Origin of the sequence: Sporomusa sp. GT1 (assembly GCF_014634905.1) — a bacterium.
Taxonomy (GTDB): Bacteria; Bacillota; Negativicutes; order Sporomusales; family Sporomusaceae; genus Sporomusa; species Sporomusa sphaeroides.
The window spans coordinates 1-57,671 of record NZ_BMBX01000002.1; the positions used below are offsets into that span (position 1 = coordinate 1).

Consider the following 57,671-nt stretch of genomic DNA (forward strand, 5'->3'; position numbering starts at 1 on the left):
AGGTAGATAGGCCAGATGTGGAAGTGGAGCAATCCATGCAGCTGACTGGTACTAATAGGCCGAGGACTTGACTTAAACACCTCGTTTGCACAAGTGCAAACATTGAATAGAACTAATTGCGAACTGCTTTTCTTCTGTGAAGTTTTCAGGGAATGTGAAAAAGCCTGTACCTGTATAAGGTATGGGCTTTTTTTGTTGTATAAGGAAGTTCCGCGCTCCGCTTGGAACTAAGCGATTCACACAAGTTCTAGCGTTGCTCTGCCCCTAATAACTTGGTTCACTGCTTATGTAACACAACACTGGTTAACAGAATAGAATAAAGCAGGAGGTGGGCAGGTGGACGAAAAAGTGTTAGACGAATTAAAGGAGAGCATCAAGAAGGAAATTAAAGAAGAGCTTAAAGCAGAGATCAAAGAAGAGGTTTCCAGGATAAAAAAAGAACTCAAGGATGAAATCACAAATGTCGGATCAAAAATTGATGATAAAGTTGAGGAGGCGGCTGCTAAATATCAGGTTCCCAAATGGGTGGTCTGGCTATCAGGGGCTGTGGCCATAGGATTGGTGATCAAGCTCATAGTATAGGCGACTTTCTGTCGCCTACATAATAACGCTTGTTATATGGCGTACTATTAGACTAAGGCAAGGAGTGATGGGAGTGAGTGTGGAATTGAACGAGGGTAAAACAGCAGCGGCAAGGCTTACCGATACTTGGAAGCAAAAGTATTTACCGTTACTAATTATTTTCTTGCTAGGTGCCGGCCTTGGTGCCTGGGCTATGCACTCCTGGTATGTCTCCGGGCTGCGGGAGGCTCTGGCCAGCACCAAAGAACGCCTGAATTATACCGAACAACTTCTATATACCGAAAAACAAAAACCACCGGTAGTAAAAACTGAGACCAAAACAGTAACAGAATTGGCTTATGTACCAAAAGAAACTATTATATATAAGGACGCCGGAACAGGTCAGGAAATTACCTCACTGGAAAAGACTGATATTGATATGCAGGTACAAGCCCCCATCGTTTATATGAAATATAATGGACAAAACGTTGAACTGCAGGGAATTTCCGGTGAAACGAGCAAGTTTGAGAAGGGCAAGCTAATTGGTGAAATCAGTACGGCGGCTACCGTTGATGTAACAGACCTGGTTAATAAAGAGGTTGCGCTGCAGCGGGAAAGTGATAAACAAATTGTAGCAGCCAAGTTAAACGAAATTGCCGCAAGAAAATACCGTCCGCAGGTTGATTTGATTGGCGGTGCAGGTACGTTTGGGGCTGGGGTGCGTGTTAACCGGGTTGGTGCTGATTATTTAAAAATGTCTGACGACGAAAAGATTTTGTTGCGATATACAATCTGGAAATAGTTTTTAGCCACTGTCACCTGTTAAGGACCTAAGCAGGAAAATGTTTTTGTCAAGAGAATAAAGATATAGATTTTGAAGAAACAGGGGGGACAGTGATGGCATTGGACATTGGTAAAGAGTTTATGGAGAAAACTAAATACAAACATTTATCACCATCCGACCAGGAGCAAGGGCTGCCGCATCCGCCGGTAGAACTGGAGTTGGAGACTGCTGTTAGTATTATTGATTTGCCTGATCCCAGAAAGTATAAGGCCGATATAGCGCTTACTCAGGCCATTGTTCAGCGCGTTAGTGTGCGCAGATATGCTGCTACACCTGTCTCCTTATCCGAGCTTTCGTATTTGCTTTGGTGCACTCAGGGGGTAAAGTCGGTTGAACCGCATTTAGTCACCCTGCGGACAGTGCCGTCTGCAGGTGCCAGGCATGCCTTTGAAACCTATCTATTGGTAAATAACGTGGCAGGACTGGCACCTGGCTTGTACAAGTTTTTGGCAGTCGATCATCAGTTGGCCAAGCTTGCGTTTCCGGAGAATATTAGTACTGTCATTACCGATGCCTGCCTTAGGCAGCGGTTTGTTAAGACTAGCGCAGTCACTTTTATTTGGACGGCGGCTGCCTACCGGATGACTTACCGCTATGGGCAACGGGGATATCGCTATTTGCATCTTGATGCCGGACATGTCTGCCAAAACCTGTATTTGGCGGCAGAAACAACCGACTGCGGCGTGTGCGCGATTGCCGCTTTTGATGATGATCAGTTAAATCAGGCCCTCGGTCTTGACGGTGAAGCACAATTTGCCGTGTATGTGGCTGCTCTTGGCAAAAAGCCGTAATCATGCCGCTTAATGTCCCAAGAACTGCCGATAAGTATGTGGCAAAGCAAGCGGGAAAGAGGGGGACAGTGTGAAAGCATATCAAAATAAAGACACTAATCATTGTCAACTGGGCAAAGAAACTTTGTTAAAGATTTTAGATCATTCGCATGATGCGATTTTTGCTACAGACGGTAACGGGGTAACCATTTATGCCAATAGAGCCTGTGAGAAATATTACGGAATCAAACCAAGTGATGTAATTGGCAAAGATTCATGGCAATTTATGGAGAATGTTGGCTGCTATCCGCCTACTGCCCCGATTACCCTGCGTAGTACCAGGCAGAATACTTTGGAACAAACAACCCGGACCGGAGCAAAAATGCTGGTAACCAATACTCCTATCTATGATGCAGGCGGGAACATTGAGTTATTGGTGCAAAATTGCCGGGATGTGCGGGAGCTGGAAGATACTAAACGGGATTTAGAGCAAACCAAGGAATTACTGGCGCGCATGCAAGATGAGGTTGTAGTATTAAGAAAGAAAGAACTGCAAAATGTTAAGCTTGTAGCTAACAGCAGCCAGATGAAAGATTTGATGCAATTGGTGGAAAGAGTGGCACCTGTGGATATTAATATCTTAATTCTGGGAGAGACAGGGACAGGCAAGAGTGCGCTGGCCAAGAATATCCACAGAATTAGTTCGCGGAAAGACGGGCCGTTTATCAGTATTAATTGTGCCGCCATTCCCGAAGAACTGATTGAGTCAGAACTGTTTGGCTATATGGGAGGGGCTTTTACCGGTGCTTTGCAAAAAGGCAAGAAGGGGCTCCTGGAGCTGGCCGACGGGGGGACCTTGTTTTTAGATGAAATAGCGGAATTGCCGCTGCGCCTGCAGGGAAAGATTTTAGAGTTTATTCAGGAACGGCGTTTTATCCCTGTCGGCGGCCATCAGGTGAGAACGGCCGATTGCCGGATTATTTCGGCCACCAACAGAAACATCACAGAGATGATAGAAAACGGCACTTTTCGTGAAGATTTATATTACCGCCTTAATGTTATTGAAATGGAATTAAGACCGCTGCGAGAGCGTCGTGAGGATACTTTGGCGCTGATTTATTATTTTTTAAATCAGTTTAATAAAAAGTACAAAAAGGAACACCGTATATCGCCTGAGTGCCGGGATATATTGCTGGATTATGCGTGGCCGGGCAATATCCGGGAGCTTGAGAACATGATGGAACGGCTGGTCGTGGTTGTGGAGGATTCGGTCATTCATGTTGGACATTTGCCCAAGGTTTTCTCGGAGGCATTTTCCAAAAAGATAAAGCTTATTGAAGAAAATGAGGTGCGGCTAAGCCAGTTGGATAGGGCGGTGGCCCAACTGGAACGTAATATGGTTGTGGAGGCATTTCGAAAATACGGCAGCTCCCGTAAGGTTGCGCACGCATTGAAGATAAGTCAGAGCAGGGCCCACCGGCTGATTGAAAAATATTGCAATAACGGTGATGCGATTGCGGACAGCCAGGAGCGCAGCGACTAAAAGTGAAGCGCAATTGAATCAGTATTGTTTCGAATATGAATCACAATAACCGCTCAAAACCTTAATATGGAAATAATTTACTGTGATTTATCTAAAATTTCCAAAAAGTAAAACAAATAAAATGCCAGAGAGGCTCTGCCTTTCTGGCATTTTATTTGTTTTATGAAAGCAATATTTCAAACATGCATTAAATGTGGCATGAGAAATGCATTATCTTGTTGGCAGGGAGAAGTTTTTAAATATTATCTAATAGGATGGAGGCAAGTACAATGAGTGATTTCAAAAAAGTAGCAGCAGCAGTATTTGAGGGTGATCCTGAAAGTGTGCAAAGTCTTACCCAGCAATTAATTGACAGTGGTGCAGCTCCTCTGGATATTGTCAATAACGGCCTGTTGGCAGGCATGGATATTGTGGCGCCCAAGTTTAAAGCCGGTGAAATGTTTATTCCTGAGGTTATGATGTCAGCTAAAGCGTTGGCAGAGGGCATGAAATTAGTAAAACCCCTGCTTTCGACAGATGATTCAGCAGGGGTGGCTACTTTTTTGATGGGTACGGTAAAAGGCGATTTACATGATATTGGCAAGAACCTGGTTGTCATGATTTTGGAAAGCGGCGGCTTTAATGTCGTCGATCTGGGGATTGATGTGTCGCCGGAGAAGTTCGTGGATGCCATCAAAGAGCATAGGCCTAAGATTGTGGGGATGTGCGCCTTGTTAACCACAACTATGATGGCGATGAAAGAAACCATTGAGCTAATTACAGAAGCCGGATTGCGTGATAATGTCAAGATTCTGGTTGGCGGTGCTCCTCTATATCCTGAGTTCGCTGAAAAGATTGGAGCTGACGGCTATTGCGTGGATGCCGTGGCTTGTAAGGAAATGGCGGCTGCCATGGTGGCAAATTAGCAGACTGGAGGAATGGCGTTGGTAATTGTAGGCGAATTAATTAATACCAGCCGCAAGGCTATTAGTGAAGCGGTAGATAACAAAAATGCTCAGGTTATCCAGCAGGTGGCGCTGGAACAGGTCGAAGCCGGCGCAACTTATATTGATGTTAACTGCGGCAACAAGGTTTTTGATGAGGTTGAGAATATGCGGTGGCTGGTAAATACCGTTCAGGAAGCCGTCAAAGTTCCTTTATGCATTGACAGCCCCAATCCGCTGGCGTTAGCAGCCGGTCTGGAGCTGGTAAAGTACGGAACACCGATGATCAACTCAATAACTGATGAAAGCTCCCGGTTTGAAGCCATAATACCGCTGGTACAAAAATACAAGGCAAAAATTGTGGCATTATGCATGGATGACACAGGCATGCCTGATACAGCAGCCGACCGTATACGGGTAGTAAAAAGCCTGCATGCAAAACTGACCGCCGCCGGGGTCAAGGATGATGACATCTACTTTGACCCCTTGGTTAAGCCGGTTAGCAGTGTGGGGACAGCCGGCGTGGAAGTGCTGGAAACCATAAAGCTGATCAAGGAGCAATATCCGCAAGTTCATTTTATGTGTGGCTTAAGCAATGTATCCTATGGGCTGCCAAACCGGAAATATTTAAACAGCTTGTTTGTAGCGCTAACCATGGCTGTGGGTATGGACGGCTATATTTTGAATCCGACAGATAAAAGCATGATGGGACTCATTTATGCCGCCAAAACCCTGTTAGGGCAGGATGAATACTGCATGGGCTACATTAAAGCCCATCGCAAGGGATTTTATTAAAGGCTGAGCTATTAAAGACTGAGGAGGAAATAACAATGCAAACCATGGAGTATTTAAAAACTAAACCGATTGCGGTACTCGGTGCCGGGGCGGTAGGCAAGGCGATTGCCGGTGATTGTGCTTTGGGGGGAGCTAAGGTCCGGCTATGCGATCTGCCGCCATTTGCCGAAAAAACATTATTCGGCGTCGAAAAAACAGGAATTAAATTTTTTGGTGATCAGTTGAATCTGTACGGTTTTGAACGGCACGGCCAGGCCCGGATGGACAAGGTTACCACCGATGTGGCCGAAGCGGTAAAAGGGGCAGGCTTAGTGGTTGTGGCAACACCTTGCGCCGGTCATAAGCCGTTTTTTGAGAAACTGATTCCGGCGTTGGAAGACGGCATGGTCATTCATATCTTTCCCGATAACTATGGCTCCCTGATTTTAAGAAAGATGATGCGGGAAGCCGGCTGCACGAAACAAGTGATCATCGGCGGCTGGTCCAGTTCAACCTATGGCAGCCGGGTGGAAATAAAGGGCGGCGTAATTTTACCGCAGATTCGTGTATATTACCGGGCTATCACCTTGCGCGGGGCTGCCATGCCGGCTTGTGACACCGACGCTTTCCTCGAAAGCGCAAAATATCTGCCGTCAATGGATGCGGTGACCCATGGACAAGGCGCTGTTGCCGGCGATACGGTCATGGATACCGGCTTTAGCAATGTTAATCCGGTGCTGCATTGTCCTGGCGCTATTTTAGGTGTGGGCGTTATGGAAAACTTTGGAGTAATTTTCGGTGAAGATAAATACAAATTCAGCATTTACTCCCATGCCTACTGCCCGTCCATTTCCGAAGTGCAATATGCCTTCTACAAAGAAGAATGCGACTTGGCCGAAGCTATGGGGGTTGGTATTCAACCCTATCGCAAAGAACAGTTCTTTTCCCGGGAAAATGTGCTGGGAGCCGAATATATGGGAGAAGATTATGTGATTCCGTTTGACCGGCAGGACCCGATTCAATTTGGCACCGGCCCGTTCACCATGGAAAATCGATATATTACCGAAGATATTCCGGTAGGCTGCCATGTGTATCATGAGCTGGGTAAAAAATTCGGCGTAAAGACACCGGTTATTGATTCCATGATTAATCTGGCTTCGGCAATTCTGCAAAGAGATTTCTATCAACTGGGTTATACCCTGGATTATCTGGGTATCGGCCATATGAACAAAGAAGAAATGAACGCTTACCTGCGTGAGGGTGTGTACCACGCAAAATAGCAGGCCATGCTTTGTTAGCAGGAAGAAAGGGGATGTGAGCAACCAGATGGCTGCACCAATTAGACGGAATATTGAATTTTCTGTGCTGAATCAGGAGAAGATTGATAAGATTCATGAAAAAAGCATCTACTTAATGGAAAAAGTGGGGATGAAAATAACCGGGGAACGCGCCATAACGCTGTTGTTGGACAATGGCGCGCATTTAGGAGCGGACGGCCGTATCCGTATCCCGCAGGACATGGTTGCCCGGGCAATTAAGAGCGCTCCCAAAGAAATAACCTTATATACGCGTGATGGGGCGCCGGCTATGGTGATCAACAGTGAAAACCAGGTATATTTCGGCACCCATTCCGATCAGCTGGAGCTTGTGGACCCTGTTACCAATACCGTACGTCAATTTCTCAAACAAGACATTAAAACCATGTGTAAGGTTGCCGACTATCTGCCCAATATCTTTTTTGTCCTCTCGGTGGGCATGACAGCAGATGTTGACCCGAAGGTTCAGAGTCAAAGCACCTTTATTGAAACCGTGAAAAACTTCAGTAAAACCATTAACTTTTCCACAAATGATATCCAGGCCTTGCAGGAGATTATTGATATTGCCGCCGATGTTGCCGGCGGCCTGGACAAATTGCAGGAAAAACCGTTTATCTTCAATTACTGCGAACCCATACCGCCATTGACCCATCCGCTGGAAAGCACTGAAAAAATATACATCAGCGCAAAAAACCGCATACCCTTTGTGTATATGCCTTATTGCATGATGGGAGGGACATCCCCGATGAGCAAGGCGGCGACTTTGGCACAATGCAATGCCGAAGCCCTGACCGGATTAGTCATCTCGCAACTGGTTAGTGAAGGCGCTCCCTTTATTTATGGTGCCATGCCGTCTGTTTTTGATATGCGAACAAGTATCGGCAGTTATGCGGCGCCGGAGTTCCATCTGAATATTGCCGCCATGGCCGATTTGGTAGCCTATTACGGCTTGCCTTTCTACGGCACGGCAGGCTGCTCTGATGCCAAAGTCATTGATGAGCAGGCAGTAGCGGAAGCCACTTTTGAAATCTTTTCCACCATGTTAAGCAAGGCCAATATCATTCATGATGTGGGGGTAATGGATCATTGCAAGAGTGTTTCCCCGGAATTAGTGGTTTTGGCCAATGAAATCATCGAAGGCTTAAAGCATTATACCGCCGGTATCGATGTGGCGGAAGAAGAGTTCGCCCTTGACGTTATTGAAAAGGTAGGCCCGGGCGGGCATTATCTGACAGAAGTGCATACCAATAAAAATTTCCGCAAAATATGGTATCCCAGCCTGTTCAGCCGGAAGATGAATAATGAAGACTTCTCGGAAGTAAGCGGCAAGATTAAGGCTAAAATTGCAGACATTCTGGAAAATCACCAGGTTCCCCAGCTCGATGCCGCTGTATTGGCAAAACTGGAAAAATGGGAACAAAAGCTCGGTTTGTAAGTTTTTACTCCATGATTGTCCTGTGCTAAAACTCCCATCTGCTACAGGTGGGAGTTACACAGGCACAGGCAAGTTCCTAAGTCCCCGGGTTAGGGTGGCTAACCTGCGGCAGGGGTACAAACACCTGCCGTTAGGGGAGGCTTACCTTTGCAGGATAATGGACAATTGTTAAGAAGTTAAGTAAAGGAGGTAGTCGGTAATGATCTTCTGGCAAAATCGTGATAGTAGGATTAATTATATTAAAGTCCGCAAAAACCATGTTTGCTATGGCATGGGTTTGGGGATTATCGTGCTCAATGACGCATATCCCGGTTTTCCCGGCGATGTGCGCAATGCCAGCGCTTTTCCGTATCCGATACAGTATGAGATTGCCGAAGGGGTAACCAATAAGACCCTAGTGTATGATAAGAATCCGAATCAATGCCGGGATGCGGTAATTGCTGCCGCCAGCAAACTGGAACAGATGGGCTGCAGGGCCATCGCCGCAGAGTGTGGTTATTTTGCCTTTTTCCAAAAAGCTGTGGCTGCCGTTGTGGATGTACCGGTATTTATGTCAAGTTTATTACAAGTGCCTTTTATTCAGCAGGTTATCGGCCCCCAGAAATTTGTCGGCATAATCTGCGCCCAAAAACAGTTTTTAAGTGAAGAGCATCTGAAAAATGTCGGCATTACGCCGGGAAGCAACTATATAATAGCCGGAGCTCAGGATGAATATGGCTGCACAGAGTTTGATAACCTGTGGAATCCGCTCAAACGGCCTGAATATCCGGAAGCCTATTATGATAAAACCGAACAGCAGATGGTTAACGCAGCCAGAGCCTTTGTTGCGGCAAATCCCCGGATTGGTGCAATTATGCTGGAATGCACAGGTATGCAGCCTTTTGCCCGGGCGATTCAAGGTGCAGTCGATTTGCCGGTATTTAGCTGGGGAACACTTTTGGATTATGCGTTTTCGGTAGTGGCCCACCGCGATTATTATGGACATGTCTGATATGTTCGTATGAATTGTTGAAACATGTGGGTCGACACAGTCAGAGGCAGTGGCTCTAAACTGAAAAATAGTCAGAATATAACAACAATAACTTATGGTCGCTGCTATTGCCTTCAAGAAAAGTAAGTGTATTATGCGAGGAGGTTATGTAATGGATACAAGTAAGGTGATAAAGTTTGATGATGTTCCCTTAAGTAAATTCCATGTAAAAATGACAGGCATTACCTTTGCAGCCCATTTTACCGATGGTTTCTCTCTCGGGGTTATTGGTATCGCGCTTACGGTTATTACGCCTCAAATGGGACTGTCCCCATTTTGGCAGGGACTTATTGGCAGTTCGGCTTTGCTTGGCTTGTTTTTAGGAAGCCTGATTCTGGGATGGGTTTCGGATTATTACGGACGCAAGAAAATCTTTATGTTCAATTTTGTGCTGATTGCTATTGCCACCGCGCTGCAGTTTTTTGTGCAAACCCCGGAGCAGTTGTTTATTTTGAGGATTATCATTGGCATTGGGCTTGGCGGAGACTATAGTGTCGGCCATACGATGTTAGCCGAATTTTTACCGCGTAAGCATCGCGGCGCGATATTGGGTTCGTTTAGTGTTATTTGGACCTTTGGCTATGTACTGGCAAGCTTTGTCGGGATGTTCCTGCATAGTACGCTGGGAGACTCGTGGCGCTGGCTGTTGGTATCGGCATTTCCGCTGGCGCTGTTTGTCCTCATTTACCGGATGGGAAGCCCTGAATCACCCCGGTGGTTATTACGGCAGGGACGTACCGAAGAAGCCATGGCAGTCGTTAAGAAATATCTGGGAGATAATGTTGTCCTTGATGACGAAAAGACAGAACAACAAATGGGTACATTCAGTGACTTGTTCAGCAAAAAACTAATTACCCGCACACTATTTAATTGTATCTTTTTCATGTGCCTGGTTATTCCTTACTTCGCTATTTACACCTTTCTGCCTGATATTCTAAAAATAATGGGCTTAGCTGAAAATTTCACCACCAACATGCTGCTAAACGCTTTGCTGATCCTTGGTGCGCTGTTGGGGATCTGGTGGACAATAAAATTCACACGCCGTGGCTTTCTCATCAATTCCTTCATCTTTTTATCCATTGCCCTGTTTACGTTAGGCATGCTGCCAGATAGCTCCAAAATGCTGATGGTCATTACCTTTGCCGCCTTTACGCTGGTTATGTCGGCGGTATCCAATTTAGTCGGGGTTTTCCCGGCAGAGAGCTTTCCCACAGATGTCCGTTCTTCCGGCGTGGGGCTGGCTACTGCCGCCAGCCGGCTGGGAGCAGCGGTGGGAACCTTTTTACTGCCGATGAGTATTGCGAATCTGGGGATGACCTATACCCTTCTCTGGCTTACCGGTACGCTGGTGGTTGGCACACTTGTCTCGATTGCCTGGGCACCGGAAACCAAATCCCTGACACTGAGTGAGGCCAGCAGCATAAATAAAGCAGGCTAATCATGGTAGCTATATCCGAATAACAGCAGGAAAAGACCGGCGGGGGATGTTTATTCCCCCGAGGGTCTTGGCCTAAAAATATGTAAAAAATAAAAACTGGAGGATGACAAATGTCTAGAACAAAAGTAACCATTCCCTACCTTATGGAGAAAAAGGCCAAAAAGGAACAAATAACCATGATTACCGGTTATGATTATCCGATGGCTTTACTGGAGGAAAAGGCAGGTATTGATATTATTTTGTGCGGGGATTCCCTGGGCATGACGGTATATGGTTTTGACGGAACCCTGCCTGTTACTATGGATATGATGATTGTTCACTCCGCCGCTGTCAAACGGGGAGCCCCCAATGCCTTTGTTATCGGCGACATGCCGTTTTTATCCTATCAGGTATCCCCGCAGGAAGCTGTTCGCAATGCCGGCCGCTTTATGAAGGAAGCCAATGTGGATTGTATAAAACTTGAAGGCGGCGCCGTTATGGCGGAAACCGTAAGAGCCATTGTCAATGCCGGGATTCCGGTTATGGGCCATTTGGGGTTGACGCCGCAGTCTACCTCTGCTCTGGGCGGGTTCAAAGCACAGGGGCGCTCGGCTGAAGCCGCCTGCCGTATTATTGAAGATGCAGCGGCTTTGGAAGCTGCCGGCGTGTGCTCCATTCTGCTGGAAGCTATTCCGCCTGAAGTTGCGAGGATTATCACCGAAAGCAGCAAGGTGCCGATTATTAGCATCGGTGCCGGCATTCACTGCGACGGGCAGCTGTTGATTGTACACGACATGCTGGGCTTCTTTGACCGGTTTGTGCCTAAGTTTGTCAAGAAATATGCGAATATGAATGGCGTTATTTTAGAAGCGCTGCTGCAGTATAAAGCAGAAGTGGAACAAGGTGTGTTCCCCGGGAAAGAACATTGCTATGGTATGCCGGCAGAAGAACTTGGCAAGCTGAACAACATGCTGAAAGGGTAATTTTTACCCAGCCGGATAAGGAGCGGATAGGAACATGCTTACATTGACCCAGTACGAGCAGGAAATGCTTGTCGGAAAGTATGGGAGATTGAAGCAGCAGGCGCTGCAAAAGGTGGTAGAATATGCCCGGATTTTGGGCGCTCAGGAATTGTGTGAAGTGACCATGGCACATGTTTTTTGCGGAGCGCATGGGTATCTTAGCGCCGCCGGTGAAGGCAGCGTTGAAAAAATTGTTTCCCAAATGCAGTATTGCACCGAAGAGATCCTGCCTCTTACCGAAATGGCGTGCTATTGCCAGTCCGACTGCGGGCCGATGGACCCTAAAGCCTATGCGCGCATGGGGGTTAGCGAGACCGAGGCCCGGCGCAACCGGGAATTTCTGGACTATTACTGCCAAAGCGGTATCAACATGGTTGGCACCTGTGTTCCTTATCTGTGCGGGTTTATCCCCATGCCTGGCGAGCATTATGTTTCCAGTGAGTCGCATGCCGTAACCCTGATGAATTCTCTGTGGGGGGCCTGCGGCAATGCCGACGGCCTGGAGGCCGGTTTCTGGGCGGCTGCCTGCGGGCGTATGCCGAAATGGGGCAATCATCTAAGGGACAACCGCCAGGGAACCCATGTATTTGATGTTGAGTGTGCTGTAAACAGCAGCAGGGACTGGGATTTGCTCGGCTATACAATCGGCCGGAAACTCCCGCCGCACGCCGTCCCGGTCATTAATGGCATCACCAATCGCCTGAGCATTATTTCCATTAAATACTTCTTTGCCGCCATGGCCACCACTGCCGGTCCGGAAATGTGCCATATCGTAGGAGTTACGCCGGAAGCGCCGACCTTGAGGGCGGCGCTTGGCGGCAGAGAGCCGGTGCGGCGAATGACGGTTACGGTGCAGGATTTGGAGGAATCCTACCGGATTCTCGGTGGCGGGCAGGCCCTGGGTCCAATTGATTATATCAGCCTGGGCTGCCCCCATTATAGTATTGAAGAACTGCGGTGGATCGCCAATATGCTTGACGGGAAAAAGGTGGTACAGGGTACGACGGTGCATGTCTGGACGGCTTCGCCCATCAAGGAGGTTGCCGACCGCAGCGGTTATACGGGCACTATCGAGGCGGCGGGCGCTGTTGTATTGACCAGCAGTTGTCCGCTGACCAGCGAAAGGATGCCGACAGGCACGAAAACGGTGGGGTTTGATTCTGCCAAACAGGCGCACTATATTGCGGCAAGCCGGCAGGTTAACGTCGGTTACGGTTCGCTGGAGCAGTGTATTGCTGCGGCAGTAACAGGAAGGTGGGACACATAATATGGGCAGGGTCATTAAGGGCAGAGGTGCAGTCAAGGGAGTGGCCAGGGGGCGGGCTATGGTAAGCCGCGAAACCATTCAGGGCTGGGCAGGCATTGATGAGAAGACCGGCCTGATCATAGAAACCGGGCATCCGTTCGCCGGTATGTCAATCAAAGGCTCGGTGCTGGTCATCTCAGGCGGCAAAGGCTCGAACGGATGGTCCTGCCACTTTCATGCCGCAAAGCTGATGGGCGTGGCGCCTGCGGCCATGGTATTTCCGCAGATGGATTCCCGCACCGGCGTTGCCGCTGTTGTAACCGGTGTTCCTGTTGTGACAGATTTGGCGGAAGACCCCTTTGCCATCATTAAAACAGGTGATATTGTCATTGTTAACGGCGATGAGGGCTATATTGAAATTTGCCGGGAGGAAACCCTATGACTAAAATTATCCGCAACTACGGTTATCTTGGCACCCAGGCCGATGGCGATAAACGTTTTGAGATTACACTCAACCAGTGGGTCGCAGGCTATACGGTCGGCATTTTACTGCTTGACGTTCATTACCCGTTGTTGCCCGGCAATGTCGTCAATGCCAGCACCTATACCTTTCCCGTACGGCATATGTGGGTTCCGGGGGCTAACCAGGCCCGTATGCATGCCGGTGACAATACCCTGCTGCCGGCGCTCATTGCGTCGGCCAGGCAGCTGGAAACTGAGGGCTGCCGGGTAATTTGCGGCGCTTGCGGCTATTTCGGGCATTTCCAGCGCGCCGTTGCCGATGTCATGGATGTTCCTGTGTATCTTTCCAGTGTTGTGCAAGTGCCCTGGATTAGTGTGGGACTGCGTCAAGGACAGAAAATCGGTGTTTTATGTGCAGACGGCCATAATTTGACGCGCGATTTGTTTACCGCCTGTGGCGTAAACCAAGCCGATTATGAACGGTGTGTCATTGCTTCAGCAGGGCAGCTGCCTGAGTTTTCCGCCTTTATGGAGCGGCGGGGCAGCTTTGATAATGCCAAAGTCCGCGCCGAACTGATTGCCCTGGCAAGCGGGCTTGTACAGGAAAATCCGGATATTGGAGCAATTTTGCTGGAATGCAGTGACATGCCGCCATATGCGGCAGCCATTCAGGCCGCAGTCAATCTTCCGGTGTTCGATTTTATTACACTCATTAATTTTGTCCACCAGGCCGTAGCCCAAAAGCCGTATTATGGGTTTATGTAAATAGTTTATTGCAGTGAGGTGTGCATGAAAAAGGGGAGTATTAATTTCGCAAGTATGCAAAGCAAACTGATAGCAGTTTTTTTGGTGTTATTCATTACACCTGTCATCATCATCAGTATTATTTTCCTGAATTTCGAAAAAACAAAAACAAAACAAGATTTTGTTACATCGACAACAAAAGAAATGATCCAGGTTAATAATACGATTAATACATTTTTTGAGGCGGTAAATGAGAATTGCGATTATTTGGCCACCCATCCTGCCGTAACCAAGGCGGATACATCCATCCGCTCTTATTTGCACACAGCAAAGCCTATTGTGAATACGCCCTTGCAAACCCCGGGCATTGAATCAGATATTTATAACCTTTACGAACATTTTGCCAAGACTCACCCGAAATTTGCCTATGTCTACATGGCAACCGCCGTTAAGGGATATATTCAATGGCCTGTGGCCGAGATTCCCGCTGCTTATGATCCGGCAAGCCGGCCTTATTATACAAGTGCCATGGAGCATGCCGGCAGAGTAGGCAGAAGTAATCCCTACAGCTTTAACCAAACGTATTACATAAGCACAACCAAAACCATTGTCAATGCCACAGGTGAGGTGATTGGTGTCCAGGGGCTTGATGTAAGCCTGGATGGTCTGACAAAAGAAATAGAAAATATCAGAATTGGCGAGCAGGGTTATGTAATATTGGCAGATAATGCAGGAACGGTTATCGCCGATCCGAAAAAGCCGGAAAACAACTCAAAAAAGCTGGCAGATATTACGGCATTTCAGCAAGTCGCGGGAATGAATTCCGGTACTTTGGATATTAGCATTGACGGCACAGAGTACTTTGCCAATATCTTTACCTCGCCGGAGACAAACTGGCGATTAATTTCTGTTATACCTGCCACGGAAATAGCGGCCAGTTCCAAGGCTATTAGCAATACGCTGATGGTCGTAGGCATAATCTGTCTTATTGTGGGGCTTATGGCAGCTCTGGTCATGGGCCGTTCCATTGCCCGGCCGCTGGCAGCACTGGCAGCGGTGGCGCAACGGGTGGCAGGCGGGGATTTGTGTGCCGAGGTTCCACGGCGGGGGACAAAAGACGAAGTTGGCATTCTGGCGGACAGCATTGCCCGGATGGTGCAAAATCTGCGGGCGATGATTGGCAAAACAGCAAGTACGGCAGAACAACTGGCAGCCTCTTCCCAGCAGCTTACAGCCAGCGCCGACCAGTCGGCTCAGTCTGTGAACCAGGTTGCAAGCTCGGTTAACGATGTGGCCAGGGGAATGGAGGCACAACTGACAGCCATTGATGACACTTTTAAAATAGTGGAGCAGATATCAGGCAATATCCGGCAAGTGGCCGGCAATGCCAGCGAAGTGGCCGGCAGCTCCGTCCATGCTGTTGACAAGGCGGCTGACGGCGGCAGAACGGTGGAAACGGCAATTAATCAGATGACTATTATCGCCCAATCCACTCAGACGGCTGCGGCAGCGGTCACTAAGCTTAGCAACCAGTCCGGCGAGATCGGACAAATTATTGATGCTATTTCCGGTATCGCGGGACAGACCAACTTGCTTGCCCTGAATGCGGCCATTGAAGCCGCCCGTGCCGGCGAACAGGGGCGGGGCTTTGCCGTTGTTGCCGAAGAAGTCCGCAAGCTGGCAGAACAGTCGCAGGAGGCTGCCAGGAAAATTGGCGCAATGATTGGCCAGGTTCAAGGGGATACTGTGCAGGTTGTGGAAGTAATGGATGATAATGCCCGGGAGGTTCGGCGGGGAATTGAGGTCATTAATACCGCCGGTCAGGCTTTTGAAGAAATTACGGCATTAGTTGGTCAGGTATCTGACGAAGTCAATCATATATCGGCAGCTATCAAGGAAATAACCCAGGGCAGCCAGCAAATTGCCGGAGCGGTAAAACAAATTGAAGCTTTCAGCAAGCAAGCGACAGGCCAGGCCCAGACGGTATCGGTGTCAACAGAAGAACAGTCGGCGTCAGTCCAGGAAATTGCCTCCTCCAGTCAGGCGCTTTCCCGGCTGGCGCAAGAACTGCAGGAAAATGTCGCTAAGTTTCAAATATAGTAAGTGAACGGACGCCATGGTACCAGCGGCAGAAATCTTGCTTTGCTGAATAAAAATAGGGGGAGAAAAAATGCAATTTGACAATATGGAAGAGGATCTAAGACAAATCCATGAAGCCTCCATGCAAATTCTGGAGAAAACCGGCATGAAGTTCCATCACCCGGAGGTTACTCTGCTCTTAGAGCAGAAGGGAATAACGGTGTCCGGGCAAACGGCATTTTTCAAAAGGGAGCAAATAGCTGAATGGGTGGGCAAAGCGCCGTCCTGCTTTACGCTGTATGCCCGCAATCCCCGCTATGATATGGTTGTCGGCGGCGAGCATGTAGAATGTTGTCCGGGCAGCGGGTCGCCTGCCATTGCCGGCAGTGACGGTTCCAAACGTCCGGCAACAATGAACGATTACATTAATTTTCTTAAACTGTATCATCAAAGCGACCTCTATAAATGTAACGGCGGCTTTGTTGTTCAGCCTGCAGAACTAAGCGGCAAATATTCTATTGCCATGATGCTGTATGCCACCCTTTGCTTTTCCGATAAGGGAATTGTAACAGGCACCGGTTCCGGCGAGGAAGTGCAGGCCTTGATGGATATGCTGGCGACGGTTTTCAGCAGGGAAGACTTAAGCAGGCATGCCAGAGCCATTACCATTGTTAACACCAATACGCCGCTGCAATTTGACAAAAATATGCTGGAAACCATGCTAGTATTTGTTAAGCACTCGCAGCCGGTCATTATTGCGGCCGCCTCCATGGCCGGGACTACGGCACCGGTTACACTGGCAGGTACGATTGCGCTGACCAATGCGGAAGTGTTGGCAGGGATTGCGGTGGCTCAGATGCTGAAAGCGGGAACACCGGTTGTTTATGGCTCGCAGTCTACTACTGCCGATATGAGAACAGGCAGTATCGCCATCGGTTCGCCGGAGGGGGCGTTATGCTACGAGTATGCGGCACGCCTGGCAAAAGCCTATGGACTGCCCTGCCGTGGCGGCGGCTCGCTGACAGATGCCAAGTCGTTGTCGGTCCAAGCCGGTTACGAAACCATGCTAACCCAGTTGACTACCCAGCGGGCGGGGATGAATCTAATGTTTCAGAGTTCCGGCATTATGGACGGTTATGCGTCTATGTCGTATGAGAAGTTTATTGTGGACCTGGAAATAATCAAAATGGCCAGGCGTTATCTTGCCGGTGTTGCGGTTAATCGCGATACACTGGCAGTGGATGTTATCCATGAGGCTGGTATTGCCGGACAATTCCTTACAGCCGAGCATACGATGAAGCATTGCCGGAAGGAACCGTTTATACCTGAAATCAGTCTCAGAGGAACGGTGACAGGTGATCCGACAGCTAAGCTTCTTGAAACAATACACAGTAAAAAGGATAAAATGCTGAACACTTATCAACAGCCGGAGCTTCCCCAGGAAATACAGCAGCAGCTGGTCCAATATCTGGCAGGCAAAGGTTTTGATAAAACATATATTGAAGCTTTACAACACATGTAAGCCAAAGCCTTGTTCGATATACGCGCTTCCTCTGCTTTGCCGGATGAAATCAGTTGCACGGGAAAGGAGCAAATTTATGCGGATGGTGCTGGGCATTGATACCGGAGGAACCTATACAGACGGCGTTATCATTGAATCAGGTTCTGAAAAAATTTTGCGTAAAGCCAAAGCGCGCACAACCCGGGACGATTTAACTATTGGGATTAAAGAATGCATTGATAACCTACAGTTCGAACAGTTTGACCAGATCAGTCTGGTGGCACTGTCAACGACCTTAGCCACCAACGCCATTGTCGAAGGCCAAGGCTGTGAAGTCGGGGTAATCATGATCGGGGGAGAGCCGTTGGATAAACTGCCGGTTGCGCATTATGCCGTTATCGGCGGGGGGCACGATCCCGGCGGCTTGCCATATGAGCCGCTTGATGAAGAATGGTTGCTGCAAGCGTTGGCCGGGTTTGCGGGCAAAGTCGCGGCCATCGCCATTTCCGGCTTTTGCAGCGTAAGGAATCCCGAGCATGAGCTGAGAGCCAAAGAGATTGTAAAAATGCAGCTGAAGGTGCCGGTAGTCTGCGCTCATGAACTGACAACCACACTCGGGTTTTATCAGCGAACAGTGACTGCCGCATTAAATGCCAGGTTATTGCCGGTTATTACCGAATGGCTTGATGTAATTGAGCAGGCTCTGACCGGCCGGGGCATTAAGGCGCCGCTGATGATTGTCAGAAGTGACGGCAGTCTCATGACGGCAGCCGCCGCCCGGGAAAAACCGGTTGAAACGATATTGACCGGCCCGGCGGCCAGTACTGTCGGGGCCTGCACCTTATCAGGCCAAAATGATGCCGTTATTTTGGACATGGGCGGCACGACGACCGATATTGCGCTGATTACAAACGGCAGTCCCAAACTCAATCCGGAAGGTGCGGTTGTCGGTGGCTGGCACACCCGGGTCAAGGCTGCGGAAATATATACGTACGGGTTAGGCGGCGACAGTTATATTCAGGTAAAGTCGAAAAAACTGGCCATCGGCCCGGAACGAGTGTTGCCCCTGTGTTATGCCGCCTGCCGGTATCCTCATCTGATAGAGGAATTAAGTTCGGCTAAGCTGACAGCCGAAATGTTTGCCCCTTATCAAAAAACCGACTGTCTTATGCTGGTCAAAAACAGTAATGATCAGGCGGGCTGGCCGCTGTCGCCTGAGGAGCAGGAGTTAATAAGCGTCATCCAGGACCAGCCGCACAGTATCTATTATATAGCCCGAAGGCTGGAGAGTGCTCCTTCTTATGTGAATCGCACGGCAACCAGCCTGATCAAACGCAGTTTGGTCACACGCATTGCACTTACCCCGACTGACATTCTGCATGTTCTGCAAGCATATACCTTGTGGTCGTGCACAGCGGCTGAGCTGGGAGTCTCCCTGCTGGCCGACCAACTGTCGGTACACCCGGAAGAATTCATTGCCAGGGCAGTAGACCAGATCACCGGTGACCTGGCTGTCGCTATTCTGCAATCATTAATTAAGATGCAGGGACATTCATTTAATATCAAAGAAAACAGGCATAATATTTTTGTCCAACGAGCCCTTGACACCCGGGCTAATGATTACTTTACCTGCAATATCCGGATTTCAGCGCCGGTGGTGGCCATCGGCGCCCCGGTGCAGGCGTGGCTGCCCCAGGTAGGAGCACGGCTGAATATGGAGCTTCATATACCGGAGCATGCCGAGGTAGCCAATGCTTTTGGCGCCGCTGCAGCAAAGCTTCTTGAACGCGTTGAAGTGGTCATCAAACCCGTTCCGTACGGAAACGGGTTTAGCGTTCATTTACCCTGGGAATATAAAACGTTTGCCACATTAGAAACTGCTGTGGCTTATGCCACCCATTCGGCCCGGGAGAGGGTATGCAGTCATTTACTCGCAGCCGGGTCAGACAATCCTGAAATCAGAATTGAGCGCAAGGATATCGTTGCCGCCTGCAACCAGGGGGATGAATTTTTTGTGGAAACAATCCTGAGAGTTATTGGTGCCGGTGAGCCTAAATTAGCCTAAACGGCAGCTTTTCTTTGTCAGAGCAATTGTGTGGGCATGAGGAGGCGAGAATATGGATACTGTGTTAATCAGTTGCGGCACCCTGGAAGACGAAGTGCGCAAAGTGCTGGCAGCAACACCAAAGCCGCCCCGGCTTATTTTTACCGCCGCTGCCTTGCATGATAAACCAACAAACCAGATGCGGGAGGTGCTGCAGCAAGAGCTTAATGCTCTCGGCCCGGAGGTCTGCCGGGTACTCTTTGGCTATGGTTTGTGTGGTACCGCGGTGCAAGGTCTGGTCACCGGCAATTTTACGCTCATTATTCCCCGGGTGGACGACTGTATCCCGCTCTTGCTGGGTTCGCGGGAAAAGGTGGCTGAAGTCTCGCAAGTTCCTTCTTTTTTTCTGACAGCCGGGTGGCTTAAGTTTTCCAATACCTGCTACTACAATACGCTGGCCCGTATGGGGGAGCGTAAGACGGCGATGGTCTACGAAATGATGCTGGCCAATTATAAGCGGTTTCTGTTTATTGATACCGGGGCGTATGATTTAGCTCAGGCCCGGGCTGATATGGAAGACCGTTTACAGCGCCATGGTCTTCCGGCAGACAGTGTGGCTGGCGATCTTACCTGGCTTGAACGGCTTGTGGCCGGGCCGTGGCCGGCCGAAGATTTTTTGACAGTTTTACCCCACAGCCAGGTGCAATGGGGCGTAATGTAGCTGCAATCAGCGAAAATGAAATTGACTTATAAGCCTCCTGTGGTATAATTTACCTATTAAATACAATGATGCCGCATAGCGCGGACACGGGAGATGAGAAGATGACAACACGCAGTATAAGGCTAGCAATTTTGACCTTCATTGTAAGCGTATTTATGAGTATGAGCGTTCTGGCAAACGTGAGCTATCTGGGGCCGGCCGGAACTTATACCGAGGAAGCGTCAATAAAGTATTTCGGTGAGGCAGAGACGCTGATTGCCGTACCAACCGTGCCAGGAGCTTTGGCTAAGCTGAAATCCGGTGAGTGCCAGTATTCGGTTGTGCCTGTAGAAAACACGATAGGCGGTATGGTTTATAATTACCTGGATGCAGTAATTGCCGATGACGATTTTGTCATTGTGGGGGAAGTGCAGCTGCCGATCAGGCAAACGCTGCTGGCGGTGCATGGTGCCGAACTGCAGGATATAACAACCGTATTATCTCATCCGCAGGGCATTGCGCAGAGCAAAGCCTGGTTGCAGGCTAATCTGCCTAAGGCAAACATTATGGAAGTGTCAAGTACAGCGGAAGCCGCCAAAAAAGTAGCTGAAGGTCAGGAGAAGTCGGTGGCGGCCATTGCTGCTTCCAGAACATCTGTGGTTTATGATCTGAACATTTTGGCGAATGATCTTCAATATACAGACACCAACGTAACCCGGTTCTGGGTTGTGACCCGCAAACAAAATGCCGCAGTCACCGGTGAAAAAGCAGTAGTGGCTGTTCGCGGCCCGATGAATGATGTCAGCAAACTGCTGGCAGAGCTTGATAAACAGAAGTATCAGTTATTGTCTATCCATGACCGCCCGGCTAAGACCAAAATCGGTGAATATCTGTTCCTGATTGAACTGAGCGGACCGGGAAAGACAACGCTTGCTAAGGTGTGCGCGAAATATGAGGGTAAACTGGCTGCAAGAGTGCTGGGCAGCTTTAACGTTAAGTAAAACGATAAAGAAAGTTATACTTTCTGTCAGGAGAGCAAATACAAAGGCTTTCTGCTGTTTGACGCAGAAAGCCTTTGTATTTGGATAATCAATGCACCGAATTTTCATTAACGGCGTGTCACTTTGCGTTTTACAAAAAAACGTTTTGCGATACGCTTTTCTTTATATATAAGGTAAGAATGATAATCAGACGCAAATAGCTGGGAGAAAATGCTTGACACATTCGCAATTGTTTGCAATAATATAATCACAATATGATAATGATTATCATTACAATACTACGTTAATTTCTACACAGAATTTGGCTTTGAATGATGAAGGTGGGCACAAGCGTGACAATTAAAACGAGACTGCTTGCCATTTCGCTATTTTTCGGCATCTTACCTATTGTGGCTATGTTTGTGGCCGCCAATCAAGCAGGTTTGGGGATGAATCGCGAATTTCACAATACCATGGCGGTGGCGCTAATGGTGACAGTCCTGGCAGGACTATTAAGTCCCGGAATTATTCGCTACTGGCTGTTTGCCAGCCAGGTGAAGCAAATAAAGGAATTTTGCCAGCATGTAAAAGCCGGGCGCTATGATGTGTATCTGAATGTCCCTAACGAGCGAAACGACGATGGCAACGAAAACGAGCTAGTTGATTTGATGCGTGATATGAACTGGATGGTTCATAGAATTAAGGTCAATGAATCTGAGCTGAAAGAAGCCGTGTGCAGCCTGGAACAGTCGAAAGCCAAGGTACAGTCACAGAAACAGGCGTTGGAGGAAGTGAATGCCGCACAACTGGTTGTGCAGCAGCAACTGCAGGGACGGACGCGGGAACTGACTGAAGCGGTAGACAAAGTACGCAATTTGCTTGACAATGCCGGACAGGGTTTCCTGTCGTTTGGTGAAGACTTGCAGGTGGCTGGGGAATACAGTGCCGAATGTGTGATGATTTTTAATCAGGAGATTTCCGGGAAAATGGTGCCGGAGCTCCTTTATCCGGCGGATAAAAGGCAGCAAGCTTTTCTGGCAGCATTGTTTGACCAGATATTTGCCGCAGAAGATACTTTTTTGCGCGACAGTTATCTATCGCTCCTGCCCGAGGAATTGGTGCTTGAAGATAGTTATATCCAGGTGGCGTATAAATTAATCAACCATCCGCTGGACCCGCAGCGCCGGGAAATATTGCTGATATTGACAGATATAACCGAACAGCGGGAAATGGAAAGAAAGATTCAGGAAGAAAAACAGGTATTGTCAATGGTCGTAAAGGCTGTGACTCACTACCAGGAGTTTAATGCAGCTATCGCCGAATATCAGCTGTTTTGCCAGGAAGAACTGCCGGCACTTATTGCAGCAAACGAACCGGCAGGGCAAAAGCTCAACACCCTATTCCGGATAATTCACACCTGGAAGGGAACTTTTAGTCAGCTGGGCATATGCCGTTTGGCGGCAGAATTGCATGAACTGGAGTCGGCTTTGGCTGCCTTGCGTGAGGAAACGGCGGACGATATCGGACAGTCCGGTTTGGATGCTTTGTTTAGCAGCTATTCGCCGGAAGTTTTGGCCGGCTGGCTGAAAACAGAGTTAGAACAACTGAAAGAAATATTAGGGGAAGGCTTTTTCCTGGCAGATGAAAGCATTGTGATAGAAAATCACAAACTGCAGCAATTGGAGGAGAAAATCCAGCGTTTGTTGGAACCATGCCAAGCCCGGATCCTGATTGCGGAACTGCACCGGCTGCGTTACAAGCCTTTTGGTGATTTACTGAATATATATCCTGACTATATAGCCAATGTAGCCCTAAACCAGGGTAAAGAAATCCAGCCCTTGCTGATAACCGGTTCGAAACCCCTGGTAGACCCGGAAATCTATCATGAATTTGCCAAATCACTGGTTCATGTTTTCCGCAATGCTGTGGCTCATGGCCTGGAGAGCCCGGATGAACGCCTTGAGGCGGGTAAAGCTGCCCAGGGCCGAATTAGCTGCGTTATAGCAGACCAGGCAGATAATCTGACAGTTGCCATTGGTGATGATGGCCGGGGCATTGTGGCCGAACGTATGCGGCAGCTGGCTGTCGCCAAGGGAATGTACAGTGAAAGTGAAGCGGCGGCGTTAACGGATGTGGAAGCAATACGGCTGATTTTTGCCGATGGTTTTTCCAGCACCTGTGCAGCGAATGAATTGTCCGGCCGGGGTGTCGGTTTGAGTGCCGTGAGACAAGAAGCGGAAAAACTCGGCGGCCGGGTTGACATTATCACAGAACCAGGCAAGGGAACGCAATTTATTTTTGTATTACCGCTGGCACATTTGCGAAAGGACGGGGAAGAGAATGGCACGTGTATTGGTTGTCGATGACGCCTTGATGATGCGCAAAACCATTGCGAATTTTTTAAGCAAGGCCGGTCATGTGGTGGTAGAGGAAGCGGCAAATGGAGAGCAAGCCGTCATGGCGTATAAAAAGCACCGGCCGGATTTGGTCACCATGGATATAACTATGCCGGACGTCGACGGAATTGATGCTTTGGTACGGATTATGGCGTTTGATGCCAATGCCAAGGTTGTTATGGTGAGTGCGCTTGGGCAGAAACATAAAGTTTTTGATGCTTTGCAAAACGGTGCCAAAGGCTATATCCTGAAACCTTTTACTGAAGATAAACTCCTGAGCATTCTCAACGAATTATTGGGAGCAACAACCGGCACTACCGGCGGTTTCCGGCCAGAACTTGTACCCCCTGTGGCCTGGGATAACAAACAGATTACTCCCCAATTGCCGTTTACGGTGGAAACCGGGGAAAACGGTCCGGTAATCACTATGACAGAAGAATTTAAACCCTTGGATTTTGGTGAATTGACCAAAGTGACGGAAACCTTACTGGCAAACCATTTAGCTGAGATTACGTTTGATTTTACGTACAGTAATGCGCTGCATAGCAAAACCGCAGCCAGCTTCCGGCAAATTATGGAGCGGGTGGCTGCCGCCGGCAGTTTGCTGCGAACCGTGTGTTATACGCAGGACTACGCCCTGTATTTCCGCAACGCTGAGGGTTTGAAAAACACAGGCTTTGAACTGATTAAAAAGCGTGGCGCTTTATAATAAAAGTTCTAATGTTAACTGCCTTTTTATATAGAGAATGATTATTGTTATTATTAACTTTTTGAGGAGGAAACAGTTATGGTTAAATTATTAAGTGAATTATTGCCAGGTGAGACTGGGACGGTTGCCAAAATTCACGGAAATGGTCCCATTCAGCGCCGCATCATTGATATGGGGGTTGTGATTGGAACCAAGGTAGAGGTGCAGAAATATGCGCCGCTCGGTGACCCGATGGAAGTCAAGGTGAAGGGCTTTAACCTTTCTTTACGGAAAGGCGAAGCCAAGAATATCGAAATAAACGTAAACTGATTGAGAGGAGGGAGTGCCATGCAAAGTGCCAATCAAGGGCAATTGATGATAGTGACCGCCTTGGGGGGGCCTAAAGATATCAGGGCACGTCTCACTGATCTGGGATTCACACCAGGCACGCCGGTCTGCGTTATCAGCCGCAGTCAAGAATCGGTTATTGTAAAAGTCCGCGGCAGTCGCATCATGTTAAATAATCTATTGGCCGCTAATATTAAAGTTCAGCAGGGGCGGGAAGAAGGAGGATTTTTCAGTGGGAAATACCCAAGTAAGTATTGCTTTGGCCGGTAACCCCAATTCAGGAAAAACAACTATTTTTAATAGTGTTACCGGTGCCAGACAGCATGTCGGCAACTATCCGGGGGTTACGGTGGAAAAACGGGAAGGTATCCGGCGTTTCAAGGATAAGGAATTGCTGGTGGTTGACCTGCCGGGTACCTACAGCCTGACGGCTCATGCACTGGATGAGCTGGTTGCGCGTAATTTTATTATTCAGGATAAGCCGGATGTTATTGTCGATATTTTAGATGCCGGAAATCTGGAACGTAATCTGTATTTGGCTGTGCAGCTCTTAGAACTGGAGCGGCCGATGGTTGTTGCCCTCAATATGGCCGATGTGGCTGAAGATATGGGCATTAAAATCAATGACTCATTGCTGTCGCAAAAACTGGGCGCTCCAGTTATCCGGACTGTTGGCAACCGTCATACCGGTTTAGACGACCTGTTGGACGCTGCCGTGCAGGCTGCAGCGGAAAAGTCGCAAAAACCTTTTTTTGTTAACTATGGTCCTGAGGTGGAAGGGAAAATTTCCGAACTGAGTGCATTGCTGGAACAGGAACGCCATAACTTGCGTTACCCGCAGCGCTGGCTGGCGCTAAAACTGCTGGAAAACGATTCGGATATTTATAAGTCTGTACAGGAGCTGCCAGGCGGTGCCCAGATTATCAATGCGGCTTCAGCAGCCAGGGAAAATCTGCAGGCGGCTTTCGGCACCGACCCGGAAATCGCTATTGCCAATCTCAGATACCAGGCTGTCGGGGAATTGTGTGAGGAAGTTATCATTGCCGGCCGGAGCGGGCTCTTAACCACCTCGGACAAGATTGACCGTGTTCTTACCAACCGTTTGTTAGGTCTGCCTGTGTTTTTAGGACTTATGTGGCTATTATTTAATATGGTATTTACGTTAGGCGAGTATCCCATGGGGTGGATTGAAACCGGCATGGGGAAATTAAGCGAATATGCCGCGCTTTATATGCCGGATGGCGATTTGAAATCCTTGGTTATTGATGGAATTATCGGTGGTGTCGGTGGAGTTATTGTCTTTTTGCCGAATATCATCTTGCTGTTTTTAGGGATTGCTATTCTGGAAGACAGTGGTTATATGGCGAGAGCGGCGTTCATTATGGACAGGATCATGCGAGCCGTGGGACTGCATGGCAAGTCGTTTATTCCGATGCTCCTGGGGTTTGGCTGCAGTGTGCCGGCTGTTATGGGTACACGTACGCTGGAGAACCCGCGTGACCGTCTTGTGACAATTCTAGTTACGCCGCTGATGAGCTGCGGCGCCAGGCTGCCGGTATATACCCTGCTCATTGCTGCCTTCTTTAATGAAGCGGTGGCAGGTACGGTGCTGTTTTCTATTTATCTCATCGGCATTGTGCTAGCCATTGTTATGGCGCGTATTTTCCGTACCGTGTTATTTAAAGGTGATCCTGAGCCTTTTGTTATGGAATTGCCTCCTTACCGGGTTCCTACCATACAGTCTATCTTGATGCATATGTGGGAGCGCAGTATGCTGTACCTGAAAAAAGCCGGTACGATTATTCTCGCGGTTTCCATTTTAATCTGGTTTATGGTCAGCTATCCGAGTGATGTTGAGTACAGCAAGGATTACCAGGGCATGATTGCCCAGGCTGAAGCCGGTTTTAGCCAACAGGTGGAAGAACAAGTAGCTAAGCCTTTGCAAATTGGCGCAGTGGAAGACAATGAAGAGTTGCAGACATTAATTGCCAGCATGACGGCTATTAATGAAGAATTTGATGCAGCGGCTGAAGAACTGGAAGAAGGCAGTGAGGAATTAGCCGCACTGACAGCCACTAAAGAAACTGACCTGAAGCAGTTGGAAGCGGCCAATCCTGAACTCTATCCGATGGGAGAACTTTATCTTGAACTTAGAGGTGCTGCGGACGAAGAAATCACAGCTCTGGAACAAGCAGAAGCTGGTGAGAAATTAGCGCAGAGCTATGCCGGTCGCATGGGGCATGCTATTGAACCGCTGATTAAACCGCTGGGACTGGACTGGCGCGCAGGGATTGGTTTGATTGCCGCCTTTACCGCCAAGGAAGTTCTGGTTAGTACTATGGGCACGATTTATAGTCTCGGCGCGGTTGATGAAGGGTCGGTCGAGTTGCAGAAGGCGCTGGTGGAAGACGGTCATTTCACACCCCTGTCCGCCTACACGCTGATGGTGTTTGTCCTTATCTATGCTCCGTGCCTGGCCGTGCAGGCTGTTATTAAAAGAGAAACTAACTCCTGGAAATGGCCTCTCTTTAGCATGGTATATACTACAATATTGGCATGGATTGTTGCCTTTGCGGTTTATCAGATTGGAACTTTCCTGGGGTACTAAATTAAAGTACTAAGAAAGGAGTGGGCCAAATGGATAACCTGGTTTTAATTCTGATTGGTTTGGCGGCTGTCGGCTATGTTGGCAGAATGGTCTGGAAGAACTTACACGGCGAACCTCAGTGCCATTGCGATGGCGGCTGCGGTTCAGGATGCCATAAAGAAAATAAGTAACTAAAACAACACAGAACACAGGTGAGGAATTTCTTCACCTGTGTTCTGCAGCACCTTAATAGGTGAGACGATTGTGCCGGTACGAGGGTAAAGGAGTGAAAAGCATGACGCTGCTGTTTGGACGGGTGAATCTGGGATTGGTGTTATCGCTATTAAGCAGCCTTTTATCATTGCCGCTGAGCAGGCGCTATCATGTGGGGCTGGGAATCTGCTTTACGCTGCTGGCGGCTGTTCATACCTGGCAGCATAGAAAGCAGTTTTCGCATCAATTGCGTAAGGAGAGACAAAACATGGGCTTATCCTCCCTATATGATAATTTTTTAAATCCATCGCTCAAAGTAAAGCTGTTGCTAAAACAGATCCAGGTGCTTCATTACATACCCGGCCGCGTCAGACTTTACTCACAGCATATTGTCAATAATCCGGAAGTTGTCCGCCAGGTGACTGAGTATTTGCGTACCCTTCCGGAAATCAAACAGTTTAGTGTCAACATGGCTACCGGTTCTTTACTTATCGAGTATTCTCCCCAGGATGTAGCCTGTAACCCTTTTCTCCAAAAGGTGGAACAACTGGTGGTTAAACAGTATGGAAGGTGATTGAAATGAATTATCTTACAGGATTGGCTTTGGGGGTTTCCGCCGGACATAAGCTTCACCAGCTGCTGCAAGGCGGCGGCTTTACCCTGGTGCATGCAATGCCTGCCAGAAGGCGTTACCGGCATGACGATTTGCTGGATAACAGAGAACTGGCTTTGCAATGGGAACAGCATTTGCGGCAGATACAAGGGATTACCCAGGTTAAGATAACTCCGGAAACCGGCAGTATTCTTTTGCTATACACCTGCCGGGATGAATACCTTGATTTGGTCATGGATGACTTGAGCCGCCGCCATAAAATGCCGGATCCGCGTGCCGGTTACGGCAGATTGGGCATGAATATCCGTGGTCTTGGCAGGCAGGTCAACCGTAATATAGTTAAAAATACCGATCAACTGCTGGATTTGCGGACCATATTGGCCGGGCTGATGTTTGTTTCCGGCGCTGCTAAGATGTGGACTTTAGGCCAGCGGCCTTCGGGGCCGCAAATGGTGTGGTGGGCGTATTCCTTGCTGAAAGGACGATATTAATGGGCTATCCGTATATGACTTTTCCCCTACCCGCACTGTCCACCAGACAAAGGACTCTGCTTGAAGTTAGTATCAGACAGATTGCAACCGTTATCAGTGCTTATGCCGGCAATCAGCTGACAGTATATTACCAGGGGCGGCTGCCGCTGGCTGCGGTAAATGAAAGGATACTTCAGGCGGTTTCCGCTTGCCGGACGCTGCCTGCAGCTGTTCCTTCCCCCGGCGGCGAAGAGGCTTCGCCTTTTGCGGCATACCGGCGGGATGCCATCTTAGCCGGAGCCGGCTTAGTTGGGCTGCAACTGCTGCGTATGGCTATGCCTGGTACGTTTACGGCGCTATATATGGCTCGCAGTGCTTTTGTCCTTTTTGTGGCCCGTAAGTTTATTACCAGTGGTGTACGCAGTCTGCTGGTTGAACGCCAGCCAAATGCCGATACGCTGACAACAACGGCGGTTATGGCTTCGGTGCTGGGCGGAAAACCGGAATCCAGCCTGACTCTGCTGGCTTTGTCTAATTTTGCCGAGATGCTTACCACCTATACGGCTGAACGGGCCCGGAAACATATTTCCAACCTGCTGCGCCTGGATCAGCAGTATGTCTGGAAGATTGAGGAAGATGGGCACGAGACACGGGTAGCTGTCAATAGTTTAAAAATTGGTGACAGGATCGGCGTTCATTTTGGCGAAAAGATCTGTGTGGACGGCAGGGTATTGACCGGAGCTGCGGCTGTGGACCAATCGTCAATTACCGGCGAATATATTCCAGCCGAAAAGAGCACAGGTGATTATGTATATGCCGGCACGGTACTGCAGAATGGCTTTTTGGAAATTGCCGTTGAGAAACTGGGGGATGATACGGCCTTGGCCCGTATTGTCCATATGGTGGAAGAAGCGCAGGCCCGCCGTGCGCCTGTACAAAATTTTGCCGACCGTATGGCCAATATGCTTGTCCCCATTTCCTTCATTGCCGCAGGCTTAGTATATGGGGCTACCAAAGACTGGCAGCGGGTGCTCAATATGTTATTCATTGATTTTTCCTGCGGTTTGAAGCTGTCTACTGCCACTGCCATTTCGGCAGCCATTGGACGAGCTGCCAGCCGGGGGGCTTTGATCAAAGGCGGCAACTATGTGGAAGCCCTGGCAGGCGTTGACACCATTGTGCTGGACAAGACCGGTACCATTACGGTTGGCAAGCCGCAGGTGATAACTGTCAAAACTTCTCCGGGAATTACCGAGCGCGAATTGCTGCTGCTGGCAGCTTCTGCCGAATATCATTCGGCTCACCCGCTGGCCAGTGCTATCTTAGAGCATGTGGAAAATCAGGGGTGGGAGATTCCGCCGCACAACAACACAGAAACCATTGTTGCCCGGGGAATTCTGGCAGAAGTGCCGGATTTTGAGGAGATTTGCGGCGGCCGCATTTTGGTGGGCAGTCTGCGCTTTATGGAAGAATATCAAATTCCTTGTCAGGGATTTGACGATCCTTCGGCTGAAACCTGCGGCTACAACCTGGTTTATGTGGCACGGGACCAACAGCTTCTGGGTTCGCTGGTGGTCAGTGATCCCATTCGGCCTAACCTGAAAAAGACAATTAATCAATTGCGGCGCCAGGGTGTTGACGAAGTGGTTATGATTACAGGGGATGCCGAACCGGTTGCCAAACATGTGGCCACCGCCATGGACCTTGATGCCTACCATGCGGAGGTATTGCCTGAAGATAAAGCGAACCTGGTAAACCGGCTGAAACGGCGTTCCCAGGTGCTCATGGTTGGCGACGGCATTAATGATGCCCCGGCGCTGGCTTTTGCCGATGTTGGTGTGGCGATGGGCGGCCGGCGTACCGACATTGCCGTAGAGTCGGCAGCCATTACCATTAATTCGGAAGATCCGCTGGTGTTGTCAGAAGTAGTCTCGTTAGGCAAGAAAACAATGAAGATTGTGCAGCAGAATTTTACGGCTACTATTGCCGTCAATACCGCAGCCATGCTGCTAGGCGCTATTGGGCGAACCAACCCCATGATTTCGGCCCTTATCCACAATGCGGCCACCGTTGGGGTAGTGCTGAACAGTGCCAGGATTCTTATGGCGAATAAAAAACAGGGTATAACCTTTGTCGAATAGGGAAGGGAGGTGAAGACATGTTTGCAAGAAGTGATTTTTGGATAGGTTTGGTTGTTGGAACGATTGCCGGAGCGTTTGGCTACAAATTGATGTCAGAACAACAGTCTATGCGTAGTATGGCACCGGCGATGCAAATGCCTGCCGCCCAGGGGGTGAGTGAAATCCCGGTGGACGAGCTTATGCGTCAAAAAGAGCGTTTGGAAGATTTAATTGCAGAACATCAGGCAAATGCAGCCAAAGGCTAATATCACCAATAAAGTCCAACCATTTTATGAGGGGTTGGACTTTATTTCATTTTCGACAGTATTTTCAGCGGCGGAAACTTTTGTTACAATAGAAGCCTGGTGTAGCAACAGCAGGTTCAACCTTCAGTGCAGCACCGAATAAGGAGGAGTTGCGGTTGAATCGTGGTGATTTTATTTGGCTTATGTTCCTGTGCGGCTTTTCATCGCTGCTGCTTATGCCGGCCACCCATCAGGTTTTTGTAAGTCTGACCCAAAACCATCCGTATGGTATGGGTTTTATAAAATTTGCCGTTTTGGCGACAATGGGTGAGCTGCTGGCGGTCCGGATTGTAGCCGGGAACTGGCAGCAGACCATCGGCATGACTTATAAAGCTGTCATCTGGGGCCTGCTGGGGATGGGTATTGTCCTGATGTTTGAAATCTACTTAAGCGGAGTTATGGGAGCCATTAAGAAAGAGCTGCTATTTACCGGTACTGGGCTATGGCAGGCAGTTTTACCCGCCCTTTATATCAGTGCACTCATGAATTTGACTTTTGCGCCCGCTTTTATGGCTGTTCACAGGCTGACCGACCTCTATATTGACACCAAATGCCAGGGGCAGCAGCCGCCTGGTTTGTCCGGCCTAATTGCCCAGATAGACTGGACAGGCTTTATCCGGTTTGTGGTATTGAAAACCATACCTTGCTTTTGGATACCGGCCCACACGGTTACTTTCCTGCTGCCGCCCGAGTACCGGGTAATGGCGGCGGCCTATTTGTCTGTTGCCCTGGGAGCCATTCTGGCCTATGCGCGGCGAACGCCATCATAAATAGAAAATCCACAAATATCCGCAGGGGCTTGACAAGTGGTGATTTTTTGAATACAATATATTACAATAATGAAAGAAAAACGATGAACAGAAGAGTAGGCATAGCAAAGATGTTTCAGCGAGCCGGGGCTGGTGTGAGCCGGTAATATCTGATATGACCGAAAATCATCTGTGAGTTGCAGGCTGAACAATAGTAAGCCACGCCGGGCCTCCGGAAGGAGGGAACAGTGCCCGTTATCGCGCTGGGGTATCGAGCTGTCGCTCCGTACTTTAATGAGAGATTGCAGTCGCCTATGGCTGATTGCAATAATTAGGGTGGTATCGCGGATTAACCTCCGTCCCTTAGCCAAGGGACGGAGGTTTTTAAATTTATTAGGAGGTAATTTATGAATAGGGATAACCTTGATTTACAAGCAATAAAAGAGGCGAGGCAGCGAATTACCCCCTTTGTCCACCAAACGCCGCTGCAGCCTTTCCGGACATTAAGTGAGATAGCCAACTGCCAGGTATATTTAAAACTGGAGAATATGCAAAAAACCGGTTCTTTCAAAATCAGGGGAGCCGTTAATAAGATATTCAGCTTAACTCAGCAAGAGATGGTGTATGGCGTAATAACGGCATCGGCAGGCAATCATGCTCAGGGCGTGGCCTGGGCTGCCAGTGCCTCAGGGGTGCCGGCGACAGTGGTTATGCCGGAGAAAGCTCCGGTAGCCAAGGTACGGGCTACCGAGTCTTATGGTGCCAAGGTGGTGTTATATGGCAAGAATTATGATGAAGCATACCAGCATGCCCGCAAGCTTCAGGCTGAGAAAAACCTGACCTTTATCCACGCCTTTGATGACCAGGCTATAATTGCCGGTCAGGGCACCCTGGCGCTGGAAATCCTGTCACAGATGTATGATGTGGAAGCCGTTATTGCACCGGTTGGCGGGGGTGGCTTGCTTTCAGGACTGGCGGTTGCCATCAAAGAACATAACCCTAAAATCAAGGTTATCGGTGTTCAGGCCGCCGGAGCACCGTCTATGGATAAATCGCTGGCTTGTGGCAGCGTACGTTGTCTGCCGGAAGTTAAAACAATAGCTGACGGCATTGCCGTAAAACAGCCGGGGGAGCTCACCTTCCGGTATACGCAAAAGTACGCGGATGAGCTTGTTTTGGTCGAGGAGGAAGAGCTTACCGCCGGGATATTGTTTATGCTGGAACGCGGCAAAATCATTACCGAAGGGGCAGGCGTAGCCGGAGTGGCGGCGCTGCTGGCCGGCAAAATCAAGCTGCCGGGACAAAAGGTGGCAGTGGTGGTAAGCGGCGGCAATATTGATCCCTTGCTCTTGTCAGGGCTGATTGAAGGTAAATATCAGCAGGTGGTTAGTTTGTAAAAGGGCGGCCTCATAATGATTTTGCAAAAACAATGAATTTCAGTCAAAATTTTATAGGAATATAGCCTGCCTGGCGAGAAATAGATAGTAACTACTAAAGGGAGAGGATGCCATGCGGGAGTGTTTTACTGCGTTTGATTTTGAGACAGCCAATTCCCAGAGCCACAGTGCCTGTCAGTTGGGGGTGGCTGTAGTGGAGAACGGGCGGCTGGTACGGGAGAAGTCCTGGCTGATTAAACCACCCGAAAAATTTTTTACCTTTACTTATTTGCATGGCATTAACTATGCCATGGTGAAAGAGCAGCCGTCTTTTGGCGAACTTTGGCCGGAGATCAGAGAGTATTTTACCGGCCAGATTATTGCCGCCCATAATGCCGATTTTGATATTGGCGTGCTGTCGGCAACACTGGCTCACTATGGTTTGTTTATGCCGGCTTTTTATGTGATTGATTCCCTGGCGGTGGCGCGAAGAGCCTGGCCTAAGCTTACCAATCACAAGCTGTCAACAGTTGCTGCTCACCTCCAGGTAGCGCTTACCCATCATGACGCCGCCAGTGACGCGAAAGCCTGTGCGGAAATTGTCCTTCGGGCAGGCCAGCAGCATGTGGAAATTAAGCGGGTTGTTAGCAGGCTGGCACCGGAGAGTATGGATTTGTTTGGTGGCAGCTATTAATAGAAAGAATGGATATTGACTATGTGAGATTTAGGTTGGTAATGTTTCAGGGCATTGCCGGTGAGACTGGGACCTAAAGAAAGTCGCGTGAATTACAACTTTTCCTCAATATTTACGAAGGCCTGGTTATACTTTTGTTAAGCCGGAATATTGACAGATACCTATTATATGCTGTACCAGAGGCTGCACAAAGTATTAATGTTTGGGAGGAACCTGTAATGCGAGAACTCGATTTAATTAGTCAGGAAGTCCGGCAGATTGCTGAAGCTATTAGTTTGGCTATTGGCTGCGATGTCGAGGTTATCGACGATACAAGCACCCGGATGGCTGCAACAGGCACCATTAAACATACCCAGGGACAAAAGCTTAACCACGGGCATGTGTATCGTTACGCGATGCAAAATAAGAAAACAGTAATTGTAGAGCACCCTGGGCGGCATTTTTTGTGTTCTGACTGCAATATATCCAAAGAATGTTATTATTTGCTTACAATTGCAGCTCCCATTATTGTTGATGGTTCGCCTGTGGGAGTACTGGCGGCTATCGCGTTTGATGTTGAAACTGCCAAGCAAATTCGCATTAAGATTACTAATCTCACCGATTTTATAGAACGAATGGCAAGTTTGATGTCAGCTAAGATTAAGGAATACCGCTTGGTCAAATCACTTGATTTGGCGATGGTTGAATTAACGGGAATACTGAATAAGGTAGAACAGGGCCTTGTGGCATTTTCCGCAGACGGCAATGTGCTGCATTATAACAAACCGGCTGTCGACCTGCTGGGACTTCGCAGTCATCCGGATATAAATTCTATGAACGATGCTAAAGTTGCTAAGGGAGTTGAAGCTGCTGTAGGGCAATTTATCAGCATGGATGCTAAAACCAGGCCAAGTGTAGTGACAGTTGGCCTTAAATCTCTGTTACTTGACGTAGAAACCATTGCGATACCGGGCGACGTTCATAATGAAGTAATAACACTGGTTAGTTTTCGTGATTATTCTGCTGTGAAGAAGACAGCCAGTAGTATAACTATTGCTGCGCGTCCCATTACGTTCACCGATATACTGACCCAAAGCAGCAGTATGCGAAAGCTAATTGATTTCGCCAAAAAAATTGCAAACTCATCTTCCACTGTTTTACTTCGCGGTGAAAGCGGCACAGGCAAGGAATTGTTTGCCAGAGCTATTCATTATGAAAGCAGGCGCAGTGGACCGTTTATCCCGATAAATTGTGGAGCAATTCCTGAGACTTTACTGGAGAGTGAGTTTTTTGGCTATGATTCGGGCGCATTTACGGGTGCAAGACGTGAAGGAAAACCCGGTAAATTTGAATTGGCTGATGGCGGAACGCTTTTTTTGGACGAATTGGGAACAATGCCGATTCATCTTCAGTCAAAATTACTGCGCGTGTTAGAAGAGCGCAGGGTGGAACGGCTGGGAGGGAAGCAATCCTTCCCGATAGATGTTCGCATTATCGCTGCGACGAATGAAAATCTTGAAGAACTGGTACAAGACGGCAGGTTTCGCGAAGACCTTTTTTTCCGGGTGAATGTGATTCCTATAAATATTTTACCGCTTAGGGAGCGGTTAGAAGATATTCCATTATTAGCGGCACACTATCTTGAGCATTATTTTGAGAAGATGGGCAAAAAGATCGAGTGCCTTTCCCCTGAGGTAGAAGCGTGTATGATGAAATATGGCTGGCCTGGCAATATTCGTGAGTTTTCTAATGTCATTGAATATGCTGTTAATGTGGAAGAAAGCAATGTGTTGACACTTAGCAGTTTACCGGCACAGTTTGGAAAAATGCCGGCAAGGAATACTATTCAACAGCAAACTAAGAGGCAAGAGCTGCAAAGTATTTTGAATGAGCATGGCTGGGGGAAGCTGGGCAAACAGCGCGCCGCGGAAATGCTGGGTGTCAGCCTGGCTACCATATACCGGTGGGTCAATACCTACAATTTGCGGCCATGATAGTAAGTATCGTACCATACAGTCTCCATAATCTGTTTAAAAGTACGAATAATCTGATAATAGTTTGAGAATAGGTAAGAATGTTTTGAGAACCTTTGATAAAGTTAATGATTTGCTCTTCTTAAGAACCCTTATAAATTAAGGGTTCTTAAGTTTTATTAACTAGTTTTATTGTTGGCATAGTTATTGCGTTACGAGTATAGTACTTGTTTTAAATCACTGGTTGTAAGAGGTTAATAAGCATTAGCCAAGAGATAGGCATTAAACTCTTTGCAAATGTGTGAGTATCTACAGGTGAAATTCTGAACGTTCAGAAAAATTGCATTTTTGGCCTGGAATACATCAAAACGAGCAGATATGTGTCTGATATATAGCGTGAGGGGGATGATATAATTTTCCTATAAAGTTAAATGACTGGAGGTGAACTTACGGAAGAATGTACTAGTTTGGCATCATAGTCTTATTGGGAAATCAGGCCGGGGGTACGTATTGAAAATACTCGAAAGGTGGGGTAGTAGTGCAGTTTGGACCATATGATATGCTGCTTGATTTTTGCATAGTTGCAGGGTTATTGCTGGTTGGCCAAATTCTCAGGGCCAAACTCCGGATAATTCAAAACTTGTATTTGCCAGCCTCAGTTATTGCCGGAGTACTAGGTATTTTACTTGGATCACAGTTTTTGGATGTTTTGCCTTTTTCAAAAAATATAGCATCATATCCCTATCTGCTGGTTGTTGTGTTATTTGCTACATTGTTTATCGGCAACGAAAGAATGGGTTCACCGAAAAAGGTCGTTTCTGAAGTTGGTGATACTTTTTCCTACAGCATGGTAGCCGAAATCGGCCAATTTGGTATAGCCCTGCTGTTTGGCGTAGTAGTTTTAAAGCAGTTTTTCCCGGAACTGCACCAAGGCTTTGCATTAATGTTGCCGGCCGGATGGGCTGGAGGCTTTGGCTATGCAACTGCAATGGGTGGGGTTTTGCAAAACTATGGCTTTAAAGATGCGTTAACAGTGGGATACACTATGGCTACTGCCGGGATGCTTTCAGGCATATTTGGCGGACTGCTGTTTATTAATCTTGCCACAAGACTCGGAATAACCCGGTTGGTAAAAGCAATGGCAGTTCTGCCTGAAAGTATGAAAACCGGTCTGCTTCCGCCTGAAGAGCGCAAACCTATCGGCATGGGAACTGTAAGCCCGGGTTGTATTGATCCGGTGGCTTGGCATCTTGTTCTTATTTTGATTGCTACAGGCGCCGGCTATTATGCCAATCAGTATTTTAAAGTTATTCTGCCTAAATATGATGTTCCGATGATGTGTTTGTCAATGCTGGCCGGTGTATTTTTGCAGTTGACTTTAAACCGTGTGAATTTAGGCCAGTATGTGGACAAAGACGTCAGTACGAGAATTGGTAGTTGTGTAACTGATTTCATGGTTTGTTTTGGCATAGCCTCAATGAAGATTGCAATAGTTGTCCAATACGCAGTACCGCTATTACTGCTATGCATTCTGGGATTTGTCTGGTGCGGCGGCTTTTTATGGTTCTTAGGGCCGAGGATGTTCCGTAATTTTTGGTTTGAGCGCTCATTGTTCTGCTGGGGATGGGCAACAGGCGTAGTTGCAACAGCAGTTACTCTGCTAAGGATTATTGATCCGGAATTCCGGAGCAAAGCGCTGCAGGATTATGGGATTGCTTATATCTTCATTGCCTTTGTCGAGATATTCTTAGTATCGCTTACACCGGTATTTGTTGGTCTGGGTTATCTGGGAGAAACCGCGGCTGTGCTGATCGGTGTGGCTTTATTAATCTTCGTATTGTCGATAAAGGCAGGCTTCTGGTATAATCCCAACCGGACTGAGCCGCGGCCGGGAGAAAAAGAATCGATAGGTATGTAGTACTATTCTAATAGATCAAAGCGCCAAAATTCTTATGAGGTCTCTGTCGGTTTTGGCAGAGACTTCTTTTATCCTGGAAGAAAGTATATGGAGGAAAATATTATGGTTAAGTTAACCGATGCTGAACAAAAAATGCTTAGCGGGGAAATGGGGGAGTTTAAGCAAAAAGCCCTCCAGTTTATTGTAAAGTATGCGGAAGTTTTAGGGGCAGCAGAACTATGCGAAATCAGTCGGGCAACACTTTTTATTGGTGCTCAGCACTATTTAGAGGGTTTTAAAACCGATGATTATAATGAGATTTTTTCGCAGTTTTATTTAAATAGTGATAAAACGATTCCCATAGGAAAATTTGCTGAAAATTGTGCCGTACAAACCTGTGTTTCTGCGTGCGTAACCAGAGATTATGAGTCGGTGCATTTAAGCAAGGAATTTTTTGATAAAAACAAAAAGTTTTACGCGATGACCCGGGAGGCCGGCGCTTCGGAAGTACATACCTGCACGCCTTATTTTTCAGGCTGGATTCCATTACCAGGCGAGCATTATGTCACAACAGAATCCAGTAATATCTTAATGTGCAACTCAGTTTTTGGCGCATATGGCAATGCCGATGGCATTGAAGCCGCGGTTTGTTCGGCAATTTGCGGGCGAACACCACTTTGGGGGCTTCATCTCAAAGAAGAAAGATATGGCAATGTTGTTTTTATTATAGAATGTCCTTCTAAAACAGACTTTGATTGGGATATTATTGGCTATACTGTTGGCAGATTTTTACCAAGAGAAGGCAAGCCAATCCTTAGCGGCAATTTTGAGAGACCGGAAATTAAAAAACTAAGACAGTGCTTTTCATCGCTGGCGACATCCTCTAACGCTGAGATTTGTCATATTGTAGGCATTACGCCGGAGGCCAGAACGCTGGAGGATGCACTGGGCGGGAAAGAGCCGGTCGCTACATTTACCATTACGCAAAAAGATTATGACGACACTTACAAAATGGTGTGCGACCCAGGCAGTGGCCCTGTAGATTTTGTAAGTATTGGCTGCCCGCATCTCAGTATTGAAGAAATTAGAGATTTTGCTCAATATTTACAAGGGAAAAAGGTCAAAGAAGGCGTTGAATTGTGGTTTTGGACCACTAAATCCAATCAAGCCCTGGCCGATTATAATGGCTTTACAAAGACAATTGAAGCAAGTGGTGCCAAGCTATTTGACAGCACTTGCCCGATAGTCATGAAACAGGAATCGCATAAACACGCCAAAGCAATGGTACTCAGTGGCGTCAAGCAAGCGAAGGGACTGAGAGCACAAACTGCCGCGACCATCTATTGCGGGGAAATGTTAAAATGCGTTGATGCAGCGATTCTAGGAAGATGGGAGGCCTGACAATGAATAAAATCATTTTAAAAGGCAGACCTGCATTTGCCGGTATTGCTGAAGGCGAAGCCTTGGTCTGCCCGGATAGCATTGCCGGCAATACGGGTGCCTTAGGTGATTCTGACGGCGTCATTTATGAACACGGTAATCCCAACAGAGGGAAAAGCATTAAGGATAAAATTTTAGTACTGCCGTGTTCTAAGGGCTCGTGCGGCTGGTCCTGTCACTTCAAGGCCACAAAAATATATGGCAATGCTCCGGCAGGTTGGGTAGTAACCAAAATTGACTCGCGCATAGGGGTTGCGATTGTATCATTGGAAAAACCGGCTGTTGTCGATTTTGTGGAAGCCGATCCTGTGAAGCTTATTAAAACAGGCGACTGGGTTAAAATTGATGGCAGTACAGGCATTGTAGAAATTACTCCTAAGTAGTGTTGTTATTCTTATGTTCTTATCAAGAGAACACTAATTTGATAATATATTGAGAACATTTTGAGAATAATTTAGAACTCCGCTATGCTGCTAATGATAGAATGTCTGAAAACCCTTGTAATATAAGGCTTTTTAAAATTTTGCAGCCTTGTATCCTTGTTGGCACGGTTATTGCGATAATGTATAGTACCTCGGTTATAGATAACAAGAAAGCCTGTATATTGCTTTCTTAACGGCGAGGTAAATATTATTGGAGGGATGATTTATTATGGCTGGTAAGAAGACGTCGTTTCTGTATTTGTCCGAGCAAGACATGTTGAAAGCGGGAGTCCTTGACGGTAAACAATGTGTTGAGACAATTGATGATATGTTCAAGGTAGTCGGCGAGGGCGACTACATCATGGGCGGGATATGTGAGAACGAGCATGGTCAGCGGATTTACTTCCCTGAAGAAAAACGTTTTCCCAATATGCCTGTGGCTGGTCCTGACCGTCGTTTTTTATCGATGATCACCTATCTGGGTGGCAGATTTAACCTTTGTGCTTGTAAATGGTACGGCTCAAATATTGAGAATACAAAACGCGGTCTTCCAAGATCTGTCTTAATGGTAACCTTGAACAATGTGGAGACCGGCGAGCCGTTTGCCCATATGTCCGGCAATCTGCTTAGCGCCATGAGAACAGGTTCTGTGCCTGCGGTCGGGGCAAAGTATCTTGCCAGCAAAGATGCCAAAGTAGCTGCCGTTATTGGCGCAGGTGTTATGGGACGGGCGACTATTACCTGTATGAAGGCCGCGCTTCCCCAGTTGACCAAGGCAGTGGTTTACGACCTGGTGCGGGAGAAAGCCGAAGCATTTTGTGCTCAGATGAGCAGCGAACTCGGATTCCGGTTCGAAGCCGTAGGCTCGATGGAAGAAGCAGTCAGAGCTGCCGACGTGATTACAATTGCAACCGCGGGCAATGCAAAACCTGTTATAAAAACAGAATGGGTTAAGCCTAATGCTGTGATTGCAACTCAGGGGACAGCCGACATTCCGGACGAACTGTTTACTTCATCCCGTGTTGTGTTTGACGAGATAAAAATGCATTTAGCCTGGAAAGAGGAAGAAGAGAAAATTTCGCCGGCAAAACGTCTTGGCTTCCCGGGGGCAAGTGTATTCCGCCTTTGTGAAGAAGGCAAAATCAATGAAACCGATTTGGTCAGCCTCAGTCAAATTGCCTGCGGCAAGAAACTTGGCAGAAGGAACGAAGAGGAACGCTTTATCCTGATTATTGGTGGTATGCCTGTTGAAGATGCAGCCTGGGGCCATACCCTTTATCATAACGCCCGCAAAATGGGCATCGGGCAAGAACTTGTCCTTTGGGATGAACCACACTGGATGTAATTAGCCACTGAAAAAAATATAGGAGCTGATAAAAAAATGGCAAGACAACCAAGACGCCCGATAAATTATTTCCCCGGCGGACTAGTTGGCGGTATTTACCAGCCCTTGACTCAGGCCGGAATTGAACAAATTCATGCAGCTACAATGAAGGTCTATGAGAATGCTGGTATGCAGGTGAATTCTGAAAGGGCTTTGCGTGCTTTCCATGACGCAGGGGCCGAAGTTGATTTCCAGAGACAGATTGTCAGGGCCAGTGAAAGTTGGATAAAGGATAAGATTAAAACGGCACCAGCGAAGATTACCTTGCATGGGAGAGAAGAGCGCCATAATTTAGAACTGGACGGATTCAAGGTATATATCGGTACCGGCGGAACGGCCGTTAATGTGCTTGATATAGATACCGGCAACCGAAGACCGTCAACAATTGAAGATGTTCAGATGGCAGCGAGACTGGTTGATGCTCTGGATAATATTCACTTCTATGTAATCTCGTGTCTGCCCACTGAGCTTGAGAAGAAAGACATTGATGTAAATAGATTTTATGCAGCTATTCGTAATACCAGCAAACATGTTATGGGCGGTGTGTACACACCGGAAGGGGTAAAAAATGTAGCCAATTATGCGGCAATGATAGCCGGTAGCCGTGAAGCACTGCTGAAAAATCCGTTTATCTCGCTGATTACTTGTATAATGAGCCCGTTAGTAATGGACAGAGATTATACGGAGCTAATGATAGCGGCCATCGAGACTGGCTTGCCGCTGGCAACACCGTGTGCACCAATGGCCGGAACCACATCCCCCGGAACTTTAGCCGGAACGTTAGTACAAATGAATGCCGAAGCGTTAAGCGGCGTACTGCTTACGCAAATCCTAAACCCTGGTCATCCGGTATTGTACAGTTGTGTTCCTACTACCACTGATCTAAGGACAGGTGCGTTCTGTTTTGGTTCGGTTGAGATGGGGCTTATGAACGCAGCCTGCGCCCAATTGTCCCGCTTCTATAATTTACCCAACTATACTACCGCCGGTGTAACTGAATCTAAAATACCTGATGCCCAATCCGGGTATGAGAGTATGGCGACCATCATGCTAGCGGCGCTGTCAGGCTCCAACTATATCCATGATGCCGCGGGTCTCATAGAATCCGGCCTTAGTATTGCGTTTGAGCAATATGTTATGGATGACGATATAATCGGTATGGCTATGCGTGCCGTAAAGGGAATTGAAGTAAACGACGAGACACTTTCCGTGGATATAATTAATGAAGTTGGTCCTGCGGGAAATTACTTAGCCAATGATCATACAACCATGCATATGAAGAAAGAGTTCTTCTATAACAAGGCGTCAGACCGCAACTCAAGATCAAGATGGGAAATGAATGGTTCGCTTGATGCCAGAGAGCGGGCGCGGAGAGTGGCTAAAGAGATCCTGGCAACCCACAAGCCTGTCTGGGTAGACAAGAAAGTAGAAAAAGAAATAGTTGAGACTATACCGGGAATGCTTCAAAATTGGACTGACTAGGCAAAACGGATTGAATAACCGCTGATACCATGATCCTGATGCAGTTAGCGCTGCGATGTTGACACTTAACCTCTGCTTTGGGTTACATCATGGCGCTGCATTTTTAATACTGAATGAAGGATAGGAGGAGAGGATAAAGTGATTCATTTTGCAGACATCGAAGATGCAGTAATTGAGGGTCAGCATAAGGAAGTGCCGAAGCTAATTGCCCAACTGCTTGATCAGGGCGCAGCGCCCATGGATATAATTAAAAACGGTTTATTATCAGGGATGGGTATTGTAGGTCCGAGATTTAAAAGCGGCGAAATGTTTATGCCGGAAGTCATGCTGAGTGCCAAAACAATGAACATCGGCTTGGATATATTAAAGCCGCTCATTGTGGAAGGCGATATGGAGAGTGCGGGTAAGGCCGTCCTGGGTACAGTTGAGAGCGACCTGCATGACATTGGCAAGAATTTAGTAAAAATGCTGCTGGAAAGCTCCGGCTTTCAAGTCGTCGATCTTGGCATAGACGTGTCAGCCGAAAGCTTTGTCGAGGCCGTTGCTGAACATAAACCCGATGTGTTAGGCCTGGCCGCTTTACTTACCACCACCATGCCCAACATGAGAAAAACCATTGAGTTACTAGAAGAAAAGGGATTGAGAGGCAGTGTAAAAGTACTTGTTGGCGGTGCACCTGTATCTGAGGATTTTGCCTGTGCAATCGGTGCAGACGGTTATGCTGCCGATGGTGCGGCAGCGGTTGATTTTTGCCGCCAGCAACAATAGTTTCAAGTCTCTTAAAACTGTCACGGGAGTGATTCATTTGTTGATAGTCGGCGAGTTGATAAATGCAAGCCGCAAGCTAATTCAAACCGCGATTAAAGAAGCAAACAGTGCTTATATCCAGCAGGTTGCTGCCGAGCAGTTTGCAGCCGGAGCTCATTATATTGATGTCAATGCGGGGGTTTTTGTCGGGGAAGAAGCTGAATACCTGAAATGGCTGGTTACTAATGTGCAGCAAGCTGTAAATGCGCCATGCTGTATTGACAGTCCGGACCCTAAGGCGATTGAAGTTGCTTTGTCCGTTCACCAGGGTATACCTATGCTGAATTCTATTTCCCTGGAGAAAGAAAGATATGATGTGTTCTTGCCCCTGATTGCGGGAACAGATTTTAAAGTTGTCGCATTATGCATGAGCGATGAGGGTATGCCGGAAACGGCAGAAGCCAGGGTTAAAATTGCCGACAAGCTGATTAATGAATTGACTAAAAATGGAGTTGCGATTGACAATATTTATGTCGATCCGTTAGTGCAACCCTTATCGACCAGCGATATATATGGTGTTGAGTTTCTAAAAGCGGTGGAAACGATTATGACTGCTTATCCCGGAGTTCATACCATGTGCGGCCTCTCTAACATTTCTTTTGGCCTGCCTGAACGCAGGTTCTTAAACCGGACCTTCGGTATCATGGCAATTGACCGGGGGCTTGATGGCATGATTACCAATCCTCTGGATAAAGAATTCATGGCCAGCGTAATTGCTGCCGAGGCATTACGGGGCAAGGATGAGTATTGCGGTAAGTATTTAGCAGCGTATCGTAAGAAAAAGTTTGAGTTTTAGTAAAGTACTAGATTGTATCGTGATGGCACAGTATTGAATGTAATAACTGTGCCATCTTTACGTGCTATCCATTTACAAAGCAAGATTGTGCTGGTGAAATTCCGAACATTTTAAATATTTGATATTATGGATTGGATTACATCAAAACGAGCAGATATGCGTTGAATCGGTAAGGCGCGGGCAATGCTATAATTTTTATAAAGCCCGAGTCAGGGAATGCTTCAGAAGTGGATTGACTAAATAGGAGGAGAGGGAAGAATGATTAATTTTGAAGACATTGAAGATGCGGTCATTGAGGGACAGCATAAGGAAGTGCCGAAGCTAATTGCCCAAATGCTTGATCAGGGCGCGGCGCCCATGGATATAATTAAAAACGGTTTATTATCAGGGATGGGTATTGTAGGCCCGCGATTTAAAAACGGCGAAATGTTTATGCCGGAAGTCATGCTGAGTGCCAAAACAATGAACATCGGCTTGGACATATTAAAGCCGCTCATTGTGGAAGGCGACATGGAGAGTGCGGGTAAGGCCGTCCTGGGTACAGTTGAGAGCGATTTGCATGATATTGGCAAGAATTTAGTAAAAATGCTGTTGGAAAGCTCCGGCTTCCAGGTCGTCGACCTCGGCATAGACGTGTCAGCCGAAAGCTTTGTCGAGGCCGTTGCTGAACATAAACCGGATGTGTTAGGCTTGGCTGCTTTACTTACCACCACAATGCCCAACATGAGAAAAACCATTGAGTTACTAGAAGAAAAGGGATTGAGAGACAGTGTAAAAGTACTTGTTGGCGGTGCACCTGTATCTGAGGATTTTGCCCGTGCAATTGGCGCAGACGGTTATGCTGCCGACGGTGCGGCAGCGGTTGATTTTTGCCGTCAGCAAAAATAGTTAAAAAAAACTGTCACGGGAGTGATCATAGCGCATAGTTCAAGCCCACTCAAATTTCCCGCCTGGAAAACTTGAGTGGGTAAATTATAATGGCAATTTGTTTGCAAACATCGTAGTTGCAGAGTCCGCATGGGTGTGCAAATGAGAGTGGAGGATGTAGTAGATGTCTAAAATCAAAGGTGCTTTTCAGCAGGGTCTGTCCTTGAAAAACAAGCTGTTGATTTCATTAAGTGCAGTGTCAATCCTACCCTTGATTGCTTTAGGTATATATATCGGCTGGTATATAGAAAAGCAGACTTTTGCATCTGTACACAGTACCAGTCTATCGCAGCTCACTCAAATTGATTTAAATATTTCAGACTTCTTCAAAGATACCGAGTACAATGTTAAAATGCTTGCTGCCAACGAGACTGTCAGGACTAGAAATGATAGTGAGTTCAATAACTTCTTAGAGGCCAATGAGGCAACCTTTAAGTACAATACGAAGGCTGAAGAAGCACAGATATTAAAAGTATTTGAGAATTTCACTAAAAGCCATCCCTATGTAGCTTCCGTCTATATGGGGCGGGAGAATGGCGGATATATGCAAGTACCTCCCAGAGGCAAAAACACTAAGTTTGACCCGCGTACCCGGCCCTGGTATAAAATCGCTATGGCTCAGCCGGGAACACCGGCGATGACTGATGCGTATAAAGCAGTTACCAGTAACGATATATCTATCGGTTCAGCTGTGGCTCTTGTGGATGAGCAGAATAAACCTTATGGAGTTATTGGTATAGATGTATCTCTTAAACATTTAGTGGAATCAATGGATAAGATTCAGGCAGGTGAGGCTGGCTATGTTTTTCTCTTTGATAAAAACGGAACTGTGATAACCAACCCTGCTCAGGACAAGGTATTCAAAAAATATAATGAAGCCGGATATGATGTGTATGAACAAATTGCCAAGCATGATCAGGGCTATGTTTTGTTTACCGAAAATGGCGAGAAAAAATATTTGTTTTATTATACATCCCCACGACTCGGGTGGAAAATTTGTTCAGCAATCCCGGAGGCAGAAATAACTGCAATTGCGACGAATTTAGCCAAATCAATAGTAATTACTATTGTAATTACCATACTCATTACGGCTTGCATTGCGATATTTATCGCGAAGCATTTTACCGGGCCTATCAGTCAACTTGTAGATGAATGCCGGCGTTTGGCCGATGGCGACCTGCGAGAGCGTTCAACAACAATTAATTCGAGCGATGAAATTGGCCAACTGGCAAATGGTTTTTGTGCAATGAGGGAGAAGTTGCGCGTGCTTATCACCAGTATGCACTCCCGCGCTGAACAACTGGCTGCTGCGAGTGAGGAGCTGACTGCCAGTGCGGACCAATCGGCTCTGGCTGCCAATCAAGTAGCAATGTCCATCACCGGTGTGGCGACAGGCGCACAGGAACAGCTTGCCGCAGCTGATGCTGCCGCCGGCGTGGTCGAAGAGATGTCTGCCAGCATTGCGCAGATAGCCAGTGCCACAAGTGAGGTGGCAGCGCAATCGGCACAGGCTGCTGACAAAGCAAATGAAGGAAATAAGTCAGTGGAACAAGCGGTAAACCAAATGGCTCATATCCAACAGACTGTCAACACCTCTGCCAGGGTAGTAGCTGAATTGGGTGACAGGTCCAAGGAAATAGGCCAGATTGTTGAGGCCATCTCCGGCATTGCCAGCCAGACCAATCTATTGGCTCTCAATGCTGCCATTGAGGCCGCGCGGGCCGGTGAACACGGACGCGGTTTTGCCGTAGTTGCCGAAGAAGTACGTAAACTGGCTGAACAGTCCCAGGAAGCAACTAAGCGGATTGCCGCACTGGTCGGCGGAATTCAGGGAGATACCAACAACGCGGTGCTGGCTATGAATGAAGGTACCCGGGAAGTTAAAGTGGGCGCCGATGCAGTCAATGCTGCCGGCAAGTATTTCGGGGAAATCGTGACACTGGTAACCAGCGTATCCGGACAGCTGAAGGAAGTTTCCGATTCTATCGATCAAATGACTATTGGCAGTAAACAAATTGTGGGGTCGGTAGCCAGGATTGACAAAGTGAGTAAAAAGGTAGTAGGAGAGTCCCAGACAGTATCAGCTGCTACCGAGGAGCAATCGGCCTCCATGGAAGAAATCGCTGCTTCCAGCCAGAGTCTGGCTAAGCTGGCGATGGACCTGCGGGAAGCTGTCAGCAAGTTCAGTGTTTAATCCGATGGCGAGTTCATGCATATACACTAGCAATCTAAAGGCGAAAGCACGAACGACCCGGGAAGATCGGACAGTCGGCCTCGAAGAATGCATGGAGATTTCCTAACATTTTGAAAATTAGCTCGATTGGATTGGTTTGTATCAAAACGAGCAGAGATGTGTCTAACTGGCAATGCGATGGTAATGATACAATATCAATATAATACTTTAAGAAAGGGGATAAATTGTCGAAGATTATTGGCTTTAGTGCCGCAAGGATAGGCTGCCGGGAATTGGATTTAACTAAGGATTATGGGGGATAAAACGTTGATAATCATTGGAGAAAAAATCAACTCAAGTCTGAAAGGTGTAACTGAAGCGGTCAAGAATAGAGATGTGGATTTTATCCAGCAACGCGCCTTGGAGCAAGCACAAAATGGAGCAGATTATATTGATGTTAACTGCGGTACGTTAATTGACGAAGAAGTAGAGGCCCTGCCCTGGTTGGTGCAAACAGTTCAGCAGGTAGTGAACAAGCCTTGTTGTATAGATAGTCCTAATCCTTTGGCGCTGGCAGCAGCCCTTAAGGTACATAAGGGCAAGCCGATGATTAATTCCATCACAGGAGAAGAGGAACGCTATACTGCTATAATGCCTCTGGTTAAAGAGTACCAGGCTAATATTATAGCTTTGGTTATGGATGATGAACATGGAATGCCAAAGAGTGCTGCAGCAAGAATCAATGCAGGTACTAAGCTTATCGAAAGAATGCAGGCTGATGGTGTACCGGTTAACCATATTTACATAGACCCGCTGGTTCAGCCTATCAGCACAAGCAGCGATATGGCTATAGTGGTGATTGATACTATTAAAGGAATTAGAGAATTGTATCCCACAGTGCATTTTATGTGCGGCCTAAGCAATGTATCTTTCGGATTGCCTAAAAGAGGCCTTCTCAATAGAACTTTCCTGACGTTATGCATGTTAGCCGGCCTGGATGGAGCAATACTTGATCCGGGGAATAGGCAAATGATGAGCATGGTTATTGCTACAGAAGCGTTACTAAATAAAGATGCATTTACCAAGCAATATTTGAAGAGTTACAGAAAAGGATTATTAGAATAAAACATAGCTGAGAGGAGAATGAAAAATGGTATTAACAAAAATTAGAGAGATGGTAATCGAGGGTGAAGGGGAAGAAGCTGTAGCATTGATTAAGCAAGCGATGCAAGCAAATATCAGTGTTCGCGATATTGTTAGTGAAGGGTTAATTGGAGCTATGAATGTTGTCGGACCTAAAATGGCATCCGGGGAAATGTTCGTACCTGAAGTGCTGATGTGTGCTGAAGCTATGCAGGAGGGGTTAGTTTATCTTAAGCCTTTTCTCAAGGATGGAGATGTTGTATCAAGTGGTAAATTTCTTATAGGCACGGTTAAAGGTGATCTTCACGATATCGGCAAAAACCTGGTTGCTATGATGATGGAAAGCTCAGGCTTTGAAGTTTTCAACATCGGTATTGATCAGTCGACCGAGGCTTTCCTGGAAGCCATAGAACAGCACAAACCAGATATTGTTGGCTTATCTGCACTGCTCACCACAACAATGCCGGCAATGCGGGATACGGTAAATGACATTAGGGAAAAAGGAATTGCAGTAAAGATATTTGTTGGCGGTGCGCCGGTTAGTGAAGAATTTGCCAAAGAAATCGGTGCAGATGCGTACTGTCCGGATGCAGCAGAGACGGTGGTATTGGCTAAGGCGATGCTTGCTTGATTACTGAACAGGAGGGATGAATTATGTTAAAAGGCGGCTTGGAGTCTGATACACTAAAGTTTCTAAAAGAGGAAGACATTCGTAAAATTCATAATGCTACCATGCAGGTGCTTGCTGAAGTTGGCGTGCAGATTGGCGAGCCAGAAGCCTTAAAACTTTGCGCTGCAAAGGGAGCAAAGGTCGATTTTGGTAAGCAGAGGGCATATTTCAGTGAAGAGCTGGTTATGAAAGCTGTAGAAACAGCGCCTTCTGTAGTGACAATCTATGGTCGGGATGATGACTCTAAAAATATAGAGCTCGGCGGCAATAAGGTTTACCTGGGAACTGGCGGAACGGCCCTTAATATTATTGATTTAGATCGGGTTACCCGTAAAACCACTGCAGCAGATATTGCCAATACTGCCCGTTTAGTCGATGGACTGGATCATGTCCACTTCTTTGTAATTCCCTGCCATCCGAGTGATGTACCTGCTGAAGCGCTTGATGTAAATCGCTTTTATCATTCTATAAATAATACGACCAAGCCCATTATGGGCGGGATTTTGAACGAAGACGGCGTTGACCGCGTACTGGCCATGGCCGCCGAAATTGCCGGCGGTATGGACAAATTGGCCGAAAAGCCGTTCATCTCATTTATCTCCAGTATACTCAGCCCGTTGAAACTGGATGATACCCGTACACGGATATTGTTTAAAGTCGCCAGGGCCGGTATTCCAATAGCAACTTCAACGGCTCCTCTGGCTGGAGCTACTTCGCCGATTACCTTGGCAGGAACACTGGTTCAAATGAATGCCGAAGCGCTGACCGGAGTTGTGTTGACGCAAATGGTTAATCAGGGAGCGCCTATCCTATATTCGGCAGTACCGACTATTATGGATATGCAGACCATGACATTCCTGTTTGGCAGCGTTGAATCAGGAATTATGAATGCAGCAGCAGCCCAACTGGCACAATTTTACAAGCTGCCCATATATTCCACAGGCGGAATCAGTGACTCCAAGCAGCCTGATCAGCAAGCCGGATATGAAAAAGCACTTACAGCTATTATGCCGGCTTTAGCCGGGGCTAATTTTATTCATGAGGCTGCGGGCCAGTTAGATAGCGGTATGACTATTAGTTACGCACAGTATGTCATTGATAATGATATCATGGGTTCGGTTATGAGAGCTGTACGGGGAATTGAAGTTGACGAAAGCACGTTAGCTACCGAAGTAATAGCCAGAGTAGGCCCGGGAGGCAATTACCTGGCACAAAAGCTGACCGTCAAGAAGATGAGGACAGAATTCTTTTATCCGAAAGCGGCAACCAGAGTTAATTTTGACGGTTGGAAAAAGGCCGGCAGTAAAGATACTTGGACAATGGCTGAAGAGGTAGCTCGTGACATTCTGGCAAAACATCAACCGCAGCAAATACCACAGGCGATAGCTGAGAAAATCAGAAAAGCTGAACCCGGAATAAAGTGAAAGCTAGGAAAAGAGGTGGCGCAGATGTATTTTAAGCTTCGGATACTGACCTTGTGCGCAGCAGTGTTGGGTATAATTACTCTAACTCTAACCGGGACAATGATTAATACAGCATCAGCGAAAAGCAGTAACGAATTACAGCCGTTTAAGGTGGCTGCTCTTCAGTTTAACCCTGTACTGAATGAACGGGACAAAAATGTTGATCAATTGCTGAAGGTAATAGAAGAGGCTTTTAAAAACGGAGCTAAATTGGTTGTAGCCCCAGAGATGTCAACTACCGGGTATTACTACAAGGACAGAGACGCCATCCGTCCTTTTGTTGATACTATTCCCGGAACAACAACCAAGCGGGTAGAGCAATTAACAAAAAAATATAATGCCTACGTAGTCCTGGGGATGGCCGAAAGAGATCCTGAGACAGACCTGTTTTATAATGCGGCTGCAATGGTTGGCCCGCAGGGCTATGCCGGCAAGTACAGAAAAACGCATCAGTGGGAAAGCGAAGAGCATTGGGCAGCACATGGTGATCTGGGAGTTCCGGTATTTAACACCAGCCTTGGAAAGATTGCCATTAATATTTGTATGGATGCTGCCTATTTTGAGTCAGCCCGCTTAGCTGGCTTAGGCGGTGCAGATATTCTGGCGTTCCCCACTAATTCCACCGCCCAGGCTATTGCAGCATTACAAGCAAGGGCCCAGCAGAATGGAATGTATATTATTAGCGCCAACCGCTCTAACACCGAAATTGACTATCACATGATTGGTGCAAGTGCAATATGGTCGCCAATGGGGGTAAAATTAGCTGAAGCTGAATTATTACCCGATAAGAGCAAGGATATTAATGAGCCAACCATTCTTTATGGAATAATAGACCCTAAAGAATATAAAAACAAAAATAAACAGGCTTTGGCAAACCGGCGGCCTGAATTGTACAAAGAGCTGATGCTCTACATTGCTCCCTGGGACTACACGAAAAATACGACACCTCATGACATCAATGCAGGCATTGTTCAATACGAGCCGGTGATAGGAAATGTCGCAGCCAATAAGCAAAAGATTGCCGAACTTATTTCAGCTTCCGTAGCAAAGGCTCATAAGGAAAGCAACAGCTTACATATTATTGTTTTGCCTGAACTATCCCTGACCGGTCCGATGGATAATCAAAGTATTGCCGCAGTAAAGGCTCTGGCTGAAGCAGCAGACGGCGCCACCACCAGGTTTATGACTAATCTTGCAAAGGCTAATCAGGTAGCAGTGATATATGGACTGATTGAGCAAGAGGGAGACAGATTATATAATTCTGCCATTATTTTGGACAAAGACGGCAAGTTTGTTGGAAAATACAGAAAGACACATCTCGGTGACAGCGATAAAAGCTGGGCCACTGCCGGCGATAAACTAGCGGTATTCAGTACACCTGAATTGGGCAAAATCGGTGTATTAATTGGTGAAGACGCTGTCTATCCCGAAGCTGTTGGTGTTTTAGCAGTTAACAGGGCTGATTTTATTGCTATACCTTCAGCGTGGAGTGGTCAATATGGTTCCTATATGACCATTCATCCGGATATGTCGGCCAATAAATATCCTGAAGGCTCAATGGTTACCTGGGATGCAGCAGCGATAGGCGGTCAGGCCTATACTTTAGTTGCTAATTTTGTGGGAACAAAAGCGGAATATTTAGGGCGTAGCAGTCTTTATACCCTGGATCCTCTCTACGGCCTTGACCAACCGGCCGTAGCCTCGGGGGACAAAGAAGAAGTCTTTGTGGTTAAATTTAAAACCCTTCAATCGCAGTGGTGGTATAATCAGGAGAATCTGGTATTGTCACGACGGACACCTTACTATGTTCCGCTCATAAAATAAAGGCTTAACTTTAACTTCCATGCGGAAAATTGGACAATTCAAGAACCCGTTAGCTTTGTGCTGACGGGTTCTTGAACAATACATCAGAAGTTTTTTTGTCATAAATAATGAAGGAATTTAATGCCTGATCAGGAAATAAAAATGTAGTAAATGGGCATGTCATATGACAATATTATGGAATGTTAAATAGCGAGGGATAGCCAATGAAATTGGAAGCCGATTTGTTTGAGTTCAAGTATCTGGAGAAGATTCTTGGGAGTTTTTCGAAAGCAACTGGGTTACACATCGAGGCGGTCGATGATATAGGTGAAACCTTTTACATTCCTGATAAAACTAACCGGTGTGAATTTTGTCAATATATTCGCAGTCACCCTAACGGAACAGCGAAGTGTCATGCTTCTTACCGGCAAGCGACGTTGGAGGCTGCAAAGTGGGAGGAACCATATTTTTTCCGCTGTCATGCCGGCTTGGTTCTCTGGGCGGTGCCAATTATTATGCCAGGGGCACCCTTACGGAGTATTATCTGTGGTCAGGTGCTGATGTGGAAACCTGATAGGTTTTTATTTCAGGAGCTAAAAGAATTTAATGCTCGTATTAATAATTTTGAGGAATTAAAGGAGAAGGCCAAGCAATTAGAAGTCATTTCTCCCAGTCGCTCTCAGGCGGTGGCTGATACGTTGTTTGTGGTCGTGAATCATCTTATAAAACGGGACATTCATATATTAGAGCAAATTGATACCAAGAAGAAAATGCAGCAGCAAATCAGGAAGGATTTACAGGATCGGAAAAAGCTTAAAGTATCGGCCTTAAATGACTATGGAGCCTACTTAAAAAAAGAACGGAGCTTTTTGCGGGATATTCGCTTGGGGGACAAAACGCGAGCCGAAACAAATTTGAATAGCTTGCTAACCTATCTGTTCACTAAAACAGTCGGAGATAAAACGGAGATACGAGTTCGAGTCATTGAGTTGGCAACATTAGTTTCACGTGCCGCTGTTGAGGGAGGGGCTGACGCGGAACATGTAATGGCCATGTTAAAGGAGTTTAATAAAGAAGTCGAAAAGTTTGAACAGGTAGAACAATTTTTTTGCAGAATTCAAACCTTGGTTGCTGAATTTCTAGGTGACAGCTTGTCAATGGCTGACAAAAAGCATCTCAGTCTGGTCAACGATGCTAAAAGGTTTATTGTGGAGAACCACTCCAAACCAATCAAGATTGAAGATGTGGCTGCACAGTTGTTTATTAGCGCCTCACACTTGTCGCGACTCTTTCAGCGGGAATTGAATTGCACTGTTAACGATTATATTACCCGCGTTCGCGTTGAGCGGGCCGTTGAATTAATGAAACAGCCTGAACTTAATGTTGAGCAGGTTTCCAAAGCTATAGGGTTTCAAAACCAAAGTTATTTTGCCAAATTCTTTCGGAAATATATTGGCGTGACTCCGTTGGCTTACCGCAATAGTTTATTTTAACTGGGGTGAGTAATAGTGATTTACGAAGAAATCATCAAAAGTATTGACGAGGGTGAAGCAGACAGGGTCGTGGAGCTTAGCAAAAATGCGCTAATGCAGGGCTATCCGCCTATACAGGTTTTACAAAAAGGACTTATGGCCGGAATGGATAAGGTGGCCGAAAAATTTCGCGACCAGCGTGTTATGGTTCCTGAAGTCTTGATGTCTGCCAGGGCGATACATGCAGGTTTATTGGTATTGGCGCCTTATCTAAAATCAAAGAGAATCAACAATCGAAAAGGTGTAATTGTGATTGGCACAGTAGCAGGCGATTTGCATGATATAGGAAAAAACTTAGTTAAAATGATGGTAATGAGCACAGGTGTGAAAATTATTGATTTAGGAATAAATGTTTCAACAAGAAAGTTTATAAACACTGTTCAAAAAGAAAAACCGGATATTTTGATGATGGCGTCATTATTAACAACTACTATGCCGGCTATGAAAGTAGTTATTGAAGAACTGAATGAAGGGGGATTAAGGCAAGGAGTCAAAATTGCAGTAGGCGGGGCACCGGTGGATGAACCTTTTGCTAAGGAAATCGGAGCAGATTATTACTTTGAAAGCGCCAAAGATGTAACCGATTTTTTGGAAAAAAACCTGGAAAAGATTATTAACCGCAAGGGCAGGTTTGGGGGCTGATTTATTGGAATTTGCCATTTTCCATCTTCGAACGGCATGGCGAGAAATAGATGAGAAGCGGCTTTTATTATGGCATGCCAGGGAAGAGCCCATAATGGCGAATGGATAAGGGCTAGCGGCAATTTGTGGGGTCAGGGACAGGAGAAGGGGCTTAACTCCGGTATTTGGGGGTTAAGCCCCTTTTTTGCAATCATTTATAATTTGATTTTTCCAGGCAGGGCTTTATAGATAAGGTGACGAAACCCTTATAAACCGTGATTTGGCGAGGCTTTTATTATTAAGGCAGAAGTTCGTTTGGTTAGCTTGGAAAAATAATGGGATAAACCTTGTGGATGCTAGGTTTCTGAGGAGTTGCTGTTTTGAGAAACGCAGTGTTTATCTTGGGGTAACGAACACATTAGATGTATTGAAATATGGAAGTATGAATGCGTTCCAGGTACATTTTTCCGGGTAACGAACACATTAGATGTATTGAAATTAACTATTCCAGATTAAATCCGCGTCACTCATAGCGGGTAACGAACACATTAGATGTATTGAAATTCGTCTTCTTCATCGGCACCCTCTTCCGTAATCCAGGGGTAACGAACACATTAGATGTATTGAAATAAATTACAGCAACTGCAAGTACGTCAGTTAATTTTGGGGTAACGAACACATTAGATGTATTGAAATTTTTGCGGTCAAATGGTGTTGCGCTTTTCATTTCGGGTAACGAACACATTAGATGTATTGAAATAAATAAAAGGGTACTTCTACGTATTCGAAGGCTTTGGGGTAACGAACACATTAGATGTATTGAAATTAGCCCTGTACCGGCTGCTATCCAACATAGTATTAAGGGTAACGAACACATTAGATGTATTGAAATAGGTAATATCGTATATGTAACCGTTGAAGTGATTCGGGTAACGAACACATTAGATGTATTGAAATAGCATCTGTATTGCTAATTCTGCATTTTCATCCCCGGGGTAACAAACACATTAGATGTATTGAAATAATGTACTTGATCTTCTTTTAGTCCGAATACCTTGGGGTAACGAACACATTAGATGTATTGAAATTCGCCATCGATGGCAAATTTCCGTTCCTCCGGGGTGGGTAACGAACACATTAGATGTATTGAAATTCCTTACCGCCTCCACAATTTATTTTTGTTAGTTACAGGGTAACGAACACATTAGATGTATTGAAATTGGAGAGGCTTGAAGATTTGTCAAAATGGTTAGTTTAGGGTAACGAACACATTAGATGTATTGAAATAAGAATATGTTGATGATGGCTACAGCGGAGAATATCGGGCAACGAACACATTAGATGTATTGAAATGGTGTTGGCTTCCACCATTGCACGTCCCAAGGCCAAGGGCAACGAACACATTAGATGTATTGAAATTAGAACTTGCTGCGACGACCGGTTGGTGTAGAAGATGGGCAATGAACACATTAGATGTAAAAACCTTCTTGACTTTCATACCGTTTGACGTTTTCATGGCTCGAGCACTGGCGTTAGCTTTGCCGGGTGAGTGGAATACGTTAGTGGCTGCGGTTATCGTGACTCAAACTCTTGTGGAACTTATTGGGGAATTATTCTATATCCGTCTTGTTCCAAAGATGATTTTGCCTGATACACTTGAAGTCACATAACTGTCATGGTATCTTTATAGAAAGATATATACTATTTATTTTTGGAGGGGGTTCCAATGACCAAAAAAATAGCTGTAGCTGGTAAAGGCGGCGTTGGTAAAACGACTTTTACCGCTTTGCTGATTAGAGAATTGATGCGGCAGAAAAAAGGTATTATCTTAGCCGTAGATGCCGATCCAAATTCTAATTTGAATGAAGCTTTAGGAATTGATGTAGACGATTCTATCTCCAATATCCTGGAGGAAGTTAGACTGGGAGACGATGTTCCGATTGGAATGGGCAAGGATTCATTTACAGAATATCGGTTAAGTCAAATTATCAAAGAGGGGAAAGGCATGGATCTTATCCAAATGGGTCTACCCCAACAAAATGGTTGTTACTGCTATCCCAATAATTTGATGCGGATGTACCTGGAACAGTTACAACGAAATTATGAATACGTTATCATTGATAACGAAGCTGGTATGGAGCATTTAAGCCGGCGGATTGTGGCAGACATTGATATGCTTTTTATAATCAGCGATACTTCGGTTCGCAGTATTCGTTCGGCGGCAAAAGTAGTCGAACTGATCAAGGTGTTAAAGATTTCAATACCCGAAGTTTATCTAATTATCACCAAGACAGGTGAAGCGGGAATTGATGGTCTAAAAGAGGAAATCGCGAAGACCGGTCTAGATTTAGTCGGTACTATTCCTTATGATGTACAAGCTGTTACTTTTGATTTTGAAGGGAAGCCGTTGATTGATTTACCAGATGACTCGCTTTCTGTAATGGCAGTTAAAGCCATCATGGAAAAAGCAGGCGTTTAATACAATTGTAGGTTGCTACTGACCATAATAGTGAATGCGTAATGGTTTGCCGCCATTTGTGAGGTCAGGAACAGGCAAAAGGGGCTTAACTCTGTTGGCGTTAAGCCCCTTTTGCGCGTGCAGGTGCAGTTTTGCTACTAATATCTAATCTAAAGAGTGAACTTATAGAGTATTAATAGAAACGAAGCTGAAGAGTAAAGCCAATTTCGGTAAAAAGATCCTTGAAGCCAATCAGCATAAAATGAAATCGCTTATAATTTAATTTTTCCAGGCAGGGCTTTATAGATAAGGTAGCGAAACCCTTATAAACAGTGGTTTGGCGGGGTTTTTACAATTAAGACAGAAATTAGCTTGGTTAGCTTGGAAAAATACAGGGATAAACCTTGTAGAGGCTAGGTTTTTGAGGAATTGCTGTTTTGAAAAACACAGTGTTTATCTTGGGGCAACGAACACATTAGATGTATTGAAATATGAAGACCCGGAAAAAATCAAAAACGAAGCCAAGGGGCAACGAACACATTAGATGTATTGAAATAGCACACTGGCCACCGACGCTTGCGGCGCTTTGGGGGTAACGAACACATTAGATGTATTGAAATTCGGTTACTAAGGGTTTGGTGTCAGCGCCACCGGCCGGGCAACGAACACATTAGATGTATTGAAATAGAGTTTCAATCAGTTCAATATGATCAGTATCCGGGGCAACGAACACATTAGATGTATTGAAATC

General features: G+C 46.8%; 49 protein-coding genes, 2 CRISPR repeat arrays and 1 other annotated feature (1 of these 52 running past the window's edge). All 49 genes read left to right on the forward strand.

From position 1 onward, the window contains the following. Positions 1-336 precede the first annotated feature (336 nt). A complete protein-coding gene (locus tag GT1_RS03650; protein ID WP_188397549.1) occupies positions 337-582 on the forward strand; it encodes a hypothetical protein in 246 nt (81 codons plus the stop codon). A 73-nt stretch (positions 583-655) separates the two neighbouring features. After that, a complete protein-coding gene (locus GT1_RS03655) occupies positions 656-1,363 on the forward strand; it encodes a hypothetical protein (RefSeq protein ID WP_188397550.1) in 708 nt (235 codons plus the stop codon). 95 nt (positions 1,364-1,458) lie between these two features. Continuing rightward, positions 1,459-2,196 (forward strand): SagB/ThcOx family dehydrogenase, encoded by a 738-nt coding sequence (locus GT1_RS03660; RefSeq protein ID WP_188397552.1) that lies wholly within the window; start codon positions 1,459-1,461, stop codon positions 2,194-2,196. 70 nt (positions 2,197-2,266) lie between these two features. Next, a complete protein-coding gene (locus GT1_RS03665) occupies positions 2,267-3,718 on the forward strand; it encodes a sigma-54-dependent Fis family transcriptional regulator (protein ID WP_188397554.1) in 1,452 nt (483 codons plus the stop codon). 269 nt (positions 3,719-3,987) lie between these two features. After that, positions 3,988-4,623 carry a corrinoid protein gene (locus GT1_RS03670; RefSeq protein WP_075757944.1) on the forward strand — a complete coding sequence of 212 codons (636 nt, stop codon included), beginning with the start codon at positions 3,988-3,990 and terminating at the stop codon, positions 4,621-4,623. 12 nt (positions 4,624-4,635) lie between these two features. After that, entirely contained in the window at positions 4,636-5,436 is an 801-nt protein-coding gene (locus tag GT1_RS03675; RefSeq protein WP_223226034.1) for a methyltetrahydrofolate cobalamin methyltransferase, read from the forward strand. 35 nt (positions 5,437-5,471) lie between these two features. Continuing rightward, on the forward strand, positions 5,472-6,695 hold the full coding sequence (locus GT1_RS03680) for an NAD/NADP octopine/nopaline dehydrogenase family protein (RefSeq protein WP_188397556.1): 1,224 nt from the start codon (positions 5,472-5,474) through the stop codon (positions 6,693-6,695). A 34-nt stretch (positions 6,696-6,729) separates the two neighbouring features. Then, positions 6,730-8,166, forward strand: a complete 1,437-nt coding sequence (locus GT1_RS03685) for a trimethylamine methyltransferase family protein (RefSeq protein WP_223226035.1) — start codon at positions 6,730-6,732, stop codon at positions 8,164-8,166. A 199-nt stretch (positions 8,167-8,365) separates the two neighbouring features. Continuing rightward, positions 8,366-9,157: an aspartate/glutamate racemase family protein gene (locus GT1_RS03690; RefSeq protein WP_188397558.1), complete on the forward strand. Its 792-nt coding sequence runs from the start codon at positions 8,366-8,368 to the stop codon at positions 9,155-9,157. Positions 9,158-9,308: 151 nt separating this feature from the next. Beyond that, a complete protein-coding gene (locus tag GT1_RS03695; protein WP_075757939.1) occupies positions 9,309-10,634 on the forward strand; it encodes an MFS transporter in 1,326 nt (441 codons plus the stop codon). Positions 10,635-10,744: 110 nt separating this feature from the next. Beyond that, the gene (panB, locus tag GT1_RS03700; protein ID WP_188397560.1) at positions 10,745-11,596 is read left to right on the forward strand and encodes a 3-methyl-2-oxobutanoate hydroxymethyltransferase; all 852 of its coding nucleotides are present in this window, start codon (positions 10,745-10,747) and stop codon (positions 11,594-11,596) included. 34 nt (positions 11,597-11,630) lie between these two features. Beyond that, entirely contained in the window at positions 11,631-12,902 is a 1,272-nt protein-coding gene (locus GT1_RS03705) for an aconitase X catalytic domain-containing protein (protein WP_188397562.1), read from the forward strand. A gap of 1 nt (position 12,903) precedes the next feature. Further along, positions 12,904-13,323 (forward strand): aconitase X swivel domain-containing protein, encoded by a 420-nt coding sequence (locus GT1_RS03710; RefSeq protein ID WP_188397564.1) that lies wholly within the window; start codon positions 12,904-12,906, stop codon positions 13,321-13,323. Further along, positions 13,320-14,108 carry an aspartate/glutamate racemase family protein gene (locus GT1_RS03715; protein WP_188397566.1) on the forward strand — a complete coding sequence of 263 codons (789 nt, stop codon included), beginning with the start codon at positions 13,320-13,322 and terminating at the stop codon, positions 14,106-14,108. The genes GT1_RS03710 and GT1_RS03715 overlap by 4 nt, the downstream gene beginning before the upstream one ends. A gap of 54 nt (positions 14,109-14,162) precedes the next feature. Beyond that, positions 14,163-16,187, forward strand: a complete 2,025-nt coding sequence (locus GT1_RS03720) for a methyl-accepting chemotaxis protein (RefSeq protein WP_188397568.1) — start codon at positions 14,163-14,165, stop codon at positions 16,185-16,187. Positions 16,188-16,257: 70 nt separating this feature from the next. Then, positions 16,258-17,688: a trimethylamine methyltransferase family protein gene (locus GT1_RS03725; RefSeq protein ID WP_188397569.1), complete on the forward strand. Its 1,431-nt coding sequence runs from the start codon at positions 16,258-16,260 to the stop codon at positions 17,686-17,688. A 76-nt stretch (positions 17,689-17,764) separates the two neighbouring features. Beyond that, the gene (locus GT1_RS03730; protein ID WP_188397571.1) at positions 17,765-19,732 is read left to right on the forward strand and encodes a hydantoinase/oxoprolinase family protein; all 1,968 of its coding nucleotides are present in this window, start codon (positions 17,765-17,767) and stop codon (positions 19,730-19,732) included. A 52-nt stretch (positions 19,733-19,784) separates the two neighbouring features. After that, positions 19,785-20,432, forward strand: coding sequence for a DUF1638 domain-containing protein (locus GT1_RS03735; protein WP_075757934.1), 648 nt, complete (start codon positions 19,785-19,787; stop codon positions 20,430-20,432). Positions 20,433-20,587: 155 nt separating this feature from the next. Beyond that, a complete protein-coding gene (pheA, locus tag GT1_RS03740; RefSeq protein ID WP_188397574.1) occupies positions 20,588-21,412 on the forward strand; it encodes a prephenate dehydratase in 825 nt (274 codons plus the stop codon). A 332-nt stretch (positions 21,413-21,744) separates the two neighbouring features. Then, complete coding sequence (locus GT1_RS03745) at positions 21,745-23,757, forward strand: ATP-binding protein (RefSeq protein ID WP_188397576.1); 2,013 nt, start codon at positions 21,745-21,747, stop codon at positions 23,755-23,757. Beyond that, the gene (locus tag GT1_RS22710; protein ID WP_188397578.1) at positions 23,732-24,496 is read left to right on the forward strand and encodes a response regulator; all 765 of its coding nucleotides are present in this window, start codon (positions 23,732-23,734) and stop codon (positions 24,494-24,496) included. The genes GT1_RS03745 and GT1_RS22710 overlap by 26 nt, the downstream gene beginning before the upstream one ends. Before the next feature lie 78 nt (positions 24,497-24,574). Further along, the gene (locus GT1_RS03755) at positions 24,575-24,805 is read left to right on the forward strand and encodes a FeoA family protein (RefSeq protein ID WP_075757930.1); all 231 of its coding nucleotides are present in this window, start codon (positions 24,575-24,577) and stop codon (positions 24,803-24,805) included. Between the two features lie 18 nt (positions 24,806-24,823). After that, positions 24,824-25,093: a FeoA family protein gene (locus tag GT1_RS03760; protein WP_075757929.1), complete on the forward strand. Its 270-nt coding sequence runs from the start codon at positions 24,824-24,826 to the stop codon at positions 25,091-25,093. Continuing rightward, on the forward strand, positions 25,056-27,431 hold the full coding sequence (gene feoB, locus GT1_RS03765; RefSeq protein ID WP_188397580.1) for a ferrous iron transport protein B: 2,376 nt from the start codon (positions 25,056-25,058) through the stop codon (positions 27,429-27,431). Before GT1_RS03760 ends, feoB begins: the two co-directional genes overlap by 38 nt. A 29-nt stretch (positions 27,432-27,460) precedes the next feature. Further along, the gene (locus GT1_RS03770; RefSeq protein WP_083945725.1) at positions 27,461-27,601 is read left to right on the forward strand and encodes a FeoB-associated Cys-rich membrane protein; all 141 of its coding nucleotides are present in this window, start codon (positions 27,461-27,463) and stop codon (positions 27,599-27,601) included. Positions 27,602-27,705: 104 nt separating this feature from the next. Beyond that, the gene (locus tag GT1_RS03775) at positions 27,706-28,197 is read left to right on the forward strand and encodes an HMA2 domain-containing protein (RefSeq protein WP_188397582.1); all 492 of its coding nucleotides are present in this window, start codon (positions 27,706-27,708) and stop codon (positions 28,195-28,197) included. A gap of 5 nt (positions 28,198-28,202) precedes the next feature. Next, positions 28,203-28,727 carry an HMA2 domain-containing protein gene (locus GT1_RS03780; RefSeq protein ID WP_075758023.1) on the forward strand — a complete coding sequence of 175 codons (525 nt, stop codon included), beginning with the start codon at positions 28,203-28,205 and terminating at the stop codon, positions 28,725-28,727. Then, positions 28,727-30,847, forward strand: coding sequence for a cation-translocating P-type ATPase (locus GT1_RS03785; RefSeq protein WP_188397888.1), 2,121 nt, complete (start codon positions 28,727-28,729; stop codon positions 30,845-30,847). The genes GT1_RS03780 and GT1_RS03785 overlap by 1 nt, the downstream gene beginning before the upstream one ends. A gap of 17 nt (positions 30,848-30,864) precedes the next feature. After that, entirely contained in the window at positions 30,865-31,092 is a 228-nt protein-coding gene (locus GT1_RS03790) for a 50S ribosomal protein L9 (RefSeq protein ID WP_075757926.1), read from the forward strand. A gap of 155 nt (positions 31,093-31,247) precedes the next feature. Then, positions 31,248-31,901 (forward strand): hypothetical protein, encoded by a 654-nt coding sequence (locus tag GT1_RS03795; RefSeq protein ID WP_223226036.1) that lies wholly within the window; start codon positions 31,248-31,250, stop codon positions 31,899-31,901. Positions 31,902-31,975: 74 nt separating this feature from the next. Beyond that, positions 31,976-32,247, forward strand: a binding site (T-box leader). A gap of 40 nt (positions 32,248-32,287) precedes the next feature. After that, on the forward strand, positions 32,288-33,277 hold the full coding sequence (gene ilvA / locus GT1_RS03800; RefSeq protein WP_188397584.1) for a threonine ammonia-lyase: 990 nt from the start codon (positions 32,288-32,290) through the stop codon (positions 33,275-33,277). 112 nt (positions 33,278-33,389) lie between these two features. Next, positions 33,390-33,950, forward strand: coding sequence for a 3'-5' exonuclease (locus tag GT1_RS03805; protein ID WP_188397586.1), 561 nt, complete (start codon positions 33,390-33,392; stop codon positions 33,948-33,950). Between the two features lie 218 nt (positions 33,951-34,168). Continuing rightward, positions 34,169-35,923 carry a sigma-54-dependent Fis family transcriptional regulator gene (locus tag GT1_RS03810; RefSeq protein WP_188397589.1) on the forward strand — a complete coding sequence of 585 codons (1,755 nt, stop codon included), beginning with the start codon at positions 34,169-34,171 and terminating at the stop codon, positions 35,921-35,923. Between the two features lie 517 nt (positions 35,924-36,440). After that, positions 36,441-37,820, forward strand: coding sequence for a sodium/glutamate symporter (locus tag GT1_RS03815; protein WP_188397590.1), 1,380 nt, complete (start codon positions 36,441-36,443; stop codon positions 37,818-37,820). A 102-nt stretch (positions 37,821-37,922) separates the two neighbouring features. Then, complete coding sequence (locus GT1_RS03820) at positions 37,923-39,200, forward strand: aconitase X catalytic domain-containing protein (RefSeq protein WP_188397592.1); 1,278 nt, start codon at positions 37,923-37,925, stop codon at positions 39,198-39,200. A gap of 2 nt (positions 39,201-39,202) precedes the next feature. Then, complete coding sequence (locus GT1_RS03825; RefSeq protein ID WP_188397594.1) at positions 39,203-39,622, forward strand: aconitase X swivel domain-containing protein; 420 nt, start codon at positions 39,203-39,205, stop codon at positions 39,620-39,622. A gap of 268 nt (positions 39,623-39,890) precedes the next feature. Further along, entirely contained in the window at positions 39,891-41,006 is a 1,116-nt protein-coding gene (locus tag GT1_RS03830) for a tyramine oxidase subunit B (RefSeq protein WP_188397596.1), read from the forward strand. A 36-nt stretch (positions 41,007-41,042) separates the two neighbouring features. Then, positions 41,043-42,527 carry a trimethylamine methyltransferase family protein gene (locus tag GT1_RS03835; RefSeq protein WP_188397602.1) on the forward strand — a complete coding sequence of 495 codons (1,485 nt, stop codon included), beginning with the start codon at positions 41,043-41,045 and terminating at the stop codon, positions 42,525-42,527. Between the two features lie 138 nt (positions 42,528-42,665). Further along, positions 42,666-43,295, forward strand: coding sequence for a corrinoid protein (locus tag GT1_RS03840; protein WP_188397604.1), 630 nt, complete (start codon positions 42,666-42,668; stop codon positions 43,293-43,295). Continuing rightward, positions 43,225-44,130: a methyltetrahydrofolate cobalamin methyltransferase gene (locus GT1_RS03845; protein ID WP_223226069.1), complete on the forward strand. Its 906-nt coding sequence runs from the start codon at positions 43,225-43,227 to the stop codon at positions 44,128-44,130. Before GT1_RS03840 ends, GT1_RS03845 begins: the two co-directional genes overlap by 71 nt. A 258-nt stretch (positions 44,131-44,388) precedes the next feature. Beyond that, entirely contained in the window at positions 44,389-45,018 is a 630-nt protein-coding gene (locus GT1_RS03850; RefSeq protein WP_188397606.1) for a corrinoid protein, read from the forward strand. Between the two features lie 163 nt (positions 45,019-45,181). Then, positions 45,182-47,251, forward strand: a complete 2,070-nt coding sequence (locus GT1_RS22110) for a methyl-accepting chemotaxis protein (protein WP_223226037.1) — start codon at positions 45,182-45,184, stop codon at positions 47,249-47,251. 291 nt (positions 47,252-47,542) lie between these two features. Further along, positions 47,543-48,355, forward strand: a complete 813-nt coding sequence (locus tag GT1_RS03860; RefSeq protein ID WP_223226038.1) for a methyltetrahydrofolate cobalamin methyltransferase — start codon at positions 47,543-47,545, stop codon at positions 48,353-48,355. 25 nt (positions 48,356-48,380) lie between these two features. Beyond that, positions 48,381-49,004 (forward strand): B12-binding domain-containing protein, encoded by a 624-nt coding sequence (locus tag GT1_RS03865; protein ID WP_188397608.1) that lies wholly within the window; start codon positions 48,381-48,383, stop codon positions 49,002-49,004. Between the two features lie 23 nt (positions 49,005-49,027). After that, the gene (locus tag GT1_RS03870) at positions 49,028-50,467 is read left to right on the forward strand and encodes a trimethylamine methyltransferase family protein (RefSeq protein WP_188397609.1); all 1,440 of its coding nucleotides are present in this window, start codon (positions 49,028-49,030) and stop codon (positions 50,465-50,467) included. Between the two features lie 24 nt (positions 50,468-50,491). Next, the gene (locus GT1_RS03875) at positions 50,492-52,330 is read left to right on the forward strand and encodes a nitrilase-related carbon-nitrogen hydrolase (protein ID WP_223226039.1); all 1,839 of its coding nucleotides are present in this window, start codon (positions 50,492-50,494) and stop codon (positions 52,328-52,330) included. A 203-nt stretch (positions 52,331-52,533) separates the two neighbouring features. Next, positions 52,534-53,802 (forward strand): PocR ligand-binding domain-containing protein, encoded by a 1,269-nt coding sequence (locus GT1_RS03880; protein ID WP_188397610.1) that lies wholly within the window; start codon positions 52,534-52,536, stop codon positions 53,800-53,802. 15 nt (positions 53,803-53,817) lie between these two features. Further along, positions 53,818-54,483: a corrinoid protein gene (locus tag GT1_RS03885; protein WP_188397611.1), complete on the forward strand. Its 666-nt coding sequence runs from the start codon at positions 53,818-53,820 to the stop codon at positions 54,481-54,483. Positions 54,484-54,866: 383 nt separating this feature from the next. Then, positions 54,867-55,947: direct repeats of the CRISPR family, unit length 30 nt; unit sequence GGGTAACGAACACATTAGATGTATTGAAAT. Positions 55,948-56,188: 241 nt separating this feature from the next. Further along, entirely contained in the window at positions 56,189-56,941 is a 753-nt protein-coding gene (locus GT1_RS03890) for an AAA family ATPase (protein WP_188397612.1), read from the forward strand. Positions 56,942-57,381: 440 nt separating this feature from the next. Then, positions 57,382-57,671: a CRISPR direct-repeat array (repeat unit 30 nt; unit sequence GGGCAACGAACACATTAGATGTATTGAAAT); it runs 1,634 nt beyond the window's last position.

Bases quoted from the DNA above. Each gene is read 5' to 3' on its own strand.
- GT1_RS03790 (WP_075757926.1), top strand. From the start codon at position 30,865: ATGTTTGCAAGAAGTGATTTTTGGATAGGTTTGGTTGTTGGAACGATT.
- GT1_RS03875 (WP_223226039.1), top strand. From the start codon at position 50,492: ATGTATTTTAAGCTTCGGATACTGACCTTGTGCGCAGCAGTGTTGGGT.
- GT1_RS22110 (WP_223226037.1), top strand. From the start codon at position 45,182: ATGTCTAAAATCAAAGGTGCTTTTCAGCAGGGTCTGTCCTTGAAAAAC.
- GT1_RS03710 (WP_188397564.1), top strand. From the start codon at position 12,904: ATGGGCAGGGTCATTAAGGGCAGAGGTGCAGTCAAGGGAGTGGCCAGG.
- GT1_RS03770 (WP_083945725.1), top strand. From the start codon at position 27,461: ATGGATAACCTGGTTTTAATTCTGATTGGTTTGGCGGCTGTCGGCTAT.
- GT1_RS03730 (WP_188397571.1), top strand. From the start codon at position 17,765: ATGCGGATGGTGCTGGGCATTGATACCGGAGGAACCTATACAGACGGC.
- GT1_RS03780 (WP_075758023.1), top strand. From the start codon at position 28,203: ATGAATTATCTTACAGGATTGGCTTTGGGGGTTTCCGCCGGACATAAG.
- GT1_RS03850 (WP_188397606.1), top strand. From the start codon at position 44,389: ATGATTAATTTTGAAGACATTGAAGATGCGGTCATTGAGGGACAGCAT.
- GT1_RS03825 (WP_188397594.1), top strand. From the start codon at position 39,203: ATGAATAAAATCATTTTAAAAGGCAGACCTGCATTTGCCGGTATTGCT.
- pheA (WP_188397574.1), top strand. From the start codon at position 20,588: ATGAGTATGAGCGTTCTGGCAAACGTGAGCTATCTGGGGCCGGCCGGA.
- GT1_RS03760 (WP_075757929.1), top strand. From the start codon at position 24,824: ATGCAAAGTGCCAATCAAGGGCAATTGATGATAGTGACCGCCTTGGGG.
- GT1_RS03830 (WP_188397596.1), top strand. From the start codon at position 39,891: ATGGCTGGTAAGAAGACGTCGTTTCTGTATTTGTCCGAGCAAGACATG.
- GT1_RS03660 (WP_188397552.1), top strand. From the start codon at position 1,459: ATGGCATTGGACATTGGTAAAGAGTTTATGGAGAAAACTAAATACAAA.
- GT1_RS03775 (WP_188397582.1), top strand. From the start codon at position 27,706: ATGACGCTGCTGTTTGGACGGGTGAATCTGGGATTGGTGTTATCGCTA.
- GT1_RS03890 (WP_188397612.1), top strand. From the start codon at position 56,189: ATGACCAAAAAAATAGCTGTAGCTGGTAAAGGCGGCGTTGGTAAAACG.
- GT1_RS03690 (WP_188397558.1), top strand. From the start codon at position 8,366: ATGATCTTCTGGCAAAATCGTGATAGTAGGATTAATTATATTAAAGTC.
- ilvA (WP_188397584.1), top strand. From the start codon at position 32,288: ATGAATAGGGATAACCTTGATTTACAAGCAATAAAAGAGGCGAGGCAG.
- GT1_RS03715 (WP_188397566.1), top strand. From the start codon at position 13,320: ATGACTAAAATTATCCGCAACTACGGTTATCTTGGCACCCAGGCCGAT.
- GT1_RS03720 (WP_188397568.1), top strand. From the start codon at position 14,163: ATGCAAAGCAAACTGATAGCAGTTTTTTTGGTGTTATTCATTACACCT.
- GT1_RS03680 (WP_188397556.1), top strand. From the start codon at position 5,472: ATGCAAACCATGGAGTATTTAAAAACTAAACCGATTGCGGTACTCGGT.
- GT1_RS03805 (WP_188397586.1), top strand. From the start codon at position 33,390: ATGCGGGAGTGTTTTACTGCGTTTGATTTTGAGACAGCCAATTCCCAG.
- GT1_RS03735 (WP_075757934.1), top strand. From the start codon at position 19,785: ATGGATACTGTGTTAATCAGTTGCGGCACCCTGGAAGACGAAGTGCGC.
- GT1_RS22710 (WP_188397578.1), top strand. From the start codon at position 23,732: ATGGCACGTGTATTGGTTGTCGATGACGCCTTGATGATGCGCAAAACC.
- GT1_RS03865 (WP_188397608.1), top strand. From the start codon at position 48,381: ATGGTATTAACAAAAATTAGAGAGATGGTAATCGAGGGTGAAGGGGAA.
- GT1_RS03880 (WP_188397610.1), top strand. From the start codon at position 52,534: ATGAAATTGGAAGCCGATTTGTTTGAGTTCAAGTATCTGGAGAAGATT.
- GT1_RS03835 (WP_188397602.1), top strand. From the start codon at position 41,043: ATGGCAAGACAACCAAGACGCCCGATAAATTATTTCCCCGGCGGACTA.
- GT1_RS03755 (WP_075757930.1), top strand. From the start codon at position 24,575: ATGGTTAAATTATTAAGTGAATTATTGCCAGGTGAGACTGGGACGGTT.
- GT1_RS03810 (WP_188397589.1), top strand. From the start codon at position 34,169: ATGCGAGAACTCGATTTAATTAGTCAGGAAGTCCGGCAGATTGCTGAA.
- GT1_RS03725 (WP_188397569.1), top strand. From the start codon at position 16,258: ATGCAATTTGACAATATGGAAGAGGATCTAAGACAAATCCATGAAGCC.
- panB (WP_188397560.1), top strand. From the start codon at position 10,745: ATGTCTAGAACAAAAGTAACCATTCCCTACCTTATGGAGAAAAAGGCC.
- GT1_RS03820 (WP_188397592.1), top strand. From the start codon at position 37,923: ATGGTTAAGTTAACCGATGCTGAACAAAAAATGCTTAGCGGGGAAATG.
- GT1_RS03860 (WP_223226038.1), top strand. From the start codon at position 47,543: ATGGGGGATAAAACGTTGATAATCATTGGAGAAAAAATCAACTCAAGT.
- GT1_RS03695 (WP_075757939.1), top strand. From the start codon at position 9,309: ATGGATACAAGTAAGGTGATAAAGTTTGATGATGTTCCCTTAAGTAAA.
- GT1_RS03785 (WP_188397888.1), top strand. From the start codon at position 28,727: ATGGGCTATCCGTATATGACTTTTCCCCTACCCGCACTGTCCACCAGA.
- GT1_RS03670 (WP_075757944.1), top strand. From the start codon at position 3,988: ATGAGTGATTTCAAAAAAGTAGCAGCAGCAGTATTTGAGGGTGATCCT.
- GT1_RS03870 (WP_188397609.1), top strand. From the start codon at position 49,028: ATGTTAAAAGGCGGCTTGGAGTCTGATACACTAAAGTTTCTAAAAGAG.
- GT1_RS03675 (WP_223226034.1), top strand. From the start codon at position 4,636: ATGGCGTTGGTAATTGTAGGCGAATTAATTAATACCAGCCGCAAGGCT.
- GT1_RS03705 (WP_188397562.1), top strand. From the start codon at position 11,631: ATGCTTACATTGACCCAGTACGAGCAGGAAATGCTTGTCGGAAAGTAT.